Origin of the sequence: Colwellia sp. BRX8-9 (assembly GCF_014077245.1) — a bacterium.
Lineage (GTDB): Bacteria > Pseudomonadota > Gammaproteobacteria > Enterobacterales > Alteromonadaceae > Colwellia_A.
In genome coordinates, this window is the sequence record NZ_JACGVN010000015.1 from 1 (window position 1) to 57,671 (window position 57,671).

A 57,671-nucleotide genomic window follows, 5' to 3' on the forward strand; every position below is an offset into this window, starting at 1 on the left:
TTTTCATTTTTATAGACAAGGTGCTTAAGTGCAGAGTTACCACTAAAGCTCGCCGCATTAATATATTGTTGGTGCTTAGTTGCTTTTAAGTAGAATGGAATAGAGAAATGATTGTGTGCATATATGTTCCTCATCGCTTTTTGCAGACCATAAATACGACTGCCACGTTTTCCACAGGCTTCAAGGGTATCAACATGTTGATAAATATACTTTCTTATCGCCCTACAAGCTAAATGTTTACTTTCAATTGTATTCATTAATAGTCGAACAGCGCCATGGCTGTCATAACCTAAAACAATGTATTTCTGTTTTTGTAGTGTTCTATCTTGTTCCGAAAAAGGTACGGTTAATTCAATTTCAATTTCTTCACCCGCTTTAAATTTAGTTTCTTTTACTAGGCTAACTAACAAGCCTTGTATAGAGATATTTTTAGTTATACCGGGGATATGAGTAACAACATTATTACTGCGTGTAATTGCCATTTGAAAGGATAGTACAAAGCGGTCTTCACCTCTAGAGTCATCATTTTCTGCCGTTACAATTTCGGTTTCATCAAGTGAGTCAACTGCACTCAGTTGAAAACGTTTCGGTAATAAATTTTCTAATTCAGTTATGTCTTCACTGACCGGTCGATGTATTATTTCATACAAGCTAGTAATATCTGAGAGGGTGATCATATGATCGCAATTACTGATCATATCTAAGGCCGCTTTCGAGATTGCTCTATTTAACACAGCCATCTTAGGATGAACATGACAAGGCAAGGCAGAAGGAACATAAGCATCTGCTTCAGAATTAATAAACGATGAGGATATTTTGACTACTCGAAAAAGGCTGTTTTTGAAATAATGATTAAAAACAGCTTTAACGCTTCTATTATTAACAAAATCGTCATACCAAATAAGGGAATAAATGAAGGTATCTTTATATTTAGATTTTAATATAAAGGCATATTTATCAACCGTATTTCTCTCGTTTAGCGCCTTTTGTATTTCTTTATTGCCCAGTAGTACGGGTAAATGAAAATTTTCATCGGTATCACTAAAAAAGCTCCAAAACGCATCATTACCCGATGTTTTTATCGCCACTTTCGCATGCCATGCATTATTATTTTTATAACAAAGTAAGGGAATGTCGTGAGTTTTATTTAGATACAGTTGCTCGTAACCTTTCGAGGTAACAGAATCAAACAAAGGGGTGATAAATCGTTCTGTAGGACCACGGCAAGATCATTATAAATTGAACTTTTTACTTTAGTCGCGATCAGATCTCAATATAATACATTGAGGATAATTAACATGAGCGCGACTTTTTTGACCCACTTTGATTCAATTTCTGATCCACGCATAGAACGCTGTAAAAAGCATAACCTGATGGATATTTTATTACTCGCGATAAGTGCGGTTATGTCTGGCTCTGAAGGCTGGGAAGATATTGAAAACTTTGGACATATAAAGCTAGATTGGCTGCGTCAATATGGCTCTTTTGAAGCGGGTATTCCACGCCATGACACTATCGCACGTGTAATTTGTAGATTAAAAAGTGATGAAATTGAGAAAGCATTTCAGTCTTGGATATCCTCACTTGTCAAAAAGACTGGCTGCGATGTAATTGCAGTTGACGGTAAAACGGCACGACGTTCTTTTTCCACCAAAGATAGAAAAAGTGCCCTCCATACTGTTAGCGCCTGGAGTTGTCAGCATCAATTGGTTTTAGGACAAGTAGCTGTCGGAAATAAAACCAATGAGATTACAGCAATCCCAGAGCTGTTAACGATGTTAGATATTGAAGATAGTATTATTACACTTGATGCCATGGGCTGCCAACGTGAAATAGCCCAACAAATAATTAAACAAAAAGCGGACTATATTCTTGCTCTTAAGGGGAACCATTCAGGTATGCAGGCCGAACTCGAGGCCTGGTGGCATAAAATGGAGCGAGAAGGTTTATCTGATAAGATATTTTCCCAGCACAGTGATGTCAGCTATGGGCATGGGAGGATCGAAACAAGAACTTTCCAGCAATTATTGATTGATAAAACATGGCTAGATAAAAAATATCAGTGGAAAGGTCTAAAAACCATTATCAAAGTGACATCAGATGTTATTGAAAAAAGTACAGGGAAAGAGACAAAGGAAACACGTTGGTATATTAGCTCATTAGACTTAGACGCCAAGCAGGCTCTAAATTCCGTGCGCAGCCATTGGCAGGTAGAAAGTATGCACTGGGTACTTGATATGACGTTTCGAGAAGATGAGTCGCGAATACGTAAAGCTCAAGGTCCGTTGGTATTTAACGTCATGAGAAAGATAGCGATGGCATTGTTTAAGCAAGATGATACGAAACGAGCCAGTATGGCGGCCAAAAAGAAAATGGCAGGATTGGACGATGAATATCGTTCAACCCTGTTGGAGTCAGGGATTAAAATGCGCTAGCCGTGGAATACAAAGAATATTGATATTCTTTGTATTCTGTAGTCATCTTATGATAAGGAAAGGCATGCAGAAGTCACGGGCGAGACGCTTGATTTACTTTGTTAAGTACTGTTTTATATTGCTTATTGTTTTTATAAAATATTAAAATATTAAAATATTGTTATCTTGTAAGATGGGAGCAAGTGAGATTAGAAGTTTTGGTCACTTCGTTCACGATTTCAGTCAACAATGACTTATCTCTTTAATATGACCATTATTGATACAAAACCTAATCCGAATAAGGTTTATTGTTTTAATCGCTAATGTCTTCTCTTTGGCATGACCTGCGCTATGTTGATGATTGCTCTACTTCCGCTTTTGGCTCAGCCTGTGTGAAAACTAATTATTGTAAGTTTTCATTATTGAGGGTTTATATCAGCTCTTTATAAGGCTTCGCGTAGCGAAGCCGATATTTATGAATATCCATGCTTTATAGTTTTTATTCGTTCAAAATTGCTCATGTTGGCTCTTATTTGGAACATATTTGGGTCTTTTAAGGAAAGAGTTACCTCTTACGGCAACATCACTTCCTTCATCAACTTTTCTATTCCAAATATATTGAGCATTCTTTTTAAATTATACGCCAATACATGCAGGTTCAATTCTGTACTGACACTTTTAAACCCTCTTGTTAAAAGGTGCGTGGCTCCTGCCCACAACTTAATCGTACCAAAGGGATGTTCAACCGTTTGTTTTCGTTGAAGCATCGCATCAGGCGTTGCTTTGAGCAAGGTTTCCATTTTTTCCATATCAGCTTCATGGACCCAACGTCTCATTCTTCTTGGCTCTTTTTTAGAACGGGTACATTGGCTTCGGATAGTACAATTTTTACAAGCCATACCATTGAAGTAAATTTTGATATCTAACCCTCCTTCTATCGCATTGAATCGATGTTGAAGCTCATTGCCCGCAGGGCAAATATAAACATCATTATCTTGATTATATTCAAACAGTGACTTGTTAAAAATTCCCTTCTTTTCTGAGCCTGATGTATCGGTTTTTGGTACAAGAGTCGATACACCTAAATCTTGAGTATCTTTAATATCTTGTCGGCTGTAATAACCCTTATCTGCCAATATTGTTGTAACACTTTTCCCTAACGCTTTAGTGTCAGTTTGGTCATATTGCACAACTGCCCTCTATCTGTTGTATTGGTGACTTCGTGAGCAACAATTAAATGATGTTTCGTATCCACAGCGCTTTGTATGTTATAGCAAATCGCTCGTGTCATGCCCTGTGTTTTCATCAAGCGAGAATCAGGATCGACTGTTGATACTTGTTTATCAGGATGATTATTGACGGCTAATTCCATCTCTTTTAGTTCAACGAGGTGTTGTTTTAAGAAATCTAATTTAGATTCAATATTAGCAATGTATTGTGATGTGTTCTCTTGTGAATCTGACTGTTCAAGCTTCAAAAAATAATTATTAATATGCTTTTCTACTCGCTCAATATGGGACTTCATTTTACTTGGAGTGTAGTTTTTATCTTTGTTGTTGGATGCCTTAAACTTACTACCATCTATAGCAACAGTCGCTTCACTAAACATATTGAATTTATGGCACATTTGAACGAAGGTTTTACAGGTGTTTTTAATTCCACTGTGGTTATCTTTTCTAAAGTCAGCAATCGTTTTAAAGTCTGGAGATAAACGCTCCGTGAGCCACATAAGTTCAACATTACGTTGTGTTTCTCGCTCTAGACAGCGTGATGACTGAATTCGGTTTAAATAACCATAGATATAAATTTTGAGTAATATGGCGGGGTTATAACCAGGTCGGCCAGTTGCTTTAGATTGAACACCTTTGAAACCAAGGTTTTCTAAATCTAAACCATCGACAAATACATCAATTACTCTAACAGGATTTTCTTTAGCGACAAAATCTTCAAGCATTTCTGGAAAGAGGGTTGCTTGGGAGCGAGATAAACTTTTAATATGACGTGACATACAGCCAACATATAATCAATTAACCTAATGAATATTATAGCAAATATTGAGTGATATATTATCTTGTTTTGAGATTGATTGATCATAAGTATCCGGTGCTTATTCGAAAAAGTGATCAAAACGTTTTCACACAGGCTGGGCTAACTGAAGTCATAAGCAGGCATTGATACTCGTAACCAACTCGCTATAAAACCTATCTAACATTTGTGCACCACAGTGAGATAGAAATACCAAGAAATTCGTCTACCCTAACTTATAATTCAAAGTTCGGTTTAACTTAAGCGGGCAAAGATTTTCGCTTCATTATCTTAGTGCTTTGCTCGTTAAAATCTTACCTATTTATTTAAATTAATAGTAATTCAGGTTTTAGGGGCTAAATCACATGGTATTTATTAAAAAAGTAAGCTTGTCACTTTCAAGTCACAATCTTGTCACAAAGTAAAATTATTTGAATTAATCAACTGATTTAATTGAATAAATAAAATCCACATACGCCCCATTAAGAGGAAATTTGTAGTTGGCTAAAATGTTGAACGCAGTGAAAACAGCCAACTGTAAATTTTCCTGCTTTAATGTCTTGTTAGAAGCCATTTACCTGTAACCAAATACCAACATAAAAACACCAATAAATATTGGTAGAACAACGAAGTTTAAGAAGCTTGCATAATCCCTTTTTATGAGTGAATAAATACCAATACTAAAATGAATAATTACGATAGAGATACATAAGATGCCACTGATAATTAGTTTAAGAGTATATTCGATTTCAGGAAATAATAAATATGTAGCAATACAAGTTGGAAGAATAATTAATAATTCAGTCCAAAGAGCATTCCCGTCATTTATAAATTTTAAATACTTCTGAGCTAGATTCATTCACTGGCTTCTAACGCCCACTTAAGGGGCAAAATAGAGTTGGCTAAAATAGGTGAACGGAGTGAACAAAACAGCCAACTGTATTTTGTCCCTCTTTAAGTTCTTGTTATGTTTCAACTACTCAGGGCTTAATATACATTTTCACACTTAGAAACCCAAGTTTCCAGCCTTCGATAAAGCCAACTTTGGGGGTGATTTGATGGTTTACTACAAAACCAGTTAGAACTAGAAAAGAAATAAAAACTAATCCATAGACCAACTCAAATGTATCGCCATTTACAACCGTTTCAGGTAGTAACGCCATTAAAGCAAAACTTGCTAAGAGGAACAAAACGACGTTAATAATACTAAAGAATATATATTTAAATATAAAACCAAACATATTTAATGGCACCTTCCATGATTGAAACATAACGCCGTTTTAAGCGGCAAATTGCAGTTGGCTAAAATAAGAGAGGAACGAACAAAAAGCCAACTGTAATTTGTCCGACTTGAAAACCCTTGTTAGGCAACTTTATGATGCATTACATAAAATTCATTTTCTTGCTCTGTGATTGAGAAACCATTTTTTTTATAAAAGGACAGTGCTTTCTGGTTTGTTTTAAACACTCGTAATGATACTGATTTATTTGAGAGTAAACCCTTAAGTAGATCTAGTGCACGACTGCCAACTCCTTTTGAACGATACTTTACATCGATGATAAACATCATAATGTATGTTTCACCTTTTACCTCTGCAACTTGAAAGTATCCAACTCTCTTTACTGTATTGTAAAGTAAATAGTTTTCACAGGAAGCCCAACGTTCTTCGGAGTCATTCTTTTGCCAATTTTGATTCCAACCCCAAAGAGTTTGAATATGGCCTTTCATCGACTGACAATACAACTCGAAGAAGTACTCCTTATCACACTCCTTAGCAACTTCGATGCTGAGATTCATGATTGACCTCCTTAGTTGCCTAACAGCTTATTAGACCGAAAAACTAAGCAATATATAACACTTAGCATTCCTTGTTTATTTACAGTTACAATTATCATACTTTACAACATAATAACAACACTAACATTTTATTATTATTAAATATTTCAAAAGGTGCAACGCCGAATCTTTCGGTATATTGGCAAAAGAACCGAACACCAGCTAAACTGTATATAACAACAGTAAATGGATTTTATATTATGGACGCTAAATCGCCTTTTTTAATGAGTATCGAAGAGCATATGCGTAACTTAAGATACGCGAAAAGAACCATAGAAACTTATATTCATTGGATAAAGTATTTTATAAATTACTCAAATAAAACTCACCCTGCACTCATGGGGGATATCGAAGTTGAGAGATTTCTCAGTTATTTAGTTAATCAACAAAACGTTTCAACAGCTACCCAGTCACTTGCACTGAATGCATTAGCTTTTTTATACAAAGAAATTTTAAAAAACGAATTAAGTTTAAAGCTAAACTTTAACTTAAGCCGCCGGCCTAGAAAATTACCTGATGTGCTTACACCCACAGAAGTAATGAAACTTCTATCAAAAATACCCTCACAACATCATTTATTAGTAAGCCTATTATATGGTAGTGGCTTAAGACTAATGGAGGCTATTCGTTTAAGAGTACAAGATATAGACTTTAATTATCACTGTATCGCAGTTTGGAACGGTAAAGGGAACAAACATCGTCGAGTTACCCTCGCCACTGAGCTTATACCTGAACTGTACCGCCAAATTCAAAGGACTAATAAATATCATACTAGCGATATAGAAAATATTGACTATAAAGGCGTCTGGATTCCAAATGCTCTTAATCGCAAATACCCCAATGCCGCAAAAGAATTCAAGTGGCAATATTTATTTCCTTCTGCTCGATTAAGTATTGAACCAGAATTCAAATACCTTAGTCGGCATCACCTCAATGAAAGTAGTATTCAAAAGTCAGTTAAAAAAGCAGCAAATCAATTGAAGTTAAATAAGGTAATAACTTGTCATACTTTAAGGCATTCATTTGCTACGCATTTATTGCAAAGAGGGGCTGATATAAGAACAGTTCAAGAACAACTAGGGCACAGCGATTTACGTACAACTCAAATTTATACCCATGTACTTGAGCATGGCGCTAATGGTGTTCGAAGCCCTTTATCTGACTTGCTTTAGAGCATAATAATGATATCTAAATATCATTATCAGTACGTAGAGCATCAGCCCATAATTTTAACCATTGTTGAGCCTCTTTTTTCTCTGGAAAATCACGTTTACTATTAACCACTTCTAATAAGGTATTAAAAGCCTCTTTTTCTCGATTAAGCGCTTTTAGGGTTAACGCTAAATGATATTTAATTTCAATTTTAGAGTAATCTAGTGCAAGCGCTTGGCGAAATAGTGGCAGTGCTTTATCAAATTCTTGAGTATGATAATAAATCCAGCCAAGTGTATCGAGGGAATCAGGGTGGTTTTTTGTAATAGCTAAAGACGCTAAACTATGCTTTTCTGCCTCATCATACAAGGCTAAATTCAAAGCAGCAAACGCTGCATTATTATGTAATACGGCTTGTTGTGCATATTTGGTTAACAACAAAATATAAATATCGTAAGCTTTTTTCCACTGCTCATTAATCATATAAATTTCTGCTAGCGAAGAATTCATTAAAAAATTCATCGGCTCTTTGTTCAAATACTTTGTCAATAGCTGAGTTGCTTTGCTATTTCGTTTTTGTGCTTGATACACCAGACTTAAACCAACGACAATATTGTCATGATATTCATCTTGAGGTGGTGTTAATGCTAATGTCTTTTTATAGCTCTTTTCAGCATTATCATATTGGCCAGACAAATAATAAGAATGCGCCAAAATCATCTGTAATTTAGTTGAATAACTTTCTAAAAAATCATTAGCAAGCTTAATCGCTTCAAGAGGTTTTTTCTGTTGATTCAAAAACTGACTTGCCGCCACTAACGGTATCTGCTTATTTTCAGACCAGGCAATAGACTTTTTATAGGCTTCAAGGGCATCATCTGGTTTATTATTTGCTTGGTAAAATTGGGCTATATAAAAATAGACCTTCCCTTTATCACCATCAAATTTTATAGCATTGTTGAAGCTTTGCAGTGCTTTGTCAAAATTGTTTTGTTGCTGATAGTAATTGCCTAGTAATACAAATAAATCAGCCGTTTTTTCATGATTAGATAAATAACTTTCTATTATTTCTATTGCTTCGACGGGTTCGCCTGCCGCCATGTAGCTAAAAGACAATTGTTTAAGTAAGTCTTTATTATTGGGTTCTATATTATAAGCCCTCTTAAACCAAACGATTGACTCTTTAAATTGTCTGGTTTGAGTATAATTCTTCCCTAAAGCACTAATGAGTTCTTTATTATTTTCTTGTTTTAAAAGTGCTTGCTCTAATAATTCAAACGATGCTTTTATTTTGCCCGTCGCAAGTAGTGTTTCTGCCAAACTAATCAGTGATTTAATGTGTAAAGCGTCGATACTAAGAGCATGTTCGAATGCTTGTTTTGCTTTATTATAATCACCCACTATTTGATAAATAAAACCGAGATGATGAAGGAACTCTTTATTATCTGGTTGTGCTTTAACTAATTTTTCAGCAAGCGCTACCGCTTTAGTCATTTGCCCTGACTTTACATAGGCTTGCACCAATAAAAAACTAATGGTTGACTGATACTCCGATGAAGCGTTGATTGAAAGCAAGGTATCTATGGCCTGTTGATACGCCCCCATATCAATACTATTTTTTGCTAACTGTTGCGAGGCAATCGATGAGTCAGGTAGTAATTCAATAACTTTTTGAAAGTAAAACTTTGCTTTCTCATATTGCTTAAGCTCAGAACTGACCAACCCTAAAAGAGAGATAACTTTAGGGTTATTTTCTTTTTGTAAATTGGCTTTATTCAATACTGACAATGCCGCGGTATAGTTTTTCATGGCGATGTGAATTGTCGCTGAGAAGGTCATTGCTTTAATATTCAAGCGATCAATATTTAAATAATTTTTAATATATTGATCAGCTGCTTCATAATTGTTTTGCTGAAAAGCCACAACACTGGCCAAATAATAATAACTAGGGTTATTATCCAAGGTATCATTGTCAAGCGTTGACAATGATTCACTTAATTTTGAAAGTTTTTCCCTAGCATTTGAATTTTCGTCTTCCCTGGTTTCAATCATTGCTGATAAAAACATGGCCTTAGGTTCATTGGGCACAAGTTGAAGCACCGTCAAAATATCTTTTTTTGCGCTCTCGTATTCAATAAACTCTATATATAAACTAGCGCGTAAAATAAGTGCCTGAATATGATTAGGGTTTTCTAATAAAGCGTTATTTATAGCTTTAAAAGCAATATCTAATTCAGCTATATTTTGGTGGATACTCGCTTTTAATATCCAAGCATTCACTGGAGGGAAAAAACCGCTGAGTACATCATCAACATATGTTTGTGCTTCATCATAGCGATAATAATTTAAAGCCACCTGCGCTAAACCTAATTTTGCATCGATATTAACCGCATTAAGTAATAACGCTTGTTGGTAATTTTCTGCTGACAATGATAACTGTCGCAAGCCTAGTTGTGCATGGCCTCTTAAAACAAAAATTTTGGCGGCGAGTATTTCATCTTGCACCTGTTTGTCTAGGTGATTGATGGTGTCATGGTATTTTCCTTGTAATAAATAAGCTTCCGCAAACAGCAAGAATGTTCGGTTTTTGTCTGCCCCTAAATTTTCAGCAAAATTGAGTTCAACTTCTGCAGTAGCCCCTTTGCCAAAAGCAATAAGTACCTCAGCCATTAAAAGCCTTGCCGCTAAATTATTGGGTTCTTTTTGGGTTAAGTTTTTAAGATGAATGAGCGCTTCATTATGGCGGTTATCTTTAAAAGCGATATTAGCTTGTTCAAGCACATCTTTATCATTCCCCTGAGCTACTTGCTGAAAAGTTATTAAAAATAAAAATAAAAATATTTTGGGTATAAAAACGTGACGCACCATTAACTTCTCGAACAATTTAAAAGACAAGGATGATTGTGCTTTTTATCAGTAAACATTTCAATAAAAACCATTATCTACTCGTTAATAAGATAAATATTGCGCTATAATCTTTTCATGAAAAAGCAATTTATTAGCTTAACTATATTGCTCAAGCATAATACACTGTCAGGATATTTTACAACACTCTAGAGAAATAGGATAAAACTGGGCCCTAACGCCTACATCACCTTGTTTTAAATCTATATTTTTTTTACGGCTTAGTTATTGCATTGATTGTAAGCATCATGTACAAGATTTATCATATAATTTGGAAGTTAAGAATGACAATTTTCCGTTGTATTAAAAAACACACAACAAAGCTAATGATAATATCATCACTAGCTTTAGTTTCATTTAATAGCTTTGCTGGCTATACCCAAGTATCTGCATTAATAACTGGGTATAATGAATGTAATTACTATCTCCCAAATACTGAATCTGAATGCGTAATATCTGTGGTAGATGGTACTAATGGTACACAGTATCTATCTAATATTATTGCCAAGTTTGATATTAATGATGAAGATTCTAGTAAATCAATATTAGATAATTCCACATATTCTGAATATGACCCATATAAGGACGACGTGGCAGAAGAAGATTGGGCGTTTTCTATTCCTGGAAATACAGAAGAAAACAAAACAGGTACTTGGACTTTCAACAAAGGCGTATATAAGTATCCGGATATACGTTTTTGGGTAGCAAAAGCAAGTAATGACTTTCGCTTGCATTGGCTAATTGAAGATAATAGTGTCAATAACTCTATTTGTGACGCTGGTAATGAAGCTGCAGATGGCGCAAACTTAAATTATGCTTGTATGAACTTAGCTGCATCAGTAACCAGTGGCGATTGGGTTACTCCCCCTAATGCTCAAAATGGAAAGAATTTTGGCTTGTCACACATTACCTTTTTTGGTGGCTTATGTGACAAAGTGGCTGGCTGTGCAGGCGACTCAACTACTTCTGTACCAGAGCCTGCTAGTTTAGCAATTTTAGCTCTAGGTTTATTAGGATTAGGTGCTCGTCGTAAGCTACGAATTAAAACAAAAATCTCTACTAATAACTAATTAACATTAGTTAACTAAACCACTAGTACTAACTTGCCGATATTACCATTCTCCAACATACGTTGATGGGCTTTATCGGCATTTTGCCATTGGTAACAAGTATCAATAACTGGTAATAACTGCCCTGCGCAAAGTAACTTGCCAAAGTCTTCTTTAAAGTTAGCCACTAATTCAGCTTTATAATCATTGCTCCTGTTTCTTAAGGTTGAAGCTGTAATACTGACTCGCTTTGAAAGCATCTTGCCTATGTCAATTTTTTCGCAGTAGCGGCCTTGTAAAATAGACAGAATAACAATGTGACCATCGACTGCGGCGACATTGATGTTTCTCTGTAAGTAATCTCCGCCCACCACATCAATAATGACATTAAAGCCATCGGGAACGTTTGCTTTTTTCCATTGTTCAAAAGAATTTTGATGGTAGTTAATCGCAACATCTGCACCTAATTTTAAACACGCTTGGCATTTTTCTTCACTGCCAGCGGTCACAACAACAAAACAGTCTTTCGCTTTGGCAAGTGTAATAGCAGCACAGCCAACACCACTGGCACCAGCATGTATCAACACTGATTGCTTAGGTTGTAACTGGGCAATTGAGAATAGACTTTGGTAGGCCGTTAGAAACGTTTCTGCGCAAGCTGCACCTTGTTCAAAAGTAAAGGTAGTAGGCAGATAAAATAACTGGCTAGATTTTATAACAACATATTCTGCGTAACCACCGCCAGCAACCAAACCAAAAACTTTGTCATTAATTTTCCAGTTATTTACCGCACTACCACAAGCAACAATTTCACCACAAACCTCCAGTCCTAAAATAGTAGACTCGCCTTTAGGGGCTGGATATTTTCCTTGTCGCTGCAAAATATCGGCTCGGTTCACGCCAATAGCTTTTACACGAATTAAGCACTCATCTGCCGAAAACTCAGGTACGGGTGTTTCAGCAAAAGTTAACTGCTCATCGCTTGTTACGTTAATATATTTCAAGAAAACCTCTAAATTGTAAACGCTTGTTCGTTTTACGGGTAATTATCTACACAGTAGATTAGCTAATCGCGAAAAAGTTATGTTGTTGCCATTTAACTTGTTTTTTCTCCATACTTACCACTTCAGCTTCTGGTGGTCCGTACGCGAGCCATGCTAACATTTTATCTACGTCTTTTTCTTCACCGCAAATTAAAATTTCTACATCCCCATCATCCAAATTTTTTGCATAACCACTTAAACCATAATCAATAGCGACTTGTTGGCTAGACGCACGAAAATAAACCCCTTGTACTTTTCCGCTAACATGGGCGATATAACTAACATTCATACTTATTGTTCCTTAACGTAGACTGAAATAACTTAACGTGAAGATTGCACCCGAGCTTGGCATTGACTACACTCTGCGCAATTTCATTTACCAATTCATTAAGTATAGTCACATGTCAGCAAGAATTTATTTAAAAGTAAGCCGAGAGAAGTCTTTATTACGAAAACATCCTTGGATATTTTCTCAAGCGATTAATAAAATCAAGGGAAATCCGATGTTAGGCGATACCGTTGATGTCTTTGATCACAAGGAAAAATGGCTTGCTCGCGGTGCTTACTCGCCAGAATCACAGATTCGAGTTAGAGTTTGGAGCTTTAATGAAAATGAAGAAATTGACAGTGAATTTTTTCGTAAAAAATTAATAAGTGCTCAATCTCGACGTGAATGGTTTATCGAACAAGGCGGTTTAACCGGTTATCGTTTAATTGCTGGTGAATCTGACGGTTTACCCGGTATAACTATTGATAAATACGATAACTTAATTGTTTGCCAACTATTAAGTGCCGGTGCCGACTTTCAACGTTATACCTTAGTTGAAGTGATTAAAGAGCTCTATCCTCAATGTAGCATCTACGAACGCTCTGATGTTGACGTACGTAAAAAAGAAGGATTAGAGCCAATCACAGGTTGGTTAACAGAGCCACTTGAGTCAACCGCATGTGTGATTAAAGAGCATGGTTTATCGATTAATGTTGATATCGCAAAAGGCCATAAAACAGGTTTTTATTTAGATCAACGTGATTCTCGTGTGACTGCAGGTCGATATGCTAAAAATAAATCAGTCCTTAATTGTTTTTCTTATACCGGAACATTCGCCTTACATTGTGCAGCAAATGACGCTAAAGAAGTTATCAATGTTGATGTTTCTCAATCGGCACTCGACTTAGCCGAAGAAAATATTGCCCTTAATAACCTGCAAGACAAGAATGTTTCTTTTGTTAAAGCAGATGTATTTAAGTTACTCAGACAATATCGCGAAGAAAAACGTCAGTTTGATATGATAATTTTAGACCCACCTAAATTTGTTGAATCAAAAGCACAACTAACCGGTGCATGTCGTGGTTACAAAGACATTAATATGCTTGCTATGCAATTACTCAAGCCAAACGGTATATTACTGACCTTTTCTTGCTCTGGTTTAATGGAAGCAAGCCTATTTCAAAAAGTAGTTGCTGATGCCGCTCTTGATGCTCGTCGCGAGGTGCACTTTGTTGAGCGCTTGCAACAAGCTGGTGATCATCCAATATCGAGTAACTACCCAGAAGGTTATTATTTGAAAGGCTTAGTCTGCCAAGTAAGTTAGCTCACTTTTTGTGACTGTCTTAAAATAAAAAACGAGCACTTAGTGCTCGTTTTTTATTAGTTTTTTTATTGCCTAGTTAAGGCTCAGTCTTTAATCTATTTCGGCAATATTAATTCCAATTAAAAAGCACTCTTCACCCTCTTCGGTGACGCGTACTATTTTCCCTGAAACTTCCAACGGTTGAACATTGCTGCTCGCAGACCGCACACTAACTTTAACATGGGTATTAAGCTCTAAAGGATGCGTCATTTCAATCGCCATACCAGTCGCACTTAAGTCTCGACAAGTCGCTAATATTTGACTGTTCGCTTCATCGTCGATAATGGTCACGGTTACATCACTATTTAACATCATCCGATAGAAATCTCGTTTATCATCAAAGTTAACCATTACTACTCCATATTATTATTTAAATTTTTATTGTCTCTTTTATACCCATTGTAGTGTTTAGTGTCAAATTTCAAACTTGAATTGTTGATTAAATCGACTTAATCTGCTGAAATTTCTTTCAAATGATTTAAAATTCGCTTTGCAGAGACCGGATAAGCTGTCTTTAAATTTTGCGCAAATATCGAAACACGAAATTCTTCTATCATCCAGCGAACCGCTAAAATGTCATCAACAATAGGCTTGCCTTTGCTCTGTTTGGCAAGCAACGCTAAATAAACATCATTTACTTTCGCAACCTCTAACATTTTCAATCGGTCTTGGTTGGGATCAACCGGCAGCTTTTCCATACGTCTTAACATCGCTTGTAAGTAACGCGCAATATCTTCTAATCGTTGATGACCAGAAGCGGTCACAAAACCTTTAAACACCAGTAAGCCAAGTTGTTCTTTAATGTCGGCTTGTGCTTGAATAACCTCTAAAGACATTCGACCCTTTAGTTTTTTCCCTATTTCATGGGTTAAGGTTAATACTTTTTCTACTTTTAATGCTGACACGAGCACACAGTCGGCAAGTTCAGCACGAACATGGTCTTTAGCTTTTTCAAAATCATTTTGGTTACGTGGTATGTCGCCATGCTCTTTCACCAAGTGCTGGCAAGCAGCGAGTATACAATCGTCTAATAAATCAGGTATTGAACCAAAAGGGTTAAAATATAGGCTTAACTTAGCTTTATTAGGCAATTTTTGTTGTAGATATTTAACTGGAGAAGGTATGTTTAATAAAATTAAACGACTCACACCATTAACCATCGCTTGCTCAGCAAGACTTTCTTGTTCAAATAATTCTATAGCAACCGTTTTATTTTTATCAACTAAGGCTGGAAAAGCTTTTATGGTGATATTAGCAATATTTTTTTCATAGCCTTTGGGAATGTTGTTGAAATCCCAGCTAGTAATTTGTTCACGTTCTATTCCTTTATCAGCCACTTTCTTAATTGATGCTTTTACTTTTCCTTGCAAAGAGGCTTTTAACTGTTCAAGCTTACGGCTTTGATTAATAAGCACACCTTTTTCGTCAATCACCTTAAAATTCATCGTTAGGTGAATGGGCAATTCAACATCTTGCCAAATATCTTCGGGTAAACGCACCCCCGTCATTCTTAATAAATGTTTTTCAACAGCGGCAACTAACTTACCGTCCCCCTCACTAATCGCTGACAAACAAGCTTCTGCGTAGTTAGGAGCTGGCACAAAATTTCGTCGTGAAGATTTAGGTAAGCCTTTGATCAAGGCAATAATAAGTTCTAGTCGCAACGCTGGAATTAACCAATCAAAATCACGATTTTCAATTTGATTTAAAATACCTACGGGAATATGTAAGCTTATCCCATCATCTATATCGCCTGGGGTAAAATGATAACTTAACGGCAAGGTCAAATTACCTTGATGCCAAACATCAGGATAATCGTTGGCCGATAATACTTTAGCCGTTTCGTTTAATAAAAAGGCTTCGGTAAAATTAAGTAACTGAGCATTTTTTTGTTTAGACTTTTTCCACCATGACAAAAAACTACGTTGGCAAATAATGGTTTCTGGCAACTTTTCATCATAGAACTCAACTAAACGTTCTTCATCGACTAAAAAGTCTTTACGGCGAGCTTTTTGCTCTAACTTCTCAATGCTCGCAACTAGTTGGTGATTTTGCTGATAGAATTTTTCATTAAGGGTGCTATCACCATTGACTAATGCTTCACGAATAAATATCTCACGGCAGGTATGCGGTTCAATATGATTGAAGCTGATCTTTCTTTTTGCAACTATGGTCAGGCCATATAGCATCACTTGTTCAAAAGCCATTACCGCACCTTGCTTTTTCTCCCAGTGCGGTTCGCTATAATTGCGCTTAATAAGATGTTCGGCTAAAGGCTCTATCCACTGTGGGTCTATCTTTGCGACCATACGGGCAAACAAACGGCTGGTTTCAACCAATTCAGTTGCCATTATCCACTTAGGTGATTTCTTTGCGACACCCGACCCCGGAAATATGAAGAATCGGCTATTGCGTGCACCTTTATATTCTCTGTTTTCGTCAAGTTGCCCTAAATGACTGAGTAAACCTGACAAGATAGCTTGATGAATAATATTGTTATTATTACTTTCTACTGGCTCAGTTTTTTTACTTACATCGGTATTATTAGCATCTAACGATGGCGGAGTATATTCAACTCCGCTCATTGGAATGTTTAAATCGCGCAGTGTATATTTAAGCTGACTAAAAATGTCTTGCCATTCACGAATACGCATATAAGCTAAAAACTCTTTTTTACACATATTTCGAAATTGGTTATTAGTCAGAGCTTTTTGTTGCTGTTGAATGTAGTGCCACAAATTAAGCAAGCTGATAAAGTCAGACTCTTTGTCTTTAAAGCGATTATGTTTTTCATCTGCCGCTTGCTGTTTTTCATGGGGACGTTCACGCGGATCTTGAATACTTACCGCACTAACAATAATAAAAATTTGCTCAATACAGCCTAAATCAATAGCAGACAGAATCATTTTTGATAAACGTGGATCGGTGGGGAATTTTGCTAACATCCGCCCCGCTTTGGTTAATACCACTTTGTTTTGCTGTTTTTCTATCGCCGCTAATTCTTCAAGCAATGAAACACCGTCATTAATATTACGACTGTCCGGTGGCTGAACAAAAGGAAAGTCACTGATTTCGCCGAGATCAAGCGCCAGCATTTGTAAAATAACTGTCGCTAAATTAGTACGCAATATTTCAGGATCAGTAAATTCAGGGCGACCAAGAAAGTCCTCTTCACTGTATAAACGTAAACATACACCCGCTGAAACACGACCACAACGCCCTGCTCTTTGATTAGCACTGGCTTGAGAAATAGCTTCTATAGGCAAACGCTGTACTTTAGTGCGGTAACTGTAACGAGAAATACGCGCGGTACCCGGGTCAATAACATATTTGATACCTGGTACGGTTAAGCTGGTTTCTGCAACGTTAGTGGCGAGCACAATATTACGGCCACTGTGTGGTTTAAAAATTCTATTTTGCTCTTGTACCGTTAACCGTGAATATAAAGGCAACACTTGGGTGTGTCGTAAATTTGCTCTTTCTAAGGCTAATGCGGCGTCTCGTATTTCGCGCTCGCCATTTAGAAAAATAAGAATATCGCCTTGGCTGATATGGCCAAGTTCGTCAACGGCTTGCAAAATACCACTAATGATATCGTTACTACTTACTTCTTCTGTTTCATCATTATTGTCGCCATTAAGCGGACGATAGAGGATTTCAACAGGGAATGTTCGCCCCGAGACTTCAATAATAGGCGCGGGTTTGCCCTCTGCTGAAGCAAAATGCTGTGAAAATCTTTCTGGGTCGATGGTTGCCGAAGTAATAATGATTTTTAAATCAGGACGTTTAGGTAATATTTCGCGCAAATACCCCAATAAAAAGTCTATATTTAAACTACGTTCATGCGCTTCATCAATAATAATCGTATCGTATTTTCGCAGTAAACGGTCATGTTGCATTTCTGCCAATAAAATACCGTCGGTCATTAATTTTATATAGCTATTTTCACTCACTAAGTCATTAAAACGGACTTTATAACCAACCGCGTCGCCTAATGTTGTCGATAATTCATCAGCAATACGTGTAGCAACTGTTCGCGCCGCAATACGACGTGGCTGAGTATGACCAATCATGCCGTCTATACCACGACCTAAAGCAAGACAAATTTTTGGAATTTGAGTCGTTTTGCCCGAGCCTGTTTCACCCGCAATAATAATCACTTGGTTTTCAGTTATCGCTTTAGCGATAACGTCAGAATTTTGTGATACCGGCAAATCTTCTGGATAGGTGATTTTTGGAACATTCTGAATTTTACGCTGCTTTTTTTCGATTGACTCATCAATATGGGCAGAAATTTGACTGAGTGATTTTTGCTTTTTGTCACTATCAGTGATTTTCTTGCTCGACATTAAGCGTTTTTTCAAACGAAACTGATCAGATTTAAAACACAATCCAAGGCGGCTAAAAAGCTTATCAATGTTAATAACTTGGCTGCGCTGAGATTCAGAAGAGGTAGTAATAGATTTTTCAGAAGACAAGGTTGACCCAAACAAAATAGCAAAAAATAATTTTACCAGCTTTATTAAGTCTGTACCACTTCAATCAAGTGGTACAAATAGGCAGAGTAAGATTAACTGAGCTGACTAAGGTTTAAAGGTACTTCGAGTATATTGATCAATACCGTATAGAACATCATTACGACATATAGTACCCAGTAAAATACCATCTTCGTCTACCACTGGATAAACTTTAGGTTTATTCTGTAACATGCTTTGCGCAAGTTCTATGACACTGTCAGAGGGTTTAACTGATAATACTTCTTTGCGCATCAATGCGGCAACATCACTCACATGTTCATTATGATAAATCGTCTGTAGCATTGTTGCTAAAACATCACTTTCAGAAAGAAAACCAATAACACGATTATTACCATCGATCACTGGACCACCAATTTGCTTTGTTTTTAAAAAGCGCAACGCCGCCTCTTCAACCACCATTTCTGAAGTAAAAGTAACTGGATAGTGGTTCATATAGTCTTTTACTTGGATACTCAACATAGTTATTACCTCACAAAATCAAAAATAAAATGCCCAACCAATAAAAATAACTGTAGACGCTTTTATTTAATAAATCATGAATTTAGTGAAAATAGTTTTTTTATTTTTAATAAACATCGCTTGATTAAAGTAAAGACAGTAAAACGGGATCCGGAGAATTTTTTATGGTGTTTGTTAAAGCATGATAGGAAAGTGAAAACTGTTTTCGTAAATGTGATTTTAAATGAGGTTTTACCGCGTTAGGTCTTATCGCTTTAAGCAAACAAAATAGCGCTAAAGCATGCACTGTTTCATTTTCTGGCAATGCCGACTGACGGTTTGCATTAGGGTTATTACACGAGCCACAGCCGCCTCTAAATTGATAAGCTGTGTTACTAAATATGATACCAAAGCCCATAAAACAAGCGATAACATCAACGGCTTGAGGAATAAACTCTTTGCCACCTGGTGGTAAACTAGTTTGTTGGACAATCAGGATATTCGCAAGGTTTTGTACAATGGACGAAATAAGATCTTGTGGCTGATTAACTTGATTTTCGCCATAAGAAAGCATGATCGGCTGTTGTTGAAGCTTCGCTGTATCTTCTTCACTTAATTTAGCAAAGGGCGTATTGTTACCACGACAATGGTCAACCATATTAAACGGTGGAATGGTTATTTGCTGAGTACCCGCAAAAAACTGCTCTGGTGTGATCAATATAATGGGCCACTGCTGCATACCGGCATAGGTGGTTGTTTGTTTAAAAATACTCAGTGCCATTTCATGAACACTAGTTACACTGCCTTGATAAAATTCATTATTAGGTAATACAAGCTGACTATTGTTTTTAAACTCTGCAACATCAAAATGTGTAAGCGCCCAAGAAAAAGTATCGAGGATCCATTGATGACTATCTTGATCAATGGCATCACTTACATCAATTTTACTCGCCGGTTTTATAATATTTAATAGTTTAGCTAGCATAACCAATAATTACTCAGTAAGTTGCGGTTCATCAGTTGTTTGAACAGCCGCTTCTTTTCCTTCTAAAAGTGCACGTTCAGCTTTTGAAACATAACGGGGCTTGTTGCTGGTATGTAATTTAGCATTGGCTTTTTTCTGCTTACTTTTTAACGCGGCATTTATTTTTTTCTTACGATTCATTTTATTTTTCTATATTTAAATTTATAAAGCGTTATTTAAACGCACAGACCCTATCATTAAAATAGGCATTTATTACTTAAGTAATGGATGGTCTTCGGGTAATTGCTTTGCTATCCACATTGCTAATCGATGTTTCATACTAAGCAAGTCTTCACCATCAGCAGGCGAAGCTTGAATAAGCTTGTCGTTAACCAATAGGCGGTACAAGCTTTCAACCTTGTCTTTTGAAGCATTGGTGGCAGAAAAACCATTATAACCTCGGTTCATCGCATATTTTTCGCCAACTTCAATCGCTTTTTTTAATAAAGCGGTTTCATTCTTTAACTTTTTAGGTTTTTTCATTGGGCTTCTTTTATTGTGGCTTCACATCAAAGTAAAAGGCATTTAATTTACTGCCATCAAGGTCGATTCGTTATTTATAGCTTGAAAGTAACACTTTGGTAAACTGCTCGGTAGTAATTTCTTTTCCATGTTGAGTGATTAATCCCTCAAGATGAGTAATATCAGCCTCTAACGACGACATAGTCAGTGTATTGTCATCTAATAAATAAAGTTGCTTTAGGCTAGCATAATAAAATTTCAAAATAATTAAGGCATTTTCATCACCATTAACACTCGCTTGTTTAATTTTTTTCAAACGACGATAAATAATATTTTGCGTTTGTTTAAGTTGCCAAACATAATAGATTTCATTAAAAAAGGGCGTGTTTTTTAATTGTCTTAGTATCCCAGCACACGTTAACAATGCCAGAATAACGCCTAAAAAGTTATAACGAAAGTTACTGGTTTGCTGGCCCGACTCTATCGCGGTATTCATACTCGCTTGAGCCATGGTATCAAGCGCTAAGGGCTCTGCAAATAACGCAATCAATATACCACCAAAAGCAATGGCTAATATTGCGAAGGTAACAATAAAACCAACAATCACTTGATTAAGCTTACTGCGATAAGCTTTTTTATCTATGTCTTTTAACGTCATGGTACAACTTATTAATGGGTTACTAAAATTAAAACGTTATTCTAACGTAATTTCTTTCAGTAAACCCTATTCTCTAGCTTTATTTTTTATAGAGGTCGACACCTGAATAGCGTGTTGTTTTTGTCGTGACTCCTTGTCGCCAAACATTCGCTAAGGTAGCTATACTCAGTTTTTTCTTAGCCCGAGTAATAGCGGTATACATTAATTCCCTAGAAAGTAATTTATTATCAGTTTGTTCCGGTAAGACCATCACAACATGTTCGAACTCACTGCCTTGAGTTTTATGAATGGTCATCGCATAAACGGTTTCATGCTGAGGTAAACGCGCCGGATTCACCCACTTATATTCATTGTCTGCTTGCTCAAAAACAGCCATTAAATGGCCTGACTCATTTTTCCACAATAAACCAATATCGCCGTTGTATAAACCTAGTGAATAATTATTAACATTGATCATAATAGGTTGCCCGCAATAGCGAGTATCAAAAGCATTAATATCACCGCGTTTAATCAGTATATTTTGTACTTGTTCGTTTAACGACTCAACCCCCTGCTCACCAACACGTGTTGCGCATAAGATACGAAATTTTTGTAATTGTTTAAAGGCAGCAGACACTGTTTTTTGCGCGAAAATGGGCGCGTAATACTCACTAACGAATGCCGCTAACCAAGAACTAGTTTTACCTTCGAGTAAGCATAAGGTATTCCCAGACTGAGGCACGTCTTGGTTATTATTATCTATAACTGGTTTTTCTGTTAATAATTGCCAACTTTCGCTAAAGCGACCATTAATAACATGGCTCGCTATTTTTCCGATCCCTCCTTCACCATCAAAACGTCTACTTTTGTCAAGAAACACCACGTGATCTGCGGCTAGGGTCAACCCTGATGATTTTGGCGACTTTTTCCACTGAGGTAAGTTTGCACATTGGCTGACTTGGCTTAAATATTGATGATTCTCGGGGCTGTAGCCACGATGAGGCTTAGGTGCTAAATCGTTAAGTACGCTACCAGCAGCAACGGACGGCAGTTGATCAGCGTCGCCTAAAAGTATGATTTGGCAATGGCTAGGTAAAGCTCTAAAAACTCTTACCATTAACGCCAAATCGACCATTGACACTTCGTCAATTAACAGCACATCAATATTCAGTAAATTGTCTTGGTGATGGCGAAAATTAACACTGTTAGGAATAACACCTAAGAGTCGATGCAGCGTTTGTGCCTCTTGCGGTATTTTTGATAAAACCGTTGCACTTATTTGTCCTGTAAATCCTTGTAAAGCATTAGTAACTGATTCAGATAAACGCTGAGCCGCCTTACCCGTTGGCGCTACCAAGGCTATCTTTAAATCTGCATTGGGCTTTTCAATTGAGCTTGAACTTGAACTTGAACTTGAACTTGAGCTTGAGTTTAACATCACCAAAGCTGCTAACAACTTAGTCACCGTATAGGTTTTACCTGTACCTGGCCCGCCAGCAATAATACTGAATTTTTTATTAATGGCATTGGCGACCGCAACCATTTGCCAATCTATTTCATCGTTATCATCTGCTGACTGTTGCTGTGGAAAGAGTGTTGCTAAGCAGCTTTTAATATCAACGACGTTAAATGTTTGTACATTTAAATCCTTGGCTTGAGCACTTTTTGCTGAAATAAAAGTCAGTAACTCTTGCTCAAAATGGTAATAACGACGTAAATACAGGTTATTTTCATAAAAAACAATCGCGTGGTTATCATCAGCCATAATAGACAAGTGTTCACATAAACTGACTAATTGTGGTTGCTCGGCAAAGGTAAAGCCGTTATGAGTAACAATACCTTGTTTATCACAGCTATACCCAAAGCGCGTACTCGCGATAGTGGCTAACGGTAAACAGCTATGGCCTGCCCTAAGGCTTTCACTGAGGGCAAGCAGTAAGTGAAAAAGTTGTTGGTTATCATTATTATTATGCTTATCGCGATTAACTAAGCTTTGTTGAATTTCTTTTGCAAAAAAGTAATCAACCGCTTCAATATTATTAAGCTGCTGTTGAGCATGGTTAAACTGCTTATATAACACTGCCATATGCTTATTCAACTCCTAAAAACAATTGATCAAGCGCGGCAAGTTCGTGCGCCTCGATTTTTCGATAGTAGACACCACAATTAATGTGTTCAACTTGGTCGGTCATACCGCGTAAATATAAATAATAAGTACCACCAAAGTGCTGTTCTACATCGTAATTATCTAAGCTGTGACTTAAATAACGGTGTAAGGCTAACGCATAAATCAGGTATTGTAAGTCATAATGATTTTTTTCAATATTCTCTTTCATTGCTTGCTGATTATAGTCACTAAAATCATTACCTAAGTGGCTGGACTTATAATCACAGATATAATATTTATTATTATGCTCAAAAATCAAATCAATAAAACCGTGCATCATACCTTTTAACTGCTGGTATGCCGGTAAGCGAACAATTGATTGCTGTGTTGATTGACTGTGCGTATTACGATGTTTTGACAATATCTGCGTTAATTTATCAGTACTCGCTGAGCACATTGGATAATAAAACTCACTTTCTCGCAGTGTTTTTGTTTGCTTCAAGTCAGCTAAGCTAAAGGGCTCGCTATTATCAATATCTAATGCGCTATCACCCAATGGCGAATTAATCATTTGCGCTAACCAACTCTGCAGATCTTCAGCTTGATAACCCGCGGTTAGTTCTCCATACTTTTGCAAGGGCCAATGCATAGCTTCTTGCCAGTCGGGGGCATTAAAATCGGTATGTTCTAAAATATCATGCAATAAATTACCCGTATGAGCCCCTTTTGCTAAATTAAAGCGTAATAAACTACTCGCTTGCATTGCACTAGACTGAAGGTCAGTCATGCTATTTTTTTCGAGTGGGTTATCTCGATCAGGCGAAGATACACCACCGTGACGTAAATTTCGACTTAAGGCTGAAAATGAACTTAGCCACCAATCGCGTTCTATTTTACCGTTAAAGTGAGCAACTTGACCGGTTTTATCACTAACTTCCGCTAATGGCGCTTGTTGAGCAATAAGCTCACTGGCGTTTTCTAATGATGATAGGGTCACTAAACTGATGTTGTTAGGTTCATCATTAACCAGTTGGCGTAAGTTTTCTTCAATATCTTGCTGACTTTGCCACTTTAACGCTCTACCCAGTGGCGAATGCTCGGCCTTATCAAAAGCGGTTGTTAAGATATAACAACGTTTTTCTGCTCGGGTTACCGCAACGTATAATAGCCGAATCGCTTCAGCGTAAGCCTCATTGGCCATTGACTCCTTAGCATGGTCAGAGCCGTCTAAACTTAATTTTAGCTGATGGTTTTCATCATGATACTCAATAAAGGTCACCGAGCTTGCACCGAACTTAAGTGGGTCTTTATGACGGGTGGCAAAAGGAACAAACACCACCGGATATTCTAAACCTTTTGAGCCATGCTGGGTAATAATGCGTATTAAATTATCATCACTTTCTAGACGTAACTCGGCTTCAATTTCAGGATCGTCAACCCGACTTTGTTGTTCAAGCCAATAAAGTAATTCTTGTGGTTGACGGTGGCGTTGACTGGCCGTTTGCAGTATTTCAAATAAATGCAATAAATTGGTTAAAATGCGATCTTGGTTTTCATCGGCGATACAAAAATGGTCATGCATTAATTTTAATGCCATCGAAATAAAACCTTTATACAACCATTCATTACGTAGTTGCTCAAAATCAAATTTCAATGCTTGCCAAGCAAGTTCGTTTTCTTGTAATTCACGATATTTTTCAGGGTGATAGTCGAGTAAATCACAGGCAATGGCAGCACTAAAGTAGCGTTCATTTTCAACAAACAAGATCCCTTTTAGCAGCTGTATCAATTGCTCTGTTTGCTCACTTTTCATTAAATTAGCGCGATTACTCATAAAGACTGACGCTAAATTAGCCTGTTCTAACGCTTGTTTTATATCACGTGCTTCAGCGCCATCACGCACTAAAATAGCAATATCTTTTGAGCTTAATTTATGGTTATTTTCGTTAGTAGGCGCGGCAAGTAAATTGATAATTTCATTGGCACACCAAGTGGCCATCACTGGGCGAAAACTTTGAGCAACCGATTTTTTTGCTTCTTCATCAACAAAATGCACAAATTGTAAGGCGTTATCGGTAATTGCTTTATATTTAATAAGTGCTGGCGGTGAAGCTTTTACTGGAATATAGGGAATATCGTAACCAAACACCCGACTATTCCCTTGAGTAACATCAACTTTATCGGTGATCGCTTCGCCGTAAAATAAGCGGTTATAGCCAGCGATCATTGCTGGTGTTGACCGCCAATTCGTATCCATTAACCACTGTTGGTCACAATCTTTTCGGGCAGATAAATATGCAAAAACATCGCCCCCTCGAAAACCATAAATCGCTTGCTTGGGGTCGCCTATCATGTATAAAGCGGCCTTACTTTGGTGATAATATATGGCTTCTAGTATCGAGAATTGTAAGGGATCGGTATCTTGGAATTCATCGACTAACGCCACCGGATATTGTTCAAATAGGGTTTGTGCTAGGACTTGTGCGTTACTGCTTTTCGCTTGTAAGCAATTGGCCAAGGTTGAAATAAGATCGTCAAAACTTAAAATATTGGTGGTGCTTTTTTGTTCTGTGATATTGGCTCGTATTTGATAAATACCTTCGCGGACAATGACCAGTGCCTTGGCTTTTTCAATTTTTTTAGCCAGGGATTTCAATTCAGCTTTAACCATTTTTACGGGTTCAAATACCGCTAACAGTTCGATTTTACCCACCGAGCGCGCATAACGCTTGCCATCAATAAAACCATCTGGCATTTTTTCATCAGCAACACGCAGATCTTCAGCAAGTCGATGTAACCATTGTATTAATGAGTCAAGCTCTTGTTGACGTTTTTCACGTTCACTGCCTTTTTTAACATCAATAAGGTACTGAGTCAGCAGTGGTAGGTTGTTCTCGAGGTTATAAACCGCTTGCTGTACTAATTCGGTAAATAACTGCTCTATTGCAGCAACATTGACGACATCAAGCGCATTATGTTTACTAATGGCTTTAGAAAATTGGCTGAGAAAATTTAACGGATTTGGCCAAAACTGCATCACTTGCTTAAAGTGTTCAGGGCTATCTTTTGCCAATACTCGATACCAGTCTTGGCAAGCTTGTAGCACTAAATCTTGGCAATTAGTTTCCATTTGCGCGTTAAAGGCCACACCACTAGCAAAGGCATGTTGGCTTAACACCCGTTTACAAAAGCCATGTATGGTAAATATTGCCGCTTCATCTAAATATAACAATGCTTGGCGCAAACGTATCTTTGCCGACTTTTCATCAATGTGCTGACTTATCGCGCTAAAGAACTCATCGCTGACAATTAACTCGTCCCAATGGTTAAGCGCTTGGCGAATAAAACTATCGATACGGCCACGTAGCTCTTCGGTCGCATCTTTGGTAAAGGTCATAACCAGTATTTGTTCAACAGGCAATTGCTTTTCGAGTAATAGCCGTAAATACAAGCGGGTGATATTAAAGGTTTTACCGGTACCGGCACTGGCTTCAATTAAGTGCTTACCCTGCAACGGGATCTGGTGAGCAACAAGATTATTCATCTTCATTTTATTTGCTCCTGAGCTTGCCACATCGGTTGATAAAGTGCGGTGAATGTTGATTGGTACTCGGAAAATTCAGGACATTGCTGCCAGAAATAATGCATATAAGGGTCTTGTCCTAGGGGTTTTACCACGCTAAGCATACTGCCACTGTCAGACCATAGTTTTTCAAAACTACTTTGCGCAAAGGCTTTAGCTTTAAAGAATTTTTCAATCAATTCAGTATTTAGTAATAAAGCTTGCTGTTGCCCTTTAAGATAGGTCTCAACAATAAAAGCGAGTTGTGCCTGGGCATTGTCTATTTTACTAAAACGGTATTGTGTTGGTTTTTGATTTTTAGTATCAAAATAAAAACCTTTAGTGACATTCACCTGCGCAAGCATATTTTGCTCTTCGGTTAAATGAGCCGCATTTAAGTTCGAGGTATTTGCTTGCCAGCACTGCATAATAATTTGATGTAGATAAAGGCCAAACAAGTCTTTGCCTTTTGCCGAAGAGCTGCGATAAAACATTAAGCTGTCCGCTTGCACCGGGAAATTAGCACTGAGGGTAAAATGACTGTTATCGGTAAGTACCACATCAAGCTCGGTATTGATAAACGTTATCGGTAAGCTGTCGTTGATTAATTGGCTTTGACTTTGAATGAATTCACTAAAGGTTTCACTGTCATCACGCCAGCGCTCTAGACTATCATGGGTACTGGGTAAATCAGGAAAAACGCCGCTCACCCCTGCCGCACTTACCGCAGAAGAAATCTCATCTTCGCTGCTACCCACGAGATAAAGCGCTAACAGCTGTTGACGTAACAAATAACTCTGCAAGAAGTTTTCACTGAATGGTTCAGTATCATCAAGTTGTGTTTCGTGGCTTTCAAAGAACAACTGCAAGTGTCGTTGAGCAAAGGCTTTTGCCGGATGCTGAAAAAAGCGGATCAGTTCATTAATATCGACAACTTTAGGATCATCATCAGCAATGATCGAAAGTGGTAACAATAAAGCATCGCTTTGTTGGATTTTTTTAGCTGATTTAAGTTTCAACCAATTAGGGTCAAAGCTTTTAAATTTGCCTAAATAGTTATGCTCACTGAATGCTTGCATGGGTAATTGTTTAATATCTGAAGATCGATCACCATTACCATTTTCGTCATTGCCAGCCTCAGCATTATGTAACTGCCAGCCATAGCCTGCTTCTAAATATTCCATCAATTCTTTCAGGACAACCGATGGCTGCTTTTCATTATTATTGCGAATATTACGGCCTTGATAGCTTAAATATAATGACTGTCGCGCCGATATAATGGCTTCTAAAAACAAGTATCTGTCGTCACCACGGCGCGATCTGTCACCCAATTCGCTTTTACTACTCGCCATAAGATCAAAACCTAGCGGTTGGCGTTGTCGAGGAAATTCGCCATCGTTCAAGCCTAAAATAGCAATCACTTTAAAGGGAATACTGCGCATCGGTAACATCGAGCAAAAGGTTATCTGCCCAACCATAAATTGCCGACCAGGATCGGGCTGACTAAAATGATTTGTCAGAAAGTCACGTACCACACTCAAACTGATATTGGGCTGATAATTGGCATGTTGACAGTATTCGGCCAAAGAGCCGATCGCTTGGTCAATAACGTTAAAGGCCATTTCGTCGGTTACTTCAAAAAGACTATTTAACATCGTTAATAAAAATTGTTGCCACTGATTGGCTGATTTATCTTGGCCAAGTTGTTGGGAAAAATGCTGTAATTGCTCGATAATCAACATTAACTTACCCAGTAAAATGGCATCGTTGCCCTCGACATTTGGTAAATACAGTTGTTCATCTACATATATTGAACGGTCAGAAAAAGCAAAGCCACGCATTAATCGCGACAAACCTTGTTGCCAGGTAAAAGCATTATTGACTTCGAGACTATGCAAGACCTCTTGCTTATGTTGCTGGTCAACGCCCCAATGCACACAAGCTTGTTCAAGCCAAGCAGACATTTTGTCTAGCTCTTCAAGACTGATTGAAAATTTATTTTGCATGGCAGGTAAACGTAACATGCCAATGATTTGGGAAACTTGAAAACGACTATCGGGTAAACTCAGTAATTGGGTAAAAGCGGCGACAACGGGCTCTGCATCTTTGCTTACCCGGTCGGCAATAGAACAAGGTAATGGCGGGATTTTATCCGCTAAGTCTTGCCAGCCTCGTGCAAATACAGCACTAACATAAGGGGCATATTGTTCAACTTGTGGGCACATCACTAATACATCTTTAGGGGTTAAGGTTTTATCATCATTAAACTGATGCAGTAACCAGTCGTGCAAGCCTTGTACTTCACGTAATGCGCTGTGTGCGCTGGAAAAAACAATCGAGTTGTCTTGTTGGTTTTTGGCGGTGCTTCTTTGATCCGTTAACGTTAAAATGTCTTGTTGAACTTGCTGCAAAACCGATATATTTTCTGCTCCATCACTATGTTCAACCGCATCAAAAACTTCAATATTTACCGTTGAATAATCGTTAAGCAAGGCCATAAACTCGCGGCCCTGCTGACCTAAATTAGCCAACAAAGGGTTACCAACATTTACGGTAATATCATCGTGCCCGACGACCCATTTTGAGAGTAAATTAATCGCTTGTTTTTCTGATTGTATATCGCCCCAATAATCAAAACAGGGATTAAGATGGAAAAAATGTACATCAAGATGTTCGCTTATCGCTTCAATAAACGATAACCACATTGGCGCCATCGCATTGATACCAAAGAAAGATAAGCGCGGTGGCAATAAGTGCTTTTTGCTGACAATATTTTCAATGGCTTTATTGACTAACTCAAGCGGATTATAACTTTGCTCTTGCGTTAACAATTGCCATAATTTTGCTTGCCATTTTTCAACGGCTAACGCTTGTTCTTTATTAACAAAACTTTGGCTGCTCTTACCTTGATGCCAATCATTAATCCACTGTGGCCTAAAAATCAAATATTGCTCATATAAATCAGCTAATTGACAAGCAAGTTGATAGCGTTTCAAGGTTTGCTGTTCGGTAAATACTCTTGGGTTGTCTTGCTTTATTTTTTCAGATTCGCCAACAGATCTATTGGCTAAGTCATCTTCATCAGTAGCGCCCCCTAACCAGTATTGGCTTGCACTGGAAAAATCAGGGTCTTGTATAACAACAGCACTAGCGAGTAACTGATCTATTCGCCATGAAAGTACTTCACGAGAGAACGGCGATTGATCGGGAACATCTTCATCACTTGCCATGCTTCTGACCAGTTTCCATAAAAACTGTGACGGCAAGGCATAACTGATATTCATGCTGATGCCGCGTTGTTGGGCTAACGACATATTAAGCCAATGCTGCATACCCGCATTTTGCACAACAATCATTTCTTGGCTGAAAATAGGAAGTGGTGAAACCTGTTGGATTTTATCGAGAAGTGCTAATAAATTTTCCATTTTATTAGCAGGATAAAGATAGAACAATATGAAGGCCTTAGGTGCAATATTTTCTGCCTAAATTTAAGCATAACAATACCAATAAAGCTATAAAAATCAGCTAAGTTATTGTGGTGAAACTGCTAGTTTTATTGAATAAAGTCTAGATGTCTTTGAAAATATTCACCTAAAAAAGGCACCGAATATTTTTCACCTAATATTGCATAATAGATAGCCATCAACCAGATAATAAATACAAAAACACTCGCTGCCCAGCCAATAAGAGGAATAAAGGACAAAAGCGTAAAAGTTAATACTAGGCCTAAAGATTGTTTTAAATGAAAAGTAGAAAAACTTGACCGATTACCACTATATAGCAGTATCGCAATACACCAACCAATAACGGTAAAGTAACTGATCACCGCGGCAAACTTTGCCATGTCAAAATTCGATTTACTCGGTATATGAAAATGTCCCATAGCCAAATACTCAAATGAAGTCATAAATTAAGGTTAGTTGAAAAATTTTCTTTCGACAAACATATAAACGAGTAACTTTTATTAGTTTGTCTTAAATAAACACTTTTCATAAAAATAATTCATGCTTTTCTCATCATTATTGACCCTAATCAACAAAGACTTACCCCAAGTTGTGACATGCTAATTCATTGTACCGCCTTAGAGAGACACTTTGCTGACAAAGTTAAGTATCTTTAATGACTACCACTTACACAAACAGGATATTGGAAATCGCTAATGGACATAGATTTTGATGAAATTACCTATTTAAAAAATCCAGGTTCTCTTTTACTAAAAGCCGATTATATACAGTTTTTAATGACATTGACCGGGCCTACAGTGATTGATATTACCGGCAGTGATCAAGATAAATGTCGGGTATTTACCACACTATTACATGGCAATGAACCTTCTGGGTTAATTGCCATGCATCGTTGGTTAACGGCTAATGAGCAACTACCTGTGCCAACAACCAATGTCCGCTTTATTATTTGCTCGGTTGAGGCCGCTAATATTTCGCCGTTATTTAGTCGTCGTTATCTTGATGGCGGTAAAGATATTAATCGCTGTTTTTCTGGTGATAAAATTCCAGATTGTGGCTTTTGTCAACGAGCTTTACTGATAGAGAAAGCCATAAAAGAGGTTAATCCAGAACTTCTTGTTGACTTGCATAATTGTGCAGGGTCTGGACCTGCGTTTGCTATAGCACCGATGATAACGCCTGAGGTGTTATCAATAACGTCTTATTTTTGCCAGACCCTTATATTATCAGGCTTACAATTGGGAACATTAATGGAACGAAAGTTTGATTGCCCAATGATCACGGTAAAATGTGGCGGTAGCAAGGACGAACAGTCTCATCATGTTGCTTACCAAGGTTTAAAGCAGCTGACCTTAAATAAACAAGCTAAAACCTTCCAACAAAATAGAGCGGTTGATATTATTTATCGACCATTACGTTTAGAGTTAAAACCACACACCCCTTTAACTTATGGTGATCACGATGAAGGCTTTAGTGGTGTTTGTATAAAATCAAATATTGAACAACTTAACTATGGTATTTCTCGAAAAGATCAAATGTTAGGCTGGGTTGATGACAAAGGACTTGATAATTTTGTTCTCATTGACGAGCATGGAAATAATGTGATTGATGATCATTTTAGCTGTCGTAAAAACATTTTAACCTGTGCCGTTGATTTACGCATTTTTATGGCAACTGAAAATAAAAACATCGCTTTAAATGATTGCTTATTTTACGTGATAAAAGTTTAGTCAACGGCCCAAAGAGTAAAAGATAACGTTTATTATGAGCTGGATAATAATAACAGTGCCCTAGTAAATAGGGCTAAAAATGATAATGCTCTTTTTAACAAGGATTAACTTAGTGCTAACCAAACCCCCACCCCGGCCATAAGTGTTCCTGCTATTCGATTCATAAGTTTGACGTTATCTCCCTTCGAGAGGAAAATTCTCAGCGTTTTACCACCACTTGCATATAACATCATACAAGTAAACTCTGAAACCATAATCACAGCAACTAAAACCATTAACTGAGGAGTTATTGCCAATTGAGTATTAATAAACGGTGGTAGGAGTGAAACCATAAATGCCCACCCTTTAGGATTTGAAATAGCGGTAAACAAGCCTTGATTAAATAAGGTAAGTCGCCCTATATTCGCAGGCTCTTGGGCACTGCTTAGCGACATTCGCCCCTTTGACAACCACATTTGTACACCAACATAAACCAAATAGGCTCCGCCGATATATTTTACTACAGCAAAGACATCGGGATATTTAAGCATTACTGAAGCAACACCAACAACCGCTGCAATAGCCACTGCAGCAACGCCAATGAGTTCTCCTAGCATCATCCACAAGGTTCTTTTTACACCAATACTCATGCCGAGTGTTAGGGCTAATGTCATACACATTCCAGGGGTAATACTAACAAAGAAGAATGTTGGTATGAATATAACTAAAGTGGTGTAATCAATCATCAGGGTAACTATCTAAGTAAAATTTGGCGTAGCTTATCAGAAGATATTATTGAACTAAAAGCGACTCGACTGAAAATCGATAAAAAAACTTGTTTGTTCTTTATCATTATTCGCTGATTTTTTTTCTACTGTTAACCATAACCGCCAAACCATATTATCTTCAGAGCAGCTACCTAACATTGTTTCTGCAACAAAATAATTTTTCTCTGTGGTGATGTCCTCAGTAAAAAACAAGGGAATTTTACCCATAAACATTGTTTTTCCTTCCATGTAGCCAACGACACTATACGAATCTTCAGCGGAAAAGTTATCCTTAAGCAAATGATCTTTTTTAAGTTCAACCCGTATATCAAAAGGGTGTTCTGTTAGCACTTTTCCAACATTAAACTTAACTAACATCCTGCCAAAAATGGTTTTAATTTCACAGATGCTTTGCGAAGTTAAACACTGAAATGGCAAACTCACTTGTTGAGATTTTTCTTGGGCGTCACAGCTGACAATGCTGACTAAAAAAAAAGCGATTAATAGCCTTTTGTAATTAAAATTATTAATAGGACAGTCTCTCTTTGGTGCTTTATGTACATTAATCGTACTAAGCTTTTAAATATTATTGATCTACAACAAAATTACTGCATATTCTAATGACTTTTCGATGCAAAATTATTACTATATACGGGAGATTTTTTATCGCTAGATGAAATTTATATTTTCAATTGTAACTTATCATTGGCGCTTAGTTTTTTTAATCATAAAAAATCGTTTTACGTTAACAATTATAACTGCGGAAACCATAACATGTCTCAAAGTAATGCGTCATCAGTAGACTACAATTTTGATGTTGTACGTCAATTTACTGTTATGACAGTAATATGGGGAATTGTCGGTACCCTCGTTGGTGTTCTAATTGCAGCTCAATTAATTTGGCCTGCGTTGAATTTCGAAACACCTTGGTTGACCTACTCCCGTCTTCGTCCACTTCACACTAATGCAGTTATTTTTGCATTCGGTACGAGTGCCTTATTTGCTACCTCTTATTATGTGGTTCAAAGAACCTGTAAAACAACATTATTTGGCGGCAAACTTGCTTCATTTACCTTTTGGGGCTGGCAAGCAGTTATTGTGCTCGCTGTTATCACGCTTCCTATGGGCTACACATCAAGTAAAGAATATGCTGAATTAGAATGGCCCGTTGACATTTTAATTGCCATTGTATGGATAAGTTACGCCATCGTTTTCTTTGGGACACTCGTTAAACGTAAAACCTCGCATATTTATGTTGCTAACTGGTTCTTTGGTGGCTTTATACTAACTGTTGCGGTATTACACATTGGTAATTCAATGGTAATTCCTGTTTCTATGATGAAGTCTTACTCTATCTACTCAGGTGCTATCGATGCGATGATGCAGTGGTGGTATGGACATAATGCCGTTGGCTTCCTATTAACCGCTGGTTTCCTAGGTATGATGTATTACTTCGTACCCAAACAAGCTGAACGTCCAGTTTATTCTTATCGTTTATCTATTGTGCATTTTTGGGCATTAGTTTCTTTATACATTTGGGCTGGCCCACATCACTTACATTACACTGCACTGCCAGATTGGGCTCAGTCTGTTGGTATGGTAATGTCTATCGTGTTATTCCTACCTTCTTGGGGTGGTATGATTAACGGTATTATGACGCTTTCTGGCGCATGGCATAAACTTCGCCATGACCCGATTCTTCGCTTCTTAATTGTTTCATTGTCTTTCTACGGTATGTCTACCTTTGAAGGTCCTATGATGGCAATTAAATCTGTAAATGCACTTTCTCATTACACTGACTGGACCATTGGTCATGTGCATTCTGGTGCTTTAGGCTGGGTTGCTATGGTGTCAATTGGTGCTATGTACCATTTAATTCCAGTGCTATTTAATCAAGGTCGCATGTACAGTATTAAGTTGATCAATGTGCATTTCTGGTTACACACAACAGGTATTGTTTTATATATAGTTGCTATGTGGATTTCAGGTGTCATGCAAGGGTTAATGTGGAGAGCGGTTAACACCGATGGTACGCTAACTTACAGCTTTGTTGAAAGTTTAACGGCATCATACCCATTCTACTTTATCCGTTTCGTTGGTGGTGTATTAGTTGTTGCTGGTTTCTTATTGATGGCTTACAACATGTTCAAAACTATCTATGCTGAAGACGAAAGTCTTAAGCCCGTTGCCATAGATTAGGAGGCTGACGATGAAAAATAAACATGAAAAATTTGAAACAAATGTTGGTTTGTTTGCTATTTTCACTATTCTCGCGATAAGTATTGGCGGCTTAGTTGAAATAACACCGTTGTTTTTTCAAAAAGCAACGACAACACCTGTTGACAACCTCAGACCTTACACCGCTTTAGAAATGGAAGGTCGTGATATTTATATCCGTGAAGGTTGTAATGTATGTCATAGCCAAATGATACGTCCTTTTCGCGCTGAAACTGAGCGATACGGGCACTATTCAGTCGCTGGTGAAGGCGTATGGGAACATCCATTCTTGTGGGGTTCTAAACGTACAGGTCCTGACTTAGCTCGTGTTGGTGGTCGTTATAGTGACGATTGGCATCGTGCGCATTTACTTGACCCTCGTTCAGTGGTTCCAGAGTCGAATATGCCTTCGTTTAGCTGGTTAGCTGAAAACAAGTTAGATGGCGAATTAACCGAGAAGAAATTAGCTACTTTTAATTTCTTAACGCGCAATCGCAGCCATAAAGATGAACAAGGTAATCGTATCCCGTTATATTCAGCTGCAGATTTAGCCGGTGCTAAAGACGCGGTTAAAGATAAAACGGAAATGGAAGCTCTTATTGCTTATTTGCAATCTCTCGGTCATGCGTTGAAATAATGATGATGGATTATGGCACCCTCAGAGGGTTAATAGCTTTATTAATATTGGCACTATTTATTATTATTGTGGTTTGGTCTTATTCTAAAAAGCGTAAAAGCGCTTTTGATGAAGCTGCAAACTCTATCTTCGAAGAAGATAAAGAAAAGACTGAGCTTAATGACGTGAATGGCAAACAGGAGACTAATAAAAATGTCTAGCTTCTGGAATATATGGGTTTGGGTTTTAACCCTAGGAACTTTAGTCGGTTGTTTTTTACTACTTCGCTATTGTTTAAAGAACTTTGCAGGTGTTCCTGAAGGTGAGTCAATGGGACACACCTTCGATGGCATCGAAGAATTGAATAATCCACTGCCGCAATGGTGGAGTACATTCTTCTTATTAACTATCATTTGGGCTTTTGGTTATTTAGCACTCTATGGTTTAGGTAATTGGACTGGATTTATTGGTTGGAAAAGCTCTAACCAAGGAATTTTGAATCTTGCTGAATCTAAAGCGCAGATAATCGCCGCAAAAGAAAATGGTTATTTAGTACAGTATGACCGTGAAATTGAAGCCGCCGATTTAAAATATGGTCCAATTTTTGATGCCTATGCTGCACGCACCATTGAAGACTTAGCCACTGATGAAGAAGCGTTAAAAGTAGGTCAACGCCTATATTTACAAAATTGTTCTCAGTGTCATGGTTCAAATGCAAGTGGTACTACCGGTTTCCCTAACCTAACCGATAAAGACTGGTTATACGGCGGAGACCCACAATCGATTAAGCATACACTTCTATATGGTCGTAATGCTAACGGTATGATCGCTTGGGGCTCAGCATTAGGTGATCAAGGCGTTAAAGATGTTGCCGCCTATGTACTGAGTTTAAGTGGTCGTGAAGTTGACGTTGCCAGTGCTGCTGCCGGTAAAGAAAAGTTCGCTCTGTGCGCAAGTTGCCATGGTGCTGACGGTAAAGGTAGTTTAGCTATGGGTATTCCTTTAGGAGCGCCGAACTTAACTGACAACATCTGGTTGTATGGCGGCTCTCCACGTGCCGTTGAGTCATCTATTAAAAATGGTCGAGCTGGTGTAATGCCCGCATGGAAAGATATTTTAGGTGAACAAAAAATACATCTTGTTAGTGCATATGTGTATAGTTTATCGCAAAAATAACTGCGTTTAATTAGTCTCAATATATCAGCCTTGCGGTATTATTACCGCAAGGTTTTTTTATATCTTCCAAGCCAAGAATAGTGAGTAAATTGTTGGTTTTTTAATAGTTCCCAATAGAAAAAAGTCGTATAATACGCGCACTTTCACCGACTGAATTTTTAATATGAAAACATCTTGGTATAAAGAGCCTTGGGCTTGGTTCGTTTTTATTCTCCCCGCTACCGCGGTTGTTGCTGGTATTTCGACTTACTTTATTGCTAACCATAATCCCGATCCATTAGTCGTTGGTGATTACTATAAAAAAGGTAAAGCAATTAACCTAGAAGTCTCTAAAGTAAAGCTTGCCCAAAAATTAGGGATGCGCTTTGCATTAAAACTGCAAGATAACGAATTAATTATCAAACCTACCGGTATTGATAAAGTATTCCCGGTGTTAAATCTTAATTTTTATCACCCGACTCTTGCTGATAGAGATTTCTATTTAGCACTCACGCCTGACGGTAATGGCTATTTTAGGCATGTCTTTGATGAACCAGTAAAGGGAAAATGGCGCTTAACCATAACGCCTTTTGAGAATCACTGGAAAATTCAAAATACTATTTTCTTACCTCAAAGTGAATTTATCGATATTATTCCTAATGTTAGAGAAGCTAACTAAGCGCCAATAGTCTCTATTAGCTTAGGTGTTGATTAACCTCACCTAAGCAACACCTCTATAAAAACCAATTATTTGCTTGGCCTCAACATATGAAAACACTTTGTTATCACTGCAGTGAAATTGTTCCTAATGGGTTAGATTTATCAATAAAAATTGAGAATACCATGCAGCCGATGTGCTGTATTGGATGTCAAAGTGTTGCTCAAGCGATTATTGATAACGGTTTAGGTGAATATTATCGTTTTAGAACAGCTCCCGCACTAAAAGGTGAGCCTCTGGTTCCTGAGCAGTTACAACGTAATAAGTTACTTGATGATGACAGCCTACAAAGTGAATTTACTTATAAAAATGATGAATATAACGAAGCAATTTTAACGATTGACGGTATAAGCTGCGCGGCATGTGCGTGGCTTATCGAAATGCAACTTATCAAGATAAACGGCTTAATTAAAATTAATGTAAATGCCACGACACAACGTGCAACTGTTCGATGGAATAATAGTGAAGTACAACTTAGTGAGCTGATTAATCATATCAGCAATATTGGTTACCAAGCCCTCCCTTTTAAAGCGAGTACCGCCGAAAAACTTAACAAAACCCAAAGTAATAATTATATTAAACGCCTAGGTATCTCTGGTATTTTAATGATGCAAGTCATGATGATCGCTTTTGGCTTATACTTTGGCGCCTTTTCTGGCATGGATGAGTACAACTTAATCTATTTACGCTATGCGAGTTTATTCTTGACCTTACCTATTGTCACCTATGGCGCATTACCCTTCTACAAGGGAGCTATTAATGCTTTAAAAGTGAAGCGTTTATCTATGGATGTTCCTGTTGCTATAGCGATTTCACTGGCATTTTCGGCCAGTGCTTGGGCAACAATCACTCAGCAAGGTGAAGTCTATTTTGAATCAGTATCGATGTTCACTTTTTTACTACTTATTGGTAAATTTTTAGAATTTAGAGCAAGAAGTCGCGCTGCGGAAGTCTCGGCTAACTTGCTTAAGTTAATGCCGATGATAGCGACAAAACTCATTGATGATAAAGGAACAGAAAAAGAAGTCATACTACCAGCAAAAAAACTTCGTCCTCTCGATATTGTACTCATAAAACCAGGCGAAGTGGTTCCCGCTGATGGCACAATAATTACAGGCAGCAGCCAACTCAACGAAGCGATGTTGTCGGGTGAGCAGTTACCCTTAAATAAATCAATAGGCGATACTGTCTTTGCAGGCACTATAAATGGTGACGGTAATATCAACGTTGAAGTTAAACAAGCCAGTGAACATTCTTTTTTAAGCCAACTGATCAGATTAAGTGAATCATCTCAGGCGCATAAACCCAAATTAGCAAAATTATCAGATAAAATCGCTCAATACTTTGTTGCGGTTATTTTACTAACCGCTATAGGTACTGCATTTTATTGGCAACAGCATTTACCTGAAGAAGCTTTTTGGATCACCTTATCGGTACTCGTTGCTACCTGCCCTTGCGCCTTGTCACTGGCAACCCCCACAGCGTTAACCTGTGCGACCACACGCTTAAACCGCGAAGGTATCATGATAAAATCTGCACATGTTATGGAAACATTACCGAAATTAACCACTATTGCCTTTGATAAAACAGGTACCTTAACTTCTGGTGATTTTTCTATTAATGAAATAAAGCGCTTTAATAATGAAAAGCTTAACTATAGCAAGCAGCAGGTTTTAGCTATAGCAGCAGCGCTCGAGTCTTATTCTGAGCACCCTTTAGCCAAACCGTTTAAAGCATTTCGTGATTACTCCTACCATACTCAAGCCGTTGAAATTAAATCTGGTGCTGGTATTCAAGGGAAAGTGAACGGTCAATACTTTCAAATCGGCAAACCTAATTGGTTGCTTAGCGAATCAAGTATGTTGGCAGAATTTGCGACGGCTTCTTGCCTATTAGTAGCAGACAACCAATTAGTCGCTGCTTTTTATTTAAGCGATGAAATTCGCAATGATGCCCAAACGCTGTTAGATGACTTAAAGAAATGTAATATTTATACCATCATGCTATCGGGTGATAACCCTGCTGGCTGTGAAAAAGTTCAGGCATTGCTACATTTAGACGAGATACATAGTACTTTGACTGCGGCTAATAAGATGGCGATAATAAAAAATCAGCCTAAAAACTCAACCGTTGCTATGGTCGGCGATGGTGTCAATGATACGCCAGTATTCGGCGCAGCCCATGTCTCGATTGCTATGGGGAGTGGCACCGATATAGCTAAAAGCGGTGCCGATGTTATCTTACTCAATAATCGTTTAAAGTCGATAACAACATTAAGACAGGTCGCCAATAAAACTCGTCGCATTATTTGGCAAAATTATTTTTGGGCATTCGGTTATAATGCTATCGTATTGCCCCTTGCCGTCTCAGGCTACATTACCCCCTATATGGCGGTTATAGGTATGTCTGCAAGTTCGATATTGGTTATCACTAACTCGTTACGTTTATTAAAAAAGTAAACGCAAACTTATAATAGAGCATAAAGACCATGAGCATTATTTATATTTTGATCCCCATAGCGATAATCCTAACCTCTATCGCCATTTATTTATTTTTTTGGGCAGTAAAAACTGAACAATTTGATGATTTAGAGAAACAAGGTATGAGTATCTTGTTTGATGAAGATGAAAACACTACCACCAAAAAGTCCACTGAAACCCATAGCGAAAATACAGCTAAAAATGATACGGGTAGTAAATAACAGCCATGTTGAGTATAGATTATTTATCGGCATTCATCATCGGCTTGTTAGGTTCGGGACATTGTATCGGTATGTGCGGTGGTATAACAACGATGTTAACATCTGCTATATCACCGCAACAAAAAGGCAGCGATAAATTTAAGCTGGTCGGTGCATATAATGTTGGCCGAATTTTTTCTTATAGCTTAATTGGGGCAATCGTTGGATTTAGTAGTTCTATTGCAATAAAGAATATTGGCGTTCCATTAGGTTTTTTACGGTTATTTGCAGCGGTATTTTTAATTTTATTAGGCTTGTATTTAGGCCAATGGTTAATGTGGCTATCAAAAGTTGAAAAAATGGGTAAGTTCCTTTGGCGTTATCTATCCCCGTTAAGTAAAAGGTTTATTCCCATTAATAATGCTAAACAAGCGCTAGCATTAGGAGCAGTCTGGGGATGGTTACCTTGTGGTTTAGTCTACTCGACATTAACTTGGTCCTTAGCCAGTGGAAGTGCCCTCAGTGGCGCCCTAATTATGACTAGTTTTGGTTTAGGTACTTTACCAGCCTTGTTAAGTCTTTCACTTGGCTCTTTTGGTATAAAGTCGTTGGTAACAAACACGAAATTCAAGAAAATAATGGCGCTAATGATAATTTCATACGGAATATACAGTTTAATGTTTGCATATCAGCAATTGTTTTAATATGATCGATAAATTAGGGATAACTCATTTAGGTTAATATGTATAAAAAGCCATGTTCTACATCTCAACATATTCATTGTCAAAACTGTAGTATCAGCGAGCTGTGTTTACCTTTCTCTTTAAATGATAAAGAGCTCGATACACTAGACAGCATTATTGACCGTAAACGCCCTATCCATAAAGGCGAACAAATTTTCCAAGATGGCGACAAAATGCAAGCTTTATACGCTATTCGCTCTGGAACATTCAAAACATTTACGGTTAATGAACAAGGTGAAGAACAAATTACCGGTTTTCATTTAGCGGGTGATTTATTAGGTTTTGATGCTATTGCTGAGTCAGAGCATCCTAGTTTTGCAAAAGCCTTAGAAACATCTATGGTCTGTGAGATACCTTACAATACTTTAGATTCATTATCGAATACGATGCCTAAGTTGAAAAAACAAATTCTTCGCATGATGAGTTCAGAAATCCGCGCAGATCAAGAAATGTTAACGCTACTTAACCGCAAAAATGCTGAACAACGCTTAGCAACTTTTATTTCAACCTTAGCCAGTCGCTATCATGCACGGGGTATGTCACTAACAGATTTTCGCCTAACGATGACGCGAAGTGACATTGGTAATTATATTGGTTTAACGGTTGAAACCATCAGTAGATTATTAAATCGTTTTCAAAAAAATGAATTAATCACAGTTGATGGAAAACTCATCACAATACTTAATATGGATAAACTTAACGAGTGTGCTTCACTGTAGTTTATCGCTTTTTTAAATAATTATAGATAAATGCTTAACATTAAAGATGTTAAGCATTTTTTTTATTGAAATATTATGATTTAAAGCAAATAATATCTATTAATTATGGTCTATTATTAATATTATTTAATAACTAGGGAGTAAATATTATGGATAAGTATAAAAAAATATTAGCCGTTATTGATCCAACCACTGAAAATCAAAAAGCGTTGAAACGTGCGATTGAATTAGCACGACATAGTGGCGGACAGATCACTGCATTTTTAACCATTTATGATTTATCTTATGAAATGACCACCATGCTTTCTGGCGAAGAGCGAGAAGCAATGCGTCAATCGGTTATTAATGATCGTAAACTATGGTTAGACGAAAAGATTTCAGAAACTGATCACCAAGACATAACCATAGATACCTGTATTATTTGGCATAATCGCCCATTTGAAAAGATCATAAAAAAAGTACTGGCTGAAAACTTCGATATTGTCATCAAAGGCACCCATCAACATGACAAGCTAAAGTCGGTTATTTTTACGCCAACAGATTGGCATATCTTAAGGAAATGTCCCTGCCCAGTATTACTGGTTAAAGACCATAGCTGGCCAAGCAATGGTAATTTACTTACCGCACTCAATATCGGTAGCGATGATGATGAGCACAAAGCGCTTAATAATAAGTTAACCCAAGAATCAATAGTGTTTTCTTCACTGATTAAAGCCAATGTTCATTTAGTGAATTCTTATCCAGGTACGCCAGTAAATATTGCCATTGAAATTCCAGAGTTTAACGCCTCTGAATATAACGACACTATGTTTAATCATCACAAAAGTGCGATGAAAGACCATGCTAATAGCTTTAATATTCCGCTTAAAAATACCCATGTTAAAGAAGGTTTACCTGAAGATGTTATTCAAAGTATTTCTAAGCACGTTGATGCTGAATTAGTTGTGTTAGGTACTATTGGTCGAACGGGGATTTCAGCGGCACTTATTGGTAATACTGCAGAGCATGTCATTGACCGCCTTAACTGTGATGTCTTAGCGATAAAACCTGATGGTTACCTCTCGCCATTAGCTTAATATTGAAATATGTAAATATCCATTAAAAAGCCGAGGATTTCCTTGGCTTTTTGCTATACTACGCGCGGTAAAATTCATACTTTTTATTTCAAATATCTCTAGGAAACACTATGAGCGCTCAATCAGCGACACCAATAACATCTTTAACACCCAGCCAAAAAATACAGCTGAGTAAACTTGAGAAGCGCTTAAGACGACATGTTGGCCAAGCTATCGCGCAATATAATATGATAGAAGATGGCGATAAAATAATGGTGTGCTTATCGGGTGGCAAGGACAGTTACGCCCTTCTGGCTATTTTAATGTTGTTAAAAGAATCAGCGCCCATTCATTTTGATATCGTTGCCGTTAATCTTGATCAAAAACAACCTGGTTTTCCTGAGCATATCCTTCCCGAATACTTAGAAGCTTTAGGTGTTGAATATAAAATTGCGCAAGAAGATACCTACTCTATTGTTAAAGATAAAATACCTGAGGGGAAGACCACCTGCAGTTTATGCTCTCGTTTACGCAGAGCTATTTTATACAAGGTCGCGGCAGAAATAGGCGCAACTAAAATTGCACTAGGCCATCATCGTGATGACATGGTTGAAACACTGATGCTAAATATGTTTTATGGCGGTAAATTAAAATCAATGCCAGCAAAATTGGTCTCTGATAATGGTGAGCATGTCGTCATTAGACCGTTAGCTTTTTGTAAAGAAGCAGAACTCATCCAATATGCACAACTAAAAGCGTTCCCAATTATTCCTTGTAATTTATGTGGCTCTCAACCTAATTTACAACGTCAAAACATTAAGAAAATGTTACAGGACTGGAATGTTAATCATCCAGGACGAATTGAATCTATGTTTACTGCCATTCGCAATGTGGTTCCATCACATTTGTGTGACAGTGAACTTTTTGATTTTAAAGGGATTAACGCTGATTCAGGCATTATCAATGGTGGCGATATCGCTTTTGATGATGAACCTATTATTGCCGCTCAATTAACAAACAACGTCAATATTGAAGACAATTCAAAAGCCAAACTTTCATTAAGTAACAGTTTGAATATTATAGAAATAAAGTAGAATCTACCTTAATTAATACCAAGTATCTAAGCGCGATAACAACACCAGTTAAAAGAATGAATGTTATCGCTCGCCATCATTATCTGACGCGTAATACAATAAGCCGAGCCTAAATAACCTTAGGTTTTGGCTTCGACAATATTTTATCAAAATACACTTTATTATGGCGGATCATTTCTGTTATTTCTAAGACATAATCAGTGCCTCTAATAGAATAACGCAGTAATCCTGTTGCTAAGATTTGTGGCGATAGTGGTTGTTCTTGAGCGCGTAACTGCCCTCTAATTGAACGAAAAACACCATAAGCATGATTTGTATTAATATTGTGTAAATAACGCTGTACCGCATGCTCTAAACTATTAAATGCCGCTACTTCATGTTTAGCACCGTCATCTCTTCCTCTTGGCACCATGCCACAACCCTTTTTATAGCACCACATACCAAAAAAGTTTAAACCAACTCGAGCAAAACGAGAAGTGCCCCAAGCTGATTCATTGGCTGCCTGCACTAATACTAGTTCAACAGGCACAATATCAATACGCAACAATAATTCATTAAGTTGCTGTAGCGGCGAGTGTTTTTGATTAACTTTATATTTCTTAATTAATCGCTCAAGCAAAGCTTGTTGATCTGCTAAAAGATTTTCCTCGAGGAAAAGTGTTTCTATCATCAAGGAGACTTCTGCCCTTAACATAAGAATATTGCTATTCTCTTGCGCTATTGCTGGATAAATATAACGGAAAAACTGACGTTTTTTCGTTTTAACATCGCTTATAGAAGCAAAGTTTGGGATCTTAACGTTATGAAGCGGTTGCTCAACCACTTTTACTTTCGCCTTGACCACAGGAACGATAACAACGTTTGTTACTTCCGGCGTGGGAAGTTCAAAAGTTGGCGCTAAAAAAGTGAAGGGCGCAATAAGCGCAAGAAAAAATACACTTATTAACACAGTTCTCATCAAATATTGAATGATCATAGTAGCCTTTTTGTTAACAATAAGGTTTTGCACAGAGCTTTACGCTGAAAATGTATCACTCGTTTGCTGAGCGGGTACATCCGTCGCTTGTAACTGCATGCCAAAAATCTCTCGATATAAAATGCCTTTAACATTATAAAATAGCGGCGCTATAAATGTTAATGCGACTAAGAAAAGCATAACACCAATCACTGAAAATTGTGTTTTAGCAAGAATGGCTAAGGGGATTAAAGATAAAAATAAAGTTAAAAAGAGTAAGCTATAAATAGCGAGTAACTTAAACCACTGAAAACGTGTAACTTGTAAACTCAAGGTGATAGCTTTTATCGGTGATAATTTTTTATCTACTACAAGCGGCAGTACTAATGACAAGGCGACCGCTAAATAAATACCTGGAAAAACAAATAAACTCATACCTAAAGTTATTAATACTGACGTTAACAGCGCACAAACAGCAACCCAACTGCCTCGTTTTAAGAAAGCAAAAATTAATTTACTATTGGTTTTTAAACCAACGGCATGAAAAACGCCCATCATCTCGACACCAACTAAAAAAGGATAGATAACCATAGTGACAACAATATTTAATAATGTTGTTGATTGTGGGTCTTTAATCACTTGTTCAATACCACCCATGGTATTACTGATCAAAAATGAAACAACAATCCCCAAAATAAGCGTAAAAAGTAATCCTAAATTAATAGCGATTCGCGAGCGAAGTGTTAATTGCCACGCCTCTTTTAATACCGAAGAAACGTCAATAGTATATTCACCCTGCAAAGACTTTTCTATGCTACCACCAATTTGTACTACTTTTTTTTCATCCACGAAAATGACTACCTTTGTGTAAATTTTTCAACATTATAGCAAGTTGATTTGATATTGGAAAATAGCATAAATTTTCACCTGAATTATCGGTGTAATTTAGCAATACGTTTTAATATATTTTGAAAGTAATGAGCACCTTTCTCTTGGGCTAAGGCAATATTATTATCAGGTATTTTCTGTGGATTTTTATACACAGATAATACCTTTTCCATACTCGCTTCTCGAATTAAATGAAGCGTGGGTAATGGCGAACGGTTAGTATAATTAGAGGCTGCGTTAAATGGCTCACCTTCAAAATAATAATCAGGATGAAAACTGGCGAGCTGAAAGACACCTTCATAACCTAAGGTGAACAACAATTCATTAGCCTCATCGAGTAAATCAAGGTAGCTTTCAAAACCTTTAAAGCCTTCATTAAAAATCAATAAAGTCGTTTCTATGCTGGGGTCAGCGACGAGTCTTTCAAATTCTATGGCTAATTCTGCTAAAGCCGATTCAACCTTTTTTGCTGGGCAAAGTTGATAATGTATCGTGTTATTAACAAACTCTTTTTTTGCAAAAGGGCAAAAATTCAAACCAATAATTATTTCTTCTAGCCACTGCTTAGTTTGTGAAATTTCAACGGCATACATTTGTTTATCAGGCATTTTGTTGCAGTTGCCACATCGTTGCGTAATGACCCTTTTTAGTGAGTAGCGTTTGATGATCGCCCTGCTCGATTATTTCCCCTTTGTGCAGGACAATAATATTATCGGCATCAATAATAGTTGATAATCGATGAGCTATCACTAAGCTAGTGTGATCTTTAGCCACCTCTTTGATTGCTTTTAAAATAGCTTGCTCTGAGTGACTATCAAGTGACGACGTTGCTTCATCAAAGACCAAAATAGCAGGATTTTTCAAAATGGTTCGGGCGATGGCAACCCGTTGCTTTTCGCCACCAGAAAGCTTTAAACCACGCTCGCCAACGACGGTATCAAAACCTTTTGGTAACGAGGTAATAAAGTGACTTAAATGCGATAATCTTGCAGCTTCTTCAACTTGTGCATTACTCGCGTTTACATTGCCATATTTAACATTTTCAAATAAACTTTCATTAAATAACACCGTATCTTGTGGCACGATGCCAATATTCTTTCTCAAGGAATGTTGCGTAATATCAGTAACTGCTTCGCCGTCAATTTTAATACAGCCTTGTTGGCAGTCATAAAAACGAAAAAGTAGTTTCACTAAGGTCGATTTTCCTGAGCCACTCTCGCCAACAACAGCGACTTTTTGACCCGCTTTAACCTCGAATGAAACATTTTTTAAAATGGGTCTTTGCTCATCATAAAAGAAGCTAACGTTATCAAATTTAATAGCACCATGGCTTATCGCTAATTCTTTGGCATCTTGTGCATCTACAACCTTAGGTACTTTTTGCAACAAGGTAAACATTTGCTCAATATTTGCTAAAGAACCTTTTATTTCTCGATAAACAAATCCTAAAAAGTTTAAAGGGATAAACAGTTGCATCATAAAAGCATTAACCAGGACAAAGTCTCCTAAGGTCATTTGTTGATGAGTCACTTGATAAGCCGCTAACGCTAACATTGCCGTCATCGCTAACGACACGATAATGGCCTGACCACCATTTAAAGCAAACAGTGACAAACGGTTTTGCATTTTTGCTTTTTCCCAATCAGCTAATTGACTGTCGTAAGCTGTTGATTCATATGATTCATTAGTAAAATATTTAACCGTTTCATAATTTAACAGACTGTCTATTGCGCGAGTATTACTTGATGAGTCAGCTTTATTTGCGGCTCTAATGTAACGCGTGCGCCATTCTGTTGCGTAAATCGAGTAAGCGATATAGCTGGCAATAGAGACGCCGGTGATCAGCGCAAACCAAATGCCATAATTCACCCATAATATGGTAATAACCATAATTATTTCGAGTAAGGTTGGCACAATATTAAAAACCATAAACCGCATTAAGAAGTTAACCCCAGACGTACCACGGTCAATGTCACGCGAGAGTCCACCTGTCTGGCGGTCCAAATGAAAGTCTAAGTCAAGTTGATGCAGGTGCTCGAAAACTTTCAAACCAATGCGGCGGATCGCTCGTTCGGTAACACGGCCAAATAAGGTGTCGCGTATTTCTGCCAGTAGCACAATAGTTAAACGCACTAAACCATAAGCGGCAACTAAAGCAAAAGGCACAATGAAAATATTGTTTTCTTGTTGAGCATCAAGTCCGTCAACGATATCTTTTAAGATAAAAGGCAGATAAACACTGGCGAGTTTAGTTAACACCAAACAAAACAACGCAAAACCTATTCGCACTTTAAATTCGAGTAAGTAGGGAATAAGTGACTTTAGCACTCGCCAATTAATGGTGGCATTTTCAGGTGACGAGTAGGAAGATCTGCGCATTAAGGGATATTACTCTGGTAGGAATTAGGCAAACTTTAACGGCTTTAATCACTTAAAGCAATCAAGAAAATCAACCCATAGTGAACACAACATCTGTTTTTCACTTAATTGAATAAGCGCTGCCGCACTGTAGTAGCTATAAACTGAGTATATTAAGTACGTCTCTGTATATCTAATCCATAACGCCACTTTAATCATGACGCTGATCTGAAATAAACAGCTAAAAAAACTGATTATAATTTGTTGTTAGCAAATTATAATCAGCATTTAATCGTCTCTAAGAGCGAAGGAAAACTCCATAGTTATTTAAAGTTCCCCCCTTTTAAATAGATGAGTAAAATCTATCAGTAAAAGAATCACATACCGGTAAATATACGTACCTAAAAATTTAATGCCTTACGTTAAGCTTTAAATTGTTGCGTTAATTTATTGAGCTCATCTGAAGAACTTTGCATAAGTTGAGAATTTTTTGTCATCGCATTTAATTGTTCTAAACTGCTATGACCTGCGCTAACAATTCTATTAACGTTGCTGCTTAACTCTTCTGCAACAGTACTTTGTTCTTCAACCGCAGAGGCTATTTGCGTCGCCATTTCAGTAATTTGTTCTGTAGAGCTTAAAATGCTACTAATAGACTCACCTGAACTGAGTGCATTTTCAACTGACGCTTTACTTTTAACCTGGCTATCTTCCATAACATGAACCGCTGATTTAGCACCTGATTGTAAACGTTCAATGGTCTGCTGAATTTGTGCAGTGCTTTCTTGAGTTCGACTGGCCAAAGCCCTAACTTCATCTGCAACCACAGCAAAACCACGCCCTTGCTCTCCAGCACGAGCCGCTTCAATGGCAGCGTTTAACGCCAATAAGTTTGTTTGTTCGGCAATTCCGCGAATGACATCTAAGACTGAAACAATGCCTTTAACATCATCCTCAAGTGCACCAACCACCTTAGTGGCTTCATTAAGGTGATCAGATAAGCCATTTATTGACTCAATAGACTCTTTAATAATAGCGGATACTGCTCGTGCATCTTGATTTGCTTGCTCTGCTGAGCCTGCAGTTAACTGAACATTATTAGCAATTTCTTTTGCTGACGCAGACATTTCAGTGATGGCGGTAGCCACCTGATCCGTTTCAGACTGTTGATTTTCTAAATGCCCACGACTGGCCTCAGAAGCTTGATATACATTTTGTGACACCTCTGAAGTCTGCTTTACCGACAATTGAATAGATTGAACAAGCAATTGAATTTTATCAACAAAGACGTTGAATGACTCTGCAACAAGGCCTATTTCGTCTTCACGTTTAACGCGTAGTCGCTGCGTTAGGTCGCCTTCTCCACGCGCAATATTCTCTAAAGCATTGGCAACTTCACTTAAAGGCTGCGTCACTAGTTTAGCGAATAAAAAGTAGATCGCTGAAATTAAAAATACGTCAAGCAATACTCCTTTAACAATGATGCGAGAAGCTAAAGATGACAATTCGAGATCTATTGAAGAACTATCGATAAACAAAGTAACATTACCAACACTGGTACTTTGACCGTCCTCAATATGTTGTAACTTAAAAGTGATCGCTTCGTTTGTTTTCTTTCCTTTTGATTGAGATATTGTTTTTTTATCTTCATTGGTTATTTCTATTAAAGCGATGTCTTCTGATTGTTGTTCCGAGTTTAAAATACCCTTCATTTGATCTTCTTCATAATTCCAAACAGCAGAAGGCAAATTAAGTTTTAATCGAGATTCGACCAAAGAAAGTTGATTTATTTGCTTATTTTTCAGTAAATTACTTTGTGCCATATAATCATACACACCAAAAGAAATGACGAGTGTGGTGACAATAATCAATGCTGAAAAAATAAGTTTAAATGATATAGATTTAGTAACGTTCATATTATTTTTATACCTTTTTACTGCCAGTCTTGTAGACCATATTTATTTAGAATATCTTTTAGCTGTCCAGATGCTCTAAGTGTTTCTGTACCTTTTTCGATTAATTCAATGTACATTTTACTGGTCGGTTTTGCAGGTGAACAAGCAATGTAAATCGGTGCTTTTTCAGCGTTAGTCCCTGCGCTTTTTAGTGCTTCATTAAAACCAAGTTCTTTTAACTTTGCATTCGCGACTGAAACCGATTCAACGACAACATCAATTCGGTTATTAACGAGTTTTTTAAAGTTTTTTTCCAAAGCATCAGTTCCTGAAACATCTTTAAAAACATCGGGTCGACTTTTTATTAACGCGTCAAACTCTTCGCCATAAGCATAACCACTAATAACACCCACTTTCTGAGTTAATAGCGAATCAAAACCGGTAAATGTCCAAGTTGATGCATTATTAACATAATATCCCGTACCATCCATTCCCCAATTCAAAGAAGGAAAAATAAAATCGGGTGCATCTTCAGGATACGCTCCGACAACGCAGTCAAACTTACCTTCACGAACCGAGTTTACCGCCCTTTCCCATGGCATTACCTTATAATCAACAGTATGTCCTGCTGCTGTAAAAATTGCTGTAGCCATATCAATCATATAGCCTTGCTTGTCACCATTTGGATCGCCATTCATCGGAAACCAGTCGTCCGCACGAATAGTAACTGTCGCTGCAGATGCTGGCAGTGAAATAGCAATAGTAAGTAAACCAATAACTAGTTTCATCGTATTAACCTTGTGTAATGTATAGTTGAGTGAATTACGCACATCTGCTTTTAATCAACTGTTATCATATTCATTAATAACAAAGTGCGTAAATATAGCAATCTATTGAGTTAGCCTGAAAAACTATTCTTTATGTATAATTGACATAAGGTCCTATTCATTCAAATATTTTTTCATCACCGCCGTAATATCAATCTTCTTTAAACCTTCATTATAGATAGCTAACCATTTCTGACCTTCTGCACTCTTTTTAAAGGCTACGAACAATTCTTTTTCTGTCAACAACTTAACATTCATTTGCACTTGTTCTTGCGCCTTTTCTAAGTCTTTGCTATTTGCTAGTAAGTAGCTGAAAACATTGGTATCGATAACAGCAGCATCGATTCGACCACCCGCAACTTTACGAATGTTGGTTTCATCAGAGGTAGCGGTTTGCGCTTTTATTTCGCCACTAGCAATTAATGCATCAACTTCAGCTGTATTAACATAATCTTGAACTACGCCAATTTTATATTGCGTTAAATCTTTAACCGCCGACCATACTATGGGTTTTTTCTTGTTTTCAATTACCCCTAAAGGGCCCTTCCCCATCGGATTAGAAAATGAAAACTCATTAGACTCATAGTAATACTCAGGAAAATAACCTGCATATTTTGAGTCTGGTTCCGATGCAAGCTTTACAGCACGGCTCCAAGGGAAAAAATCAACCTTCAACTCATGTCCCATTGCCTTAAACGCTGCTTTAGCTACAGCAACTGAAGCACCTTGCTCATTTAAAGCCTTTCCTGAATATGGCGGCCAAGTTAACGAGGTTAGATGGACGGTGTCGCTAAATGCGGGTGTGCTAAAAGACAAAATTAATATAATTTTTATGACTTTATTAAACATGGCTATCTCCTAAAACTGAAATGTACGAGCAACGGTAAGCAATAGTGTGGTATCGCCATAAGTATCTAAATCAGTGCCGTGCAGCCCTAATGAAAAATCAAAACCATTGGTACTAAAGTTACTGGTGACTTGCCAGTGGTTATAACTGTCACTACCGGGCTCCCATTGCCATTTGTCATCATCTAAACTACTCGACCTGTCAATACCCACTAATAAAGTTAACTCATCATTAATGGTAAAGGTATGATTTAACATAACAATGTAATGACCTGCCCCTGTTCCAAAGTAATCCCAAGCATACCAAAAGTTTAAATCGGTAGCGCCGAAATTCCATTTAGTATATATCTCAGTATAGTTACCGTCAGAACTATAGCTTGCGCCGTTATAAGTATATTGAGCAACGCCAACATCAAGATTAACGTTATCATTTACTGCGGTGTAATAACCGAGATAAACATCTGCTTCTATATTCGTATCATCACCAAAATCAACATTTGACGCCCAACCACCCGCATACCAACCCCCCGCACCAGACCAATCAAGACTACCTTGAAGTGCTGGGCCCTCATCTGTTTGACTAACACCATTAAAAAGATAATCGCTTGCTACTGTAACGGTTGATGACCAGTCAGCGAACGCAGGTGAAGACATGGTAAGTAAAGTTGTTACTAATATTAAATGTTTTTTCATTAAGTTAATCCTATAAAAGATATCTATAAAATTATAGTCACTGATCGCTTAATAACAATATTTTACTGATATTAATAAGTAGATGGGCTAACTCAACTCATTGATGGTGAAGAACTTGTATGGTGATTACGGCAATAAATGTTAGCAGATGAGTTATTTAAGTCGTATTGGTATTAGGTAATTGCTGTATTAATGCTACTTTATGTTAGTTTGCATTAATAATAGTTAGTCGATATCGATGTTATTATCTAGTCATCAACTCCGCGATGAATAGGGTGTGATAAGTTTGTGTGATTTTCCCTAGAGGCCATTTATCTAAAATGCCAAGATATTAACCTATCTCGATAAAGATGAAGTTAGTTTGTTAGTTTGTTAGTTAGTTAAATAGAGGTTCGAAAATCAACAGTCGCTTTACGGCCACCACTTGCATCATTATTTTGATATGACCAATGCATTTTATTGACGATTTTATCAACTAACCTTAAACCTAAACCATAGCCGTAATCAGCACCACTGTGATCAAAGTCACCTTCACTTATATTAATATTTTCAACGATAACTAGGCCTTGGCTACATTGAATAATAACTTCGCCTTCTGCTGTATATTGAAATGCATTGCGAATTAAGTTGTTGAGGATCAAGCGACAAGGTGTTTCAAGTACCTTAATATGAGTAGGCGTCAATTTAAGTGTTATTTTAACTTTTTTACTTTGTAATAAGTACGCGTTATCTTCAACCAAGTTGTTAATCATCAAGTTTAAGTCTATTTCGACTAAAGCCAATGTTTGTTGATTGCTTTGTTCTATGGAGTGTTCCTGGCTGAGCCATAATAGTGTTTCTGTGGTGTGTTGCATATTGAGTGCTGCCCTACTGATTCGGGCTAAAGACTGTTCACCTTTGTCTTTATTATTTTCGCTAGAGAATATTCGGGTTAATAATTCACTGTTACTTTTAACAACCGCTATTGGGGTTCGTAATTCATGACTTGCATGGCGTAAAAAATCTTGTTCTTTACCAAGCATAGCACTGAGCCTTAATAGCGCTTTTTGTTGTTGAACTGCAATCGCTGTTAATTCATAGAATTCAAAGTTTGGTGTGTCTTGCTCAACATTTTCAAGGGTTAAACTTTCAACCCAATCACCAATACGATAAAAGGGTGTTAACGTTCGTTTAAGCAATAACTGGACAGAAAAATGCATCACTAATAAAAAAATTAATGCGATTGGCCACGTTAGCTGGAACATTTTACTGATACCCATTTGGCTTAAGGCATCATATTGTTTAATATTTATTTTTCGTACTAAATAGAAAATTTTACCATCAAATAAGGGCTGTGCAATAACAAATATAGCCTGCTCTGGCCATGAAATAAAAGTGTCTTCACTGAAAAGTCTAATGTTATCCATCGCCATTTTTTTTACATTTTCAAAGGCAGCAAAATGCTCTCGTACTTCGACGGGAAGACTTTTCCAATCTAAAAAACCTTGGAAGTGAATGTTATTAGGCAGTGGATGATCGATGTTTTTTTGATATTGACGTGCAAAATCATTACTTTCTAAATGAAGATCCTGAAAGTTAGCTTCATCAAGCCCATGAATAAAATAAAAGTTAATCACTAAGGTGTAACTAAGCACGATAATTAAGGCAATCATGCTTTGTACTTTTAAGACGTATCGACGAAGGGTTTGTGGTTTTTTCTTGGTTTTACTCATATCAATTATTAACTATAAAGTCGCTATTATAATGTTCATTAATCTCATCATGCACGAAAAACAAAACCTTGTCCCGAAACCGTATGAATAAGCTTACTTTCATTGCTGGTATCGACTTGTTGTCTCAATTTAAACAAATGGACTTTCAAACTATCACTGTCTGGTTGTTCATTACCCCAAACAGCTTGTAACAGTTGTTTTTTTGAAACAACCTCAGGTGATTTTCGCATCAGTACTTCAAGAATTTTCCAACCTGTTGGTGACAATTGTAACGTACGTTGTTGCCGTTTTAATGTTTTAGCGCCAAAATCAGCGTCAAGACCGAACAGTGATAATCGGTTTGTTTGACCACTGCGGCGATTTGCTAACACCTGAATACGGGCAATCAGCTCTTGCATTTCAAACGGTTTAACCAAGTAATCATCTGATCCTGCCGCAAAGCCAGCCAGTTTATCATCTAAGGTATCTCGAGCGGTCAACATCAAAATCGCCGTACTATTTCCTTGCTCGCGCATTTTTTTGCAGACGGTTAAACCGTCCATGCGCGGCATATTCACATCGAGGATCATCACATCAAAGTGGTGATTACTGAGCAATGCTAAGCCAGCAACACCGTTAGCTGCGTGATCACAGGTTATGCCTTCTAATTCAAGATAATCAATAATTGTTGTCGCTAAATCAAGATCATCTTCAACTAACAGTACATGAACTAGCATCGACTGATCTTAAAGAAACTGGCATATAAAACAGGTACAACCGCTAAGGTTAAAATTGTGCCAACGCCTAAGCCGAATGCTAATACGGTTGCCATACCATAAAACATTGACATTGGGTCTATCAATAACGGTAATAACCCCATAATGGTGGTAACGGTTGTCATCGTTATTGGGCGTAACCGTGTTAAACACGAATTAACAATGGCTTGATAGTCACTTTGCCCTGTGGCTCGTTCAATTTCAATTCGGTCAATTAAGACAATCGCATTATTAATAATAATACCTGCCAAACTATAAATACCTAAGGTGACCATAAATCCAAAAGGCGCATTCATGACTAATAAACCAACAACCGTCCCTATCAGTGATAAGGGAATAGTCAGCACAATAATTGACGCTCGGCGGAATGAATTAAATTGCATAACCAATAAAATTAGCACCAAACCAATAACCATCGGCATACTAGCCCCAAGAGCTTGTTGCGCTTCTTTAGACTGGACAATAACACCGTCGTATTCAATTAAATGGTTAACGGGTAAATCTTTTTTTAATGCTTGAATATCGCCGTCAATAACCCCCTTTAGATCTTCCGCTGTCATTTGGGTATTACTGGCTTCAATCGTGATAGTGGTAAACATGTTCTCACGTTGAATTTTTGCATACTGATTAACTGGAATAAAGTCTGCCACTTGAAATAACGGCACTGATGATCCAGTTTGATTAGAAAATATTGAAACGGTACGCAGCCTATCTAGATTAAAACGCTCTTCTTCTTCTGCGCGAAACACCACGGGAATAATATCATCGCCATCACGATATTCAGTAACATTAGCGCCGCTAAAGTAGCCTTGTAAGGCGGTAGCTACGTCAGAAGAGGTAACACCGGCTCGACGGGCACGATGTTGATCAATTTTAACTTGCATCTTAACAATACGATTTTCCCAATCGGTACGCACATTTTTAGTATGAGGGACCGCTTGTAAAACGCTCATAATTTCTTTAGCTTTTTCATATAAAATGTCTTTATCAGGACCTTTTACTTGAATACTTATTGTGCTTGAATCTGAAGGGCCCGCAAACATCCGCTTAACGCGTCCAGACACATTGGGGAAGTTTTCAATAATACCGTTATGTAATTTATTAACAAAAGTATTAATTTTTGTCTCATCTTTAACATTAATGACGACAAACCCTTTATTATTAGCGGGATCTTCTGGATTAAGTGTTAATACAAAACGCGGTCCGTTAAAACCAGAATACCCCGAATAGTTACTGATCTCAGGAAAACTCGTCTTATCATCTAACCAAGTAAACACCTCTTGCATTTGACGATTAGTTTCTCTTGCCGAAGTCCCATTAGGTAGGTCAATGTACATCATCACCTGAGTTCGGTCAGAGTCAGGAAAGAATTGTTTTTTTAGTAAGCCAAAGCCACTTAAAGATACGATTAAGGTGACGACCATCAAGGTCATAAAAATGGCTTTATGTGCTAAAACCCAATGAAGAAATTTTTCATATATTTGATAGAATTTCGTTGAATTTTCAGTGGGTTTATCTGTTGTTGCCGACCCCTTATTTTCAGCTTTGATAAAGAAATAACAAAGCGTTGGAGTAACACATAAAGCTAAAACCCAACTGGTCATCAACGTTATCAGTATAACCAGGGAAACTGAGCGGGTGAATTCACCCGCCACATGCTCGGCAAGCATTAAGGGTAAGAAAAATAAAATAGTGGTTACCGATGAACTGAGTAATGGCATGGCAAGTTCTTTACCGCCCTGGCACATGGCATCAAAGCGGTCTATACCTTGTTCAATTCTTCGTTTAAAGTCTTCAGCGATAACAATTCCATTATCAACCAATAAACCCAAGGCAATGATAAGTGTTGCTAAGCTCATTTTCTCTAACGTCATACCAGAGAACTTCATAATAGCTAATGTGGTTAGCATCACAAAAGGTACAATTGAGCCAACAATTAAACCGGTACGTAAACCTAAAAAGTAAATAACAACCAATAATACAATCACCAGTGTTTGTATTACATTGATTGAGACCCCTTCAATAGATTTCTGTACTTGATCCGCTTGATAAGTTGCAATATTGATTTTGTAACCAATCGGTAAAGTATTTTCAATATTGGTGACCATATTTTTAACTCTTGGCGCATATTCCAATAAGTTATATTTTTGCAGCATGGAAACCCCAAACATAATAGCGGGCTCGCCATTAAAGTAGGCAGGTTTATCTGGCGGATCAATAAAGCCCCGGCGCAGGCTAACAATATCTTTTAGCGCGATGGTATCGTCAGTCCCGGTGATCCTAATATGAGTATTACCTATTTCTTCCAGTGAAGAAAAATTACCCGTTGGCTCAACCACTATGGAACGTAAACCCGTATCGATTTGTCCACCTGGACTAATAATATTTTGATTTTGTAGTTCACTAATAATGCTACGCGGTGAAATACCCAATTGAGCGAGTTTAGCTGTTTTTACTTCAAGGTATATTCGCTCAGCTTGAACGCCGATAATATCAACCTTTTTAGTACCGGCAACACTGTATAAATTGTCACGAATATGTTTAGAAATATCATACATTTCACCTAAGTCAAAACCGTCAGCGGTTAAGGCTAAAGTGACAACAGATACGTCACCAAATGAGTCATTAACAAAAGGAGGACTAGTCCCTTCTGGCAAATTCAATTGCGCTTGTTTAACTTTATTACGTAAGTCTTGCCAAATATTATCTAAATTAAAATAGCGATCGTAAATTTCAACATGAATGACCGATTGTCCCGTCATTGAGGTCGATGTAAGTTTTTCAACTTCAGGAATTTTTCTAATTTCTTTTTCAATGGCACGCGTGATTAATTGTTCAACACGTTCGGGGGCCATGCCTGGGTATGAAGTGGTAACAATGGCTTTACGTATAGTTATTGTTGGGTTTTCTTGTGCTGGTAAGGTTAAATAAGCAAAAACACCGTTGATCAATAATAAGGCAAGTACCATTAAAATGGACTTT

General features: G+C 37.5%; 46 protein-coding genes and 1 pseudogene (1 of these 47 running past the window's edge). 16 read left to right on the forward strand and 31 right to left on the reverse strand.

Annotated elements, in window-relative coordinates; translation table 11 throughout:
* Positions 1 to 1,193, reverse strand: a 1,193-nt coding sequence (locus tag H4J70_RS13225) for a hypothetical protein (RefSeq protein WP_182251261.1), incomplete at its 3' end; no start/stop codon positions are given.
* Between the two features lie 105 nt (positions 1,194 to 1,298).
* Between H4J70_RS13225 and H4J70_RS13230 the strand changes: the two genes are divergently transcribed.
* Entirely contained in the window at positions 1,299 to 2,435 is a 1,137-nt protein-coding gene (locus H4J70_RS13230; protein ID WP_182251262.1) for an ISAs1 family transposase, read from the forward strand.
* Positions 2,436 to 2,986: 551 nt separating this feature from the next.
* Here H4J70_RS13230 and H4J70_RS13235 read toward each other — a convergent pair.
* The 3 genes and pseudogenes from H4J70_RS13235 to H4J70_RS13245 all read right to left on the reverse strand — a co-directional run bounded on the left by H4J70_RS13235 (position 2,987) and on the right by H4J70_RS13245 (position 6,237).
* Positions 2,987 to 4,422, reverse strand: a pseudogene (locus H4J70_RS13235) (IS1182 family transposase).
* 997 nt (positions 4,423 to 5,419) lie between these two features.
* Entirely contained in the window at positions 5,420 to 5,680 is a 261-nt protein-coding gene (locus tag H4J70_RS13240) for a hypothetical protein (protein ID WP_182251263.1), read from the reverse strand.
* Between the two features lie 122 nt (positions 5,681 to 5,802).
* Complete coding sequence (locus tag H4J70_RS13245; RefSeq protein WP_182251264.1) at positions 5,803 to 6,237, reverse strand: N-acetyltransferase; 435 nt, start codon at positions 6,235 to 6,237, stop codon at positions 5,803 to 5,805.
* 239 nt (positions 6,238 to 6,476) lie between these two features.
* Between H4J70_RS13245 and H4J70_RS13250 the strand changes: the two genes are divergently transcribed.
* Positions 6,477 to 7,448 (forward strand): integron integrase, encoded by a 972-nt coding sequence (locus tag H4J70_RS13250; protein WP_182214389.1) that lies wholly within the window; start codon positions 6,477 to 6,479, stop codon positions 7,446 to 7,448.
* Between the two features lie 16 nt (positions 7,449 to 7,464).
* On the opposite strand, the gene prsT is transcribed toward H4J70_RS13250, so the two are convergent.
* Positions 7,465 to 10,296 (reverse strand): XrtA/PEP-CTERM system TPR-repeat protein PrsT, encoded by a 2,832-nt coding sequence (gene prsT, locus H4J70_RS13255; RefSeq protein ID WP_182251265.1) that lies wholly within the window; start codon positions 10,294 to 10,296, stop codon positions 7,465 to 7,467.
* Between the two features lie 320 nt (positions 10,297 to 10,616).
* Here prsT and H4J70_RS13260 point away from each other — a divergent pair, with 320 nt between their 5' ends.
* Positions 10,617 to 11,402: a PEP-CTERM sorting domain-containing protein gene (locus tag H4J70_RS13260; protein ID WP_182251266.1), complete on the forward strand. Its 786-nt coding sequence runs from the start codon at positions 10,617 to 10,619 to the stop codon at positions 11,400 to 11,402.
* Positions 11,403 to 11,416: 14 nt separating this feature from the next.
* On the opposite strand, the gene H4J70_RS13265 is transcribed toward H4J70_RS13260, so the two are convergent.
* Complete coding sequence (locus tag H4J70_RS13265) at positions 11,417 to 12,385, reverse strand: NAD(P)H-quinone oxidoreductase (RefSeq protein ID WP_182251267.1); 969 nt, start codon at positions 12,383 to 12,385, stop codon at positions 11,417 to 11,419.
* 58 nt (positions 12,386 to 12,443) lie between these two features.
* A complete protein-coding gene (locus H4J70_RS13270) occupies positions 12,444 to 12,713 on the reverse strand; it encodes an acylphosphatase (protein ID WP_070376726.1) in 270 nt (89 codons plus the stop codon).
* Positions 12,714 to 12,825: 112 nt separating this feature from the next.
* On the opposite strand from H4J70_RS13270, the gene H4J70_RS13275 reads away from it, so the two are divergent.
* Complete coding sequence (locus tag H4J70_RS13275; protein WP_070376725.1) at positions 12,826 to 14,016, forward strand: class I SAM-dependent methyltransferase; 1,191 nt, start codon at positions 12,826 to 12,828, stop codon at positions 14,014 to 14,016.
* Positions 14,017 to 14,106: 90 nt separating this feature from the next.
* On the opposite strand, the gene H4J70_RS13280 is transcribed toward H4J70_RS13275, so the two are convergent.
* The 11 genes from H4J70_RS13280 to H4J70_RS13330 form a co-directional block, all read right to left on the reverse strand.
* The gene (locus H4J70_RS13280) at positions 14,107 to 14,406 is read right to left on the reverse strand and encodes a PilZ domain-containing protein (protein WP_070376724.1); all 300 of its coding nucleotides are present in this window, start codon (positions 14,404 to 14,406) and stop codon (positions 14,107 to 14,109) included.
* Between the two features lie 98 nt (positions 14,407 to 14,504).
* Positions 14,505 to 18,404 (reverse strand): ATP-dependent RNA helicase HrpA, encoded by a 3,900-nt coding sequence (hrpA, locus tag H4J70_RS13285; RefSeq protein WP_404842495.1) that lies wholly within the window; start codon positions 18,402 to 18,404, stop codon positions 14,505 to 14,507.
* Positions 18,405 to 18,638: 234 nt separating this feature from the next.
* On the reverse strand, positions 18,639 to 19,052 hold the full coding sequence (locus H4J70_RS13290; RefSeq protein ID WP_070376723.1) for a CBS domain-containing protein: 414 nt from the start codon (positions 19,050 to 19,052) through the stop codon (positions 18,639 to 18,641).
* A gap of 124 nt (positions 19,053 to 19,176) precedes the next feature.
* Entirely contained in the window at positions 19,177 to 20,016 is an 840-nt protein-coding gene (locus tag H4J70_RS13295) for a hypothetical protein (RefSeq protein WP_182251268.1), read from the reverse strand.
* Between the two features lie 9 nt (positions 20,017 to 20,025).
* A complete protein-coding gene (locus H4J70_RS13300; protein ID WP_070376722.1) occupies positions 20,026 to 20,196 on the reverse strand; it encodes a DUF2986 domain-containing protein in 171 nt (56 codons plus the stop codon).
* A gap of 72 nt (positions 20,197 to 20,268) precedes the next feature.
* Positions 20,269 to 20,538 (reverse strand): DUF5062 family protein, encoded by a 270-nt coding sequence (locus tag H4J70_RS13305; RefSeq protein ID WP_070376721.1) that lies wholly within the window; start codon positions 20,536 to 20,538, stop codon positions 20,269 to 20,271.
* A 70-nt stretch (positions 20,539 to 20,608) separates the two neighbouring features.
* Positions 20,609 to 21,175, reverse strand: a complete 567-nt coding sequence (locus H4J70_RS13310) for a DUF3087 family protein (RefSeq protein ID WP_182251269.1) — start codon at positions 21,173 to 21,175, stop codon at positions 20,609 to 20,611.
* Positions 21,176 to 21,254: 79 nt separating this feature from the next.
* Positions 21,255 to 23,240 (reverse strand): exodeoxyribonuclease V subunit alpha, encoded by a 1,986-nt coding sequence (recD, locus tag H4J70_RS13315; RefSeq protein WP_182251270.1) that lies wholly within the window; start codon positions 23,238 to 23,240, stop codon positions 21,255 to 21,257.
* 4 nt (positions 23,241 to 23,244) lie between these two features.
* Positions 23,245 to 26,811 carry an exodeoxyribonuclease V subunit beta gene (recB, locus tag H4J70_RS13320; protein WP_182251271.1) on the reverse strand — a complete coding sequence of 1,189 codons (3,567 nt, stop codon included), beginning with the start codon at positions 26,809 to 26,811 and terminating at the stop codon, positions 23,245 to 23,247.
* Entirely contained in the window at positions 26,808 to 30,275 is a 3,468-nt protein-coding gene (gene recC / locus H4J70_RS13325) for an exodeoxyribonuclease V subunit gamma (RefSeq protein ID WP_259368056.1), read from the reverse strand. The genes recB and recC overlap by 4 nt, the downstream gene beginning before the upstream one ends.
* A 101-nt stretch (positions 30,276 to 30,376) precedes the next feature.
* Positions 30,377 to 30,730, reverse strand: a complete 354-nt coding sequence (locus H4J70_RS13330) for a hypothetical protein (RefSeq protein ID WP_182214376.1) — start codon at positions 30,728 to 30,730, stop codon at positions 30,377 to 30,379.
* 252 nt (positions 30,731 to 30,982) lie between these two features.
* Here H4J70_RS13330 and H4J70_RS13335 point away from each other — a divergent pair, with 252 nt between their 5' ends.
* Positions 30,983 to 32,017 carry a succinylglutamate desuccinylase/aspartoacylase family protein gene (locus H4J70_RS13335; RefSeq protein ID WP_182222132.1) on the forward strand — a complete coding sequence of 345 codons (1,035 nt, stop codon included), beginning with the start codon at positions 30,983 to 30,985 and terminating at the stop codon, positions 32,015 to 32,017.
* Between the two features lie 104 nt (positions 32,018 to 32,121).
* Here the strand turns inward: H4J70_RS13335 and H4J70_RS13340 are convergent, their stop codons facing one another.
* Both H4J70_RS13340 and H4J70_RS13345 read right to left on the reverse strand, forming a co-directional pair.
* Complete coding sequence (locus H4J70_RS13340) at positions 32,122 to 32,742, reverse strand: LysE family translocator (protein WP_182214373.1); 621 nt, start codon at positions 32,740 to 32,742, stop codon at positions 32,122 to 32,124.
* Between the two features lie 54 nt (positions 32,743 to 32,796).
* The gene (locus H4J70_RS13345; RefSeq protein ID WP_182251273.1) at positions 32,797 to 33,207 is read right to left on the reverse strand and encodes a hypothetical protein; all 411 of its coding nucleotides are present in this window, start codon (positions 33,205 to 33,207) and stop codon (positions 32,797 to 32,799) included.
* A 330-nt stretch (positions 33,208 to 33,537) separates the two neighbouring features.
* Here H4J70_RS13345 and ccoN point away from each other — a divergent pair, with 330 nt between their 5' ends.
* The 11 genes from ccoN to ttcA all read left to right on the forward strand — a co-directional run bounded on the left by ccoN (position 33,538) and on the right by ttcA (position 43,760).
* Positions 33,538 to 34,962, forward strand: coding sequence for a cytochrome-c oxidase, cbb3-type subunit I (gene ccoN / locus H4J70_RS13350; RefSeq protein ID WP_182214369.1), 1,425 nt, complete (start codon positions 33,538 to 33,540; stop codon positions 34,960 to 34,962).
* Between the two features lie 10 nt (positions 34,963 to 34,972).
* Positions 34,973 to 35,617: a cytochrome-c oxidase, cbb3-type subunit II gene (gene ccoO / locus H4J70_RS13355; RefSeq protein ID WP_070376712.1), complete on the forward strand. Its 645-nt coding sequence runs from the start codon at positions 34,973 to 34,975 to the stop codon at positions 35,615 to 35,617.
* Positions 35,618 to 35,622: 5 nt separating this feature from the next.
* Positions 35,623 to 35,817: a CcoQ/FixQ family Cbb3-type cytochrome c oxidase assembly chaperone gene (locus H4J70_RS13360; RefSeq protein ID WP_070377255.1), complete on the forward strand. Its 195-nt coding sequence runs from the start codon at positions 35,623 to 35,625 to the stop codon at positions 35,815 to 35,817.
* A complete protein-coding gene (ccoP, locus tag H4J70_RS13365) occupies positions 35,810 to 36,772 on the forward strand; it encodes a cytochrome-c oxidase, cbb3-type subunit III (RefSeq protein WP_182214367.1) in 963 nt (320 codons plus the stop codon). The genes H4J70_RS13360 and ccoP overlap by 8 nt, the downstream gene beginning before the upstream one ends.
* 163 nt (positions 36,773 to 36,935) lie before the next feature.
* On the forward strand, positions 36,936 to 37,430 hold the full coding sequence (locus H4J70_RS13370; protein WP_182214365.1) for a FixH family protein: 495 nt from the start codon (positions 36,936 to 36,938) through the stop codon (positions 37,428 to 37,430).
* An 89-nt stretch (positions 37,431 to 37,519) separates the two neighbouring features.
* Positions 37,520 to 39,928 carry a heavy metal translocating P-type ATPase gene (locus H4J70_RS13375; RefSeq protein WP_182251274.1) on the forward strand — a complete coding sequence of 803 codons (2,409 nt, stop codon included), beginning with the start codon at positions 37,520 to 37,522 and terminating at the stop codon, positions 39,926 to 39,928.
* Between the two features lie 29 nt (positions 39,929 to 39,957).
* Entirely contained in the window at positions 39,958 to 40,170 is a 213-nt protein-coding gene (gene ccoS, locus H4J70_RS13380; protein ID WP_182214361.1) for a cbb3-type cytochrome oxidase assembly protein CcoS, read from the forward strand.
* Between the two features lie 5 nt (positions 40,171 to 40,175).
* Complete coding sequence (locus H4J70_RS13385) at positions 40,176 to 40,853, forward strand: sulfite exporter TauE/SafE family protein (RefSeq protein ID WP_259367741.1); 678 nt, start codon at positions 40,176 to 40,178, stop codon at positions 40,851 to 40,853.
* A gap of 38 nt (positions 40,854 to 40,891) precedes the next feature.
* The gene (gene fnr, locus H4J70_RS13390; protein WP_182243734.1) at positions 40,892 to 41,611 is read left to right on the forward strand and encodes a fumarate/nitrate reduction transcriptional regulator Fnr; all 720 of its coding nucleotides are present in this window, start codon (positions 40,892 to 40,894) and stop codon (positions 41,609 to 41,611) included.
* Between the two features lie 149 nt (positions 41,612 to 41,760).
* Complete coding sequence (gene uspE / locus H4J70_RS13395) at positions 41,761 to 42,687, forward strand: universal stress protein UspE (RefSeq protein ID WP_182251275.1); 927 nt, start codon at positions 41,761 to 41,763, stop codon at positions 42,685 to 42,687.
* Positions 42,688 to 42,797: 110 nt separating this feature from the next.
* Entirely contained in the window at positions 42,798 to 43,760 is a 963-nt protein-coding gene (ttcA, locus tag H4J70_RS13400) for a tRNA 2-thiocytidine(32) synthetase TtcA (RefSeq protein ID WP_182214355.1), read from the forward strand.
* Between the two features lie 109 nt (positions 43,761 to 43,869).
* Here the strand turns inward: ttcA and H4J70_RS13405 are convergent, their stop codons facing one another.
* The 11 genes from H4J70_RS13405 to H4J70_RS13455 form a co-directional block, all read right to left on the reverse strand.
* Positions 43,870 to 44,736 carry a glucosaminidase domain-containing protein gene (locus H4J70_RS13405; RefSeq protein ID WP_182214353.1) on the reverse strand — a complete coding sequence of 289 codons (867 nt, stop codon included), beginning with the start codon at positions 44,734 to 44,736 and terminating at the stop codon, positions 43,870 to 43,872.
* Between the two features lie 39 nt (positions 44,737 to 44,775).
* A complete protein-coding gene (locus H4J70_RS13410) occupies positions 44,776 to 45,564 on the reverse strand; it encodes a hypothetical protein (protein WP_182214352.1) in 789 nt (262 codons plus the stop codon).
* A gap of 83 nt (positions 45,565 to 45,647) precedes the next feature.
* Entirely contained in the window at positions 45,648 to 46,211 is a 564-nt protein-coding gene (locus H4J70_RS13415) for a DUF1415 domain-containing protein (protein ID WP_220465931.1), read from the reverse strand.
* Entirely contained in the window at positions 46,204 to 47,982 is a 1,779-nt protein-coding gene (locus H4J70_RS13420; protein ID WP_182214350.1) for an ABC transporter ATP-binding protein/permease, read from the reverse strand. The genes H4J70_RS13415 and H4J70_RS13420 overlap by 8 nt, the downstream gene beginning before the upstream one ends.
* A 401-nt stretch (positions 47,983 to 48,383) precedes the next feature.
* On the reverse strand, positions 48,384 to 49,877 hold the full coding sequence (locus H4J70_RS13425; protein ID WP_182214348.1) for a methyl-accepting chemotaxis protein: 1,494 nt from the start codon (positions 49,875 to 49,877) through the stop codon (positions 48,384 to 48,386).
* Positions 49,878 to 49,894: 17 nt separating this feature from the next.
* Positions 49,895 to 50,644 carry an ABC transporter substrate-binding protein gene (locus tag H4J70_RS13430; RefSeq protein WP_182230413.1) on the reverse strand — a complete coding sequence of 250 codons (750 nt, stop codon included), beginning with the start codon at positions 50,642 to 50,644 and terminating at the stop codon, positions 49,895 to 49,897.
* Positions 50,645 to 50,797: 153 nt separating this feature from the next.
* Positions 50,798 to 51,532 (reverse strand): ABC transporter substrate-binding protein, encoded by a 735-nt coding sequence (locus H4J70_RS13435; protein ID WP_182251276.1) that lies wholly within the window; start codon positions 51,530 to 51,532, stop codon positions 50,798 to 50,800.
* Between the two features lie 9 nt (positions 51,533 to 51,541).
* Complete coding sequence (locus tag H4J70_RS13440; RefSeq protein WP_182214343.1) at positions 51,542 to 52,222, reverse strand: TorF family putative porin; 681 nt, start codon at positions 52,220 to 52,222, stop codon at positions 51,542 to 51,544.
* Between the two features lie 380 nt (positions 52,223 to 52,602).
* Positions 52,603 to 53,934, reverse strand: coding sequence for a HAMP domain-containing sensor histidine kinase (locus H4J70_RS13445; protein ID WP_182244451.1), 1,332 nt, complete (start codon positions 53,932 to 53,934; stop codon positions 52,603 to 52,605).
* A gap of 47 nt (positions 53,935 to 53,981) precedes the next feature.
* Positions 53,982 to 54,650, reverse strand: coding sequence for a response regulator transcription factor (locus tag H4J70_RS13450; RefSeq protein WP_182251277.1), 669 nt, complete (start codon positions 54,648 to 54,650; stop codon positions 53,982 to 53,984).
* Positions 54,644 to 57,671, reverse strand: the 3' portion of a protein-coding gene (locus H4J70_RS13455; RefSeq protein ID WP_182222142.1) for an efflux RND transporter permease subunit. The gene runs 32 nt beyond the window's last position; only the last 3,028 of its 3,060 coding nucleotides appear in the window; the start codon falls outside the window, past its right edge; it ends in the stop codon at positions 54,644 to 54,646. Before H4J70_RS13455 ends, H4J70_RS13450 begins: the two co-directional genes overlap by 7 nt.

Bases quoted from the DNA above. Each gene is read 5' to 3' on its own strand.
- H4J70_RS13360 (WP_070377255.1), top strand. From the start codon at position 35,623: ATGGATTATGGCACCCTCAGAGGGTTAATAGCTTTATTAATATTGGCA.
- H4J70_RS13450 (WP_182251277.1), bottom strand. From the start codon at position 54,650: ATGCTAGTTCATGTACTGTTAGTTGAAGATGATCTTGATTTAGCGACA.
- recB (WP_182251271.1), bottom strand. From the start codon at position 26,811: ATGAAGATGAATAATCTTGTTGCTCACCAGATCCCGTTGCAGGGTAAG.
- H4J70_RS13330 (WP_182214376.1), bottom strand. From the start codon at position 30,730: ATGACTTCATTTGAGTATTTGGCTATGGGACATTTTCATATACCGAGT.
- H4J70_RS13375 (WP_182251274.1), top strand. From the start codon at position 37,520: ATGAAAACACTTTGTTATCACTGCAGTGAAATTGTTCCTAATGGGTTA.
- H4J70_RS13300 (WP_070376722.1), bottom strand. From the start codon at position 20,196: ATGAATCGTAAGAAAAAAATAAATGCCGCGTTAAAAAGTAAGCAGAAA.
- prsT (WP_182251265.1), bottom strand. From the start codon at position 10,296: ATGGTGCGTCACGTTTTTATACCCAAAATATTTTTATTTTTATTTTTA.
- uspE (WP_182251275.1), top strand. From the start codon at position 41,761: ATGGATAAGTATAAAAAAATATTAGCCGTTATTGATCCAACCACTGAA.
- H4J70_RS13245 (WP_182251264.1), bottom strand. From the start codon at position 6,237: ATGAATCTCAGCATCGAAGTTGCTAAGGAGTGTGATAAGGAGTACTTC.
- ccoP (WP_182214367.1), top strand. From the start codon at position 35,810: ATGTCTAGCTTCTGGAATATATGGGTTTGGGTTTTAACCCTAGGAACT.
- fnr (WP_182243734.1), top strand. From the start codon at position 40,892: ATGTATAAAAAGCCATGTTCTACATCTCAACATATTCATTGTCAAAAC.
- H4J70_RS13310 (WP_182251269.1), bottom strand. From the start codon at position 21,175: ATGACGTTAAAAGACATAGATAAAAAAGCTTATCGCAGTAAGCTTAAT.
- H4J70_RS13335 (WP_182222132.1), top strand. From the start codon at position 30,983: ATGGACATAGATTTTGATGAAATTACCTATTTAAAAAATCCAGGTTCT.
- H4J70_RS13240 (WP_182251263.1), bottom strand. From the start codon at position 5,680: ATGTTTGGTTTTATATTTAAATATATATTCTTTAGTATTATTAACGTC.
- ccoO (WP_070376712.1), top strand. From the start codon at position 34,973: ATGAAAAATAAACATGAAAAATTTGAAACAAATGTTGGTTTGTTTGCT.
- H4J70_RS13250 (WP_182214389.1), top strand. From the start codon at position 6,477: ATGGACGCTAAATCGCCTTTTTTAATGAGTATCGAAGAGCATATGCGT.
- H4J70_RS13440 (WP_182214343.1), bottom strand. From the start codon at position 52,222: ATGAAAAAACATTTAATATTAGTAACAACTTTACTTACCATGTCTTCA.
- ttcA (WP_182214355.1), top strand. From the start codon at position 42,798: ATGAGCGCTCAATCAGCGACACCAATAACATCTTTAACACCCAGCCAA.
- H4J70_RS13420 (WP_182214350.1), bottom strand. From the start codon at position 47,982: ATGCGCAGATCTTCCTACTCGTCACCTGAAAATGCCACCATTAATTGG.
- H4J70_RS13270 (WP_070376726.1), bottom strand. From the start codon at position 12,713: ATGAATGTTAGTTATATCGCCCATGTTAGCGGAAAAGTACAAGGGGTT.
- hrpA (WP_404842495.1), bottom strand. From the start codon at position 18,404: ATGTCGAGCAAGAAAATCACTGATAGTGACAAAAAGCAAAAATCACTC.
- H4J70_RS13290 (WP_070376723.1), bottom strand. From the start codon at position 19,052: ATGTTGAGTATCCAAGTAAAAGACTATATGAACCACTATCCAGTTACT.
- H4J70_RS13275 (WP_070376725.1), top strand. From the start codon at position 12,826: ATGTCAGCAAGAATTTATTTAAAAGTAAGCCGAGAGAAGTCTTTATTA.
- H4J70_RS13425 (WP_182214348.1), bottom strand. From the start codon at position 49,877: ATGAACGTTACTAAATCTATATCATTTAAACTTATTTTTTCAGCATTG.
- H4J70_RS13340 (WP_182214373.1), bottom strand. From the start codon at position 32,742: ATGATTGATTACACCACTTTAGTTATATTCATACCAACATTCTTCTTT.
- H4J70_RS13445 (WP_182244451.1), bottom strand. From the start codon at position 53,934: ATGAGTAAAACCAAGAAAAAACCACAAACCCTTCGTCGATACGTCTTA.
- H4J70_RS13295 (WP_182251268.1), bottom strand. From the start codon at position 20,016: ATGCTAGCTAAACTATTAAATATTATAAAACCGGCGAGTAAAATTGAT.
- H4J70_RS13370 (WP_182214365.1), top strand. From the start codon at position 36,936: ATGAAAACATCTTGGTATAAAGAGCCTTGGGCTTGGTTCGTTTTTATT.
- H4J70_RS13260 (WP_182251266.1), top strand. From the start codon at position 10,617: ATGACAATTTTCCGTTGTATTAAAAAACACACAACAAAGCTAATGATA.
- H4J70_RS13280 (WP_070376724.1), bottom strand. From the start codon at position 14,406: ATGGTTAACTTTGATGATAAACGAGATTTCTATCGGATGATGTTAAAT.
- ccoN (WP_182214369.1), top strand. From the start codon at position 33,538: ATGTCTCAAAGTAATGCGTCATCAGTAGACTACAATTTTGATGTTGTA.
- H4J70_RS13435 (WP_182251276.1), bottom strand. From the start codon at position 51,532: ATGTTTAATAAAGTCATAAAAATTATATTAATTTTGTCTTTTAGCACA.
- H4J70_RS13230 (WP_182251262.1), top strand. From the start codon at position 1,299: ATGAGCGCGACTTTTTTGACCCACTTTGATTCAATTTCTGATCCACGC.
- H4J70_RS13385 (WP_259367741.1), top strand. From the start codon at position 40,176: ATGTTGAGTATAGATTATTTATCGGCATTCATCATCGGCTTGTTAGGT.
- H4J70_RS13430 (WP_182230413.1), bottom strand. From the start codon at position 50,644: ATGAAACTAGTTATTGGTTTACTTACTATTGCTATTTCACTGCCAGCA.
- H4J70_RS13305 (WP_070376721.1), bottom strand. From the start codon at position 20,538: ATGAAAAAACCTAAAAAGTTAAAGAATGAAACCGCTTTATTAAAAAAA.
- H4J70_RS13415 (WP_220465931.1), bottom strand. From the start codon at position 46,211: ATGCCTGATAAACAAATGTATGCCGTTGAAATTTCACAAACTAAGCAG.
- H4J70_RS13405 (WP_182214353.1), bottom strand. From the start codon at position 44,736: ATGATCATTCAATATTTGATGAGAACTGTGTTAATAAGTGTATTTTTT.
- recD (WP_182251270.1), bottom strand. From the start codon at position 23,240: ATGGCAGTGTTATATAAGCAGTTTAACCATGCTCAACAGCAGCTTAAT.
- ccoS (WP_182214361.1), top strand. From the start codon at position 39,958: ATGAGCATTATTTATATTTTGATCCCCATAGCGATAATCCTAACCTCT.